Raw genomic sequence first — 50240 nt, 5'->3', positions numbered from 1 at the left:
CTGGCAGACCAGAGTATTGATGATTAGTATGATGTAAGTCATTTGTTAATAATAAATTGCAATCGATTGCACGCGCTGGCACTATCTCTTTAAAGGCAGACTGACAGGAGCATGTGCAATGAAATCTATTACAGTAATATCGCTGATTCTGGTGTTGGCGGCAGGTTGCAGTGAAACAGAGCAATTTTCGGCAATAAGCAGCGAACATTGGGTAAGCAGTGCGGGCCTTGCTGAAGCCGTTACGACACAGCCGGTCCTGGCCTTTGAAGTGCAGGAAGGCCGAAATCTTAATACATTTTACCGTCAGGGACCTGTCGCTGCGCATTTATCACTCACCGAAGGCCTTGATCCAAGGCTCATTGTAGCCTTTCCGGCAGGAAACTCTGGTGTTGGGATATGGTTCGATTCAACCTCAGATATTGAATGGAACTGGCAGCAACCCCTTACCCCCTTATCCACAGAGCAAGCCGGACAGCGATACTATGGCATCCAGGGCCAAGCTATAGCTGTCGGCGGCCGCCTGCGGATTACTAAGGTGTTGCTGGGCAGTATCCGGGTGTTGCGGGATTATCATCAGCAAGGCGAGTTTCCTGAGGTTGTGGACAATGCCGAAGTGTATGCAGAGGATAATCAGATCAACTGGAAGCGGCAACGCCTGGATGGTCAGGCAGGCTATGGCCTTAGTCTGAAAATTACTGAAGGAAGTCTGGAGCGGGAACGTGCCAGCGGTGATTGGATCCTGAATCCATCAGAGCAGAACAAGCTGATCTTCAATATTCAGGCCATCACATCTGAATCACCTCTGACACCGCTCGACAATGTCCTCAGGTCAGAGGTGAAGGGATTAGATAATGCGCACCTTCAGGCACTGCGTTTTCTCAGCTATGAAGAAAAGCTGTTGGCCGGATCCTGGCGTTTTCTGACCTATTTTGGCCGCGATACCCTGCTATCTTTAAGGTTGCTGATGCCGGTATTGAGCGATGATGCCATAGAGTCAGCCTTAGGCTCAGTTTTCGAGCGCATGTCGCCACAGGGCAGAGTGGCACATGAAGAAGATATTGGTGAGTTTGCCTTGTTGCGGAGTGTACAGCAGAGCCAGAAACCGGACGACAGCCCGCATTATGATTATGCGATGCTCGACGATGACTTGATGCTGCTGCCAATACTGACCGAATACCTGCTTGACGAGCAAACCGGACAACAACGCAGAGAAGCTTTTTTAAAGCGGCGAAGAACTGATGGTAAAAGCTATGGTGAAATCCTGGCGGCCAATATCGAATATTTATTATCTGTTACCCGGCCATTTTATCAGCAGCCCAGACTGTCTAACCTGATTGGTCTGGCTGACGGTCATTATGCAGGCAACTGGCGGGATAGTGAAGAGGGATTGGATGGCGGCCGCTATCCCTACGATGTCAATGCCGCACTGGCACCTGCCGCGCTGCGCGCAGCGCGGCGACTGCATCAGAGTGGTTTGTTAACCGGGCATGGGGAATCCATTCAGAATCTTGCCGAACTGGAAGATATAGCCAGGCATTGGCAACAAAAGGTACCGCCATTGTTTTTTGTAAAAATGGAGCCGGAGCAGGCCAGGCAAGCCGTTCTGCAGTACAGTAAGAAAATAGGCCTGCCTGCCCCAGTTATAGAGAGGGACATTCCGCATGAGTTTGCTGCGCTTGCGCTCAACACTGATGGATCACCCGTGCCTGTTATCCATTCTGATACCGGCTTCGGTCTGCTATTTGGTCAGCCCGATGCGCACAGATTGCGACAGATGCTTAGTAATTTGACGAAAGATTTTCCACATGGACTGTATACGCCAGTCGGAATGTTGGTGGCTAATCCTGTTTATGCTTCCGCAGAAACACAGGAACGATTCGGACCCGGAAATTACCATGGTACGGTGGTTTGGAGCTGGCAGCAGGCTATGGTACTGAGTGGCATTGAAAGGCAGTTGCGCCGAGCAGACCTGCCGGAATCAGTGCGCGTGAAACTGAGACAGGCGAAGGATAAATTGTGGCTGACAGTCAGTGTTACCGAAGATCTGAAGACTTCAGAGCTATGGTCCTGGTCGTTTGCAGATGGCCGGTTTCAGATGAAGCCCTTTGGTCAGCGCAAGGGCGATATTACGGAATCTAACCCGGTTCAGCTATGGAGTACAGTCTATCTGGCTGTTCGCCCCTGAATAAGCCATTGATTGAAATACGGACTCTGTCTGAAGGGCACCTCTGCTGATATTGCAATCAATTCCATACAGTTTCAGTTTTAACTCTGTTGAAACTGAAACTGTATATTCCAATTGAGTACATTCTGCTCGAATGCTGCCGATATTTTGTCTTTATGATCGGATATGTGAACAAGAAACCAACCCAAGCACTAATTTAACAAAAATTTAATAAACTTTAATTAAAACTATTGCAATCGATTGCAAAAGATTCTATTTTTAATCTGTCGACAACGAGCACAGCAATGATGTAGTCAGTTGCAGTCTTGCTGAAAGTGCACATAAACCAGAAAACACCATGTAACTCAGTTAGTAAATCGGGGACCAGAAAATGAAAACGAAAAAGTTAGCTTTGGCACTGGCGGTATCAACGGTATTCGGTACCAGCTACGCGCAGCAAGAACCAGCCGCACAGGAACAAAAGGATAAGGATTTTGAACAAATCATCGTCACAGGTACGCCCACGGGTACCGCAATGCGTAAAGTTGATGCAAGTTTTGCCGTCACCAACCTTTCTGCCGAAGCAATAAAAAAGCTGGCACCAAAAAGCACTGCCGATTTGTTTAAGGCGGTGCCCGGAGTCTGGGCGGAGAGTTCTGGCGGTGTATCCGGCGCAAATGTGTTTGTTCGGGGTTTCCCCGGCGGCGGTGATGCACCTTTTCTGACTGTACAGATGGAAGGGGCGCCATTGTTTCAGCCACCGACCTTGTCTTTCCTTGAAAACTCCACCCTGTTTCGTATTGATGAAACCGTCTCTTTTATGGAAGCTCTGCGGGGTGGGCCCAACCCGGTTATCTCTAACGGACAGCCTGGTCTGACCACTAACTTTATGCTGAAAGAAGGTAGTGATTACACCGAAGGTACTTTCAAGTACACCACCTCAGATTACGATCTGCAGCGGGTTGATGCCGTTGTCAGCGGGGCGCTGGCAGACGATCTTTACTATATGATAGGCGGGTATGTTTCCAGCTCGCCGGGGATCCGCGATGCGGGGTTTAACTCGGAAAAGGGTCATCAGTTTACGGTCAACATTACCAAGATACTGGATAACGGCAAGATGAACTTCTACAGCCGGGTCACTGATGATCACGGTGTCTGGTACTTGCCTACGCCTTTGGTGGAGGGGGTAGACAATGGTTATACCCAGATGGGTACCTTAAATCGTCAGGGGACAATCCAGTATGGTCCCGATGGCACCGAACAGGCCTTTGACTTTGGCGAGGGCCGGGGCTGGGATGGCTCAGTATCAGGGGGTAAGATTCAGCTCGAGTTCGGCGACGGCTGGCAGTTCAGTGATCGCTTTAATTTTACCAGGGGTGATGCCAATACCCTGGGTCTCGTGCCTGACGGCGCACCGCTTAGTATATCCGGACTGGCAGATCTGACTGATGCAGAGGGCAATAACCTGAATCTGAGAATTGTCGATCCGCAGAGTGGAGACTTTGTGCCGGTACAAGGCGCTGTCACTGGTACGACATATTCCGAGGACGCTCTGGTGCAACAAGTCGGTCGCTGGGTGGTACTGAAGGAAATTGAGTCCTTTACTAATGATCTGGCTTTAACTAAAGAGTTTGATGCACTTGAATGGACTTTTGGATTGTACACTTCCAACTTCTCAGCCAATGATTGGTGGTCCATCGGTAATCAGTCTTACCATGTTATTGGCCAGGGCGGTGAAAGTCTCACCAATATCGATTGTAATGATAATGCCGACAGTTGTGGCTGGAACTATGATATCAATGCCGTCGGCGATGGTTCTACCAGGGCTTTCTACACGGCTTTTGAATATCAGGTCAGCGATGCTCTGACTCTGGATCTGGGGCTACGCCGTGAAAGTCATAAGATAGAATACACTGTAGATGAAGGCCTGGATGGGGTGATCACCAAAGCCGTGCAATATGACGAAGACACTACATCCTGGACTGCCGGTGCCAACTATATGCTGACCGATAATTCCGGTGTGTTCTTCCGGGCTAACGACGGCAGCAAAATGCCCTACTTTGACGATTTCAGGGATAACTTCGGCTCTTATTCCAATGGTGACGACCTGATCTTTGATATACAGCAATATGAACTGGGATATAAACATGCCGGTGACAATTTCAGTTTCTATGCCACCGGTTTTTTCAATGAAGTTGAGAGCAGTAATGTCAGCCAACCCGGTGCGCCAGCAACACTATCAGTGACTGAAGCAAAAGGTGTGGAACTGGATGCCAACTATACATTTGATTTCAATCTGAACCTGAACCTGAATGCTACGGTACAGGATACCGAAATCACCAAAAGCGGTGACGCCAGTCAGATTGGCAACGAAGGACAGCGTCAGCCTGGCTGGCAGTTACGATTCACGCCAAGTTATGATCTGGAGCTGACAGGCGGTAACTTCCTGACTATGTACGGTACCCTGAGTATGGTTGATGATCGCTGGTCAGACAATGGCAACACTGTGGAGCTGGATGGTTATACCAAAGTGGACCTGGGCGCGTACTGGGAAGTCTCGGAAAATCTGAATGTCAGGCTGTCGGTGGATAACCTCACTGATAAAGATGGGCTGACCGAAGGGGATCCCAGAAATCCGGCTGCGCCTAACGGCAGGTTTATCATGCCGCGTTCGGTGAAACTCAGCATCGGCTATAACTTCTTCTGAGCTGTTAATGAAAACTGGCCGGCTTTTGCCGGCCAGTTTACTATTCAATCCCCGGTGTCGTTTTGCTAGTCTAGCGGCATCCATTATCAATAAATTCACTTCAATGCCCGAAAAAATGGCGAAAAGTATTGCCGATATTGCCCGAATCGTCGGTGTGTCAGAATCCACTGTTTCCAGGGCGCTGAATGATAATCCGTTGATCGCTGAAAAAACCCGCCACAAAATCCAGCAGGTGGCGCGGGAACATAATTTTAAAATTAACGCCAAGGCGCGCGCGCTGCGTACCCAGAAGACCAATGTGATTGCGGTGGTGGTGTTGTTTAAGGAGCGCACCGAGCGCGGTATTTCCGACCCTTTTCTGCTGGATATTCTCGGCGCCATTGCCGACGAGTTAACCCTGCATGGCTATGATATGTTGCTCTCCAATACCCGCACCGCCTCCGATGACTGGCGGGATTATTACTTTGATTCCAAACGGGCCGACGGCCTGATTGTGATAGGGCAGGGTGAGCATGACGTCCGTATCGACCGTCTGGCTACCCAGGACCTGCCCTTTGCGGTATGGGGCGCAACCTTGCCGGACAGTCAGTATTGCACGGTGGGCAGTGACAATAAAATGGGCGCCTATCTGGCAGTCACCCATCTTTTAAATCAGGGCTGTGAGCATATCGCTTTTTTCGGTGATATCGCTCACAGTGAGATGGAGCAGCGCTGGCAGGGCTATTGCCTGGCGCTGCAGCAGGCCGGTAAGGACATCGACGAGTCACTGCGTTTTGCCACGGATTTTACCAGCGAGTCAGGTTATTCCAGCGCTAACCGCATGCTTAAGCAGCAGCCACTTAAGGTGGATGGTTTGTTTGCGGTGTCTGATGTGATTGCCCTGGGGGCGATGAAAAAGCTGGTGGAGTCAGAGATCGCCATACCCGGTGATATTGCCGTGGTGGGTTTTGACGATGTGGCTATGTCGATGTTCTGCCACCCCTCACTGACCACCATTCGCCAGCAAACCATGGAGGGCGGTAAACTGCTGGTTAATAAAGTGCTGGATAAACTGGCAGGCAAACCAGCCCGTTCACAGGTACTGGATGTGCAATTGATAGTCAGGGAGTCGAGCAGAAAGGCGCACTAGCCAGTGGGGGGAAGTATTGAAGCACTCTCGCTCGGGACTATAAATTTTATCGCCCTCATAAATTTAGGCTCTTGCTGTAAGCGCTTCAGGCCCCGTTGGGGGTTGGTGGGCTCAACCTGAAATTCAACGCCATCCAATCCCTCGAGGATCAGATCCCGGGTTTGCTCGTCCATCCTGATGGATTTCTGAAATCCGGGGCTGGATTCTGCCAGCCAGATCATGGGGGCAGAGCTGACCGGTAAGGCGGCAAATATCAGGATTAATACAAGACGTAACGACAACAACGATTACCTGCACAAAAATTGGTCGCGTATGCTATGTGATTTTAGTCTGATTGACCAAATGCAGGCAGAAAAGCGCTGACAATTTTAGTTTGCAGTCAAGGTTTTGGTGACGGCCTGCCCTTATCAGCAGCGTTGCCCAGCACTTTGCCGGGCTCCAGTTCGCCAATATGAGCGTAAACCACATCTGCCTGATGCAGCACTCTGGCATCGCCAATGCCCACCGAATACATTCGGGCGTCAACAATGGCTTGCAGACCCGCCAGAGAATCTTCCACACCCACACACTGAGCCGGAGGTATATTCAGCGCATCGGCCACTGTCAGGAAAATTTCAGGGTGGGGCTTGCCCTGTTTTACTTTGCTGGCATCGGCCACATAATCAAAAGCATCGGTAATCCCCAGCCGTTCCAGCACCATCGCCGCATTTTTACTCGCCGAGGCCAGGCCGATGGCAATGTTTCTGTCTTTCAGTGCATTAAACAGCTCAGTCACACCCTCAAACAGATCGGCTTCGCTCATGCCGGCGATTAACTGCTGATAGTGGTGATTCTTTTGCTCTGCCAGCGCCAGTATTTGTTTTTCCGGTAACCTTAAGCCACCCTTTTGCAGAATAAACTGCAGCGAGCCCATACGATCAACGCCCTTAAGCTGTTCGTTGTCGGTTTTATCAAAGTCTACACCGAGCTGATCGGCCAGGGCTTTCCAGGCCAGAAAGTGGTACTCGGCGGTATCGGTGAGTACACCATCGAGATCAAAAATAAAGGCTCTGATGGTCATGGCTGTTTCTCCGTTTGAGTTTTAACCTCGATGCTTTGTTGCAATGCCAGTTCAATGGTCTGGCCATGATGGAAAATGCTGATGCGCTCACCCTCAAGCAGCCGGTATTGGCAATGCTGCCGGCCGACACTGATTTTCAGGCGTCTGCCCAGGCAGTTAAGGTGAAAACTGAAGCCCTGCCAGTTTGCCGGTAAGTGGGGTTCAAAATGCAATTGCTGATCGCGAATACGCAGGCCACCGAAACCGTTGACGATGCCCATCCAGGAACCGGCCATACAGGCGGTATGAATGCCGTATTCGGTGTTGCCATGGCGATTGTCGATATCCATGCGCACCGTATCTTTGAAAAACTCATAGGCTCTTTCATATTGGCCGGTTTCTGCAAATTCGATGCTGTGTATGCAGCTGGATAAGGTCGAGTCATGGGTGGTCAGTGGTTCGTAATAGTCCAGATTGCGCTTTTTCAGATCCTTTGAGAAAGCATCATCCAGCAGGTACATGGTCAGTACCACATCGGCTTGTTTGAGTACCTGATGGCGGTAAATCACCAGCGGGTGATAATGCAGCAGCAACGGGTAGTGATCGGCCGGGGTATTGGCAAAATCCCAGGTTTTTTTATCCAGAAAGCTGTCGTCCTGTTTGCTGATGCCTAAGTTGTTGTCATAAGGCAGGTACATCTTTTCACCGGCCTGGCGCCAGTCGCTTATCTCTTCAGTGTTAAGCGCCAGTTTGTTGCACAGTGAGGCAAAGACTTCAGAACAGTCCTGTTGCATCTTATCTGCCACTTGCACCGCAAACTGCAAATGTGCGCGGGCCATGGCATTGGTATAAAAATTATTGTTAACAATGGCGGTATATTCATCGGGACCGGTCACACCATCGATACAGAACTGTCCGTCTTTGCGGGCATTAAAATGGCCCAGGTCCAGCCACAGTCTGGCGGTTTCAAACAGCATTTCTGCACCAAAGTCCTGAATAAACTGCCAGTCGCCACTGGCCTGATAATAGTGCCGCAGGGCATGGGCGATGGCGGCGTTGATATGGTACTGAGCGGTACCGGCCGGGAAAAAGGCCGAGCACTCATCACCGCCTATAGTGCGCCAGGGGTACAGTGCGCCTGTTTTGTGTGACATCTGTCTGGCCCGCTTTCTGGCGCCCTCTAAGGTGTGATAACGAAATTCCAGGCACTTTCGGGCGATATCCGGATTGGTGGCAGACAAAAACGACAGAATATAGATTTCCGTGTCCCAGAAGTAATGGCCGTCGTAGCCATGACCTGTAAGGCCCTTGGCGCCCATATTGCTGTGGCCATCCTTGCCCGCTGACATAAACAAATGCAGCAGGTTAAAACGTATACCTTGCTGCAGCCCTTCATCGCCCTCAATTTCTACATCGCTGGACCGCCAGAAATCTGTGATTTTGCTGCTGTGCTGATCAAGCAGCGACTGCCAGCCCAGAGAGTTGATTTGCTGTAGATCCTGCGTCAGTGCGTTTTCGATAGCGGCAAAGTCCTTATCGCTGTTGTGGCGATAGAGAACATATTTGTCGATGATCAGTGTCTCGCCCTGTTGCAGTTCAAATTCATACTCCAGTGCGGGGCAGCTGTCAGAATGGCTCTCGCGCACCGACAGCGGCGTATGGGATAACTGGTGGCAGACTGAGGTGCCGATGGCAAAAGGACTGTTGTTAACCTCGTGCAATAGCTGGATCTGCTCATTTTCTATAGTGGATTTTTGCAGCCTCAGGCTGTCTGCCATATTCAGTTGCCCGGCACGGGGGTCGGCTTTATTGGCACTGAAGGAATAGTCCGCATCCACAGCTGATGAAAGGCAAATCCGGCCGCAGAAATTTTCTGCGGTGATAGTGGTGCGTAGCGCTAGCAGGTTAGGGTGGGCCAGTGAAGCAAAGCGGCGACTGATGAGACTGAGCCGTTTACCTGAGTCACTTTGCCAGCGCATATCCCGGTTATAACTGGCATCTTTAAAATTCAGCCAGCGGCGGCCGGATTGGGCACTGTTGAGGCTTATTCTCTGGCCGTCCAGCGAAAACTGCATCGCCTTGCCATTGGGCACCTGCAGCATCTTCTGGTTATGGCTGGCATAGCCATAGGCCACTTCACCATAAGTGATAGGCTCACTGTGATATACGCCATTCAGGTAGGTGCCCTCACAGCTGGTTCCTTTGCCCTCATGGCCTTCCTCCAGAGTACCTCTGGTACCCAGATAGCCATTTGCCAGAGCGAACAGAGTTTCTTCCAGCATGTTGTGGTTGCTGTCAGTCTGTGTGTTGGTCAATTGCCAGGGTTCGGGAGCAAATAAATAATCTGAGCCTATCGGTTGCATGGGCAGACTGTCCTTTTATCGGGATACTTGTGCCAAGGATAAGATTATTTACAAATAAATGCAATCGATTGCATTAATGTTAAATTAAGGTAAACTGCGTTTAAACTGTTAGCCTGCCTGGCAAAGGAATTTTCCCTGTCGCCGCAACTGGCGGAGCAACAACAATATCTTTGGGTTCAATACAGGTAGCCGTTTATGATTGCCAACCGCGTCAGGGTCAAGTACTCGCTGTTTCTTACCTATTTTGTGTTTGCCATATTGCTGAACAGTGTCGGCACTGTGATCCTGCAGGTGATCAACAGCTATGGCGTGAGCAAGGAAGCGGCCAGCGTACTCGAAGGCTTTAAGGATCTGCCAATTGCCTTTGTGTCTTTTATCTTTGCCGCCTATCTGCCGAGATTCGGCTACCGCCGGGCCATGCTCACCGGCACCGCCATTGTTACGCTGGCCTGTTTACTGATGCCGCTGGTACCACAGTTCTGGATGAGCAAGCTGTTGTTTCTGGCGGTGGGCTCGGCCTTCGGGCTGGTCAAGGTGTCGCTGTATTCCACCGTGGGCTTGATCACCGATGATCGTCAGCAGCATGCCTCTGTGATGAACACCATCGAGGGGCTGTTTATGGTGGGGGTGCTATCAGGCTATTGGCTGTTCAGCGCCTTTATCGACGGCAGTAACCCCGGTTCAATGGAATGGCTGAATGTATATTGGTGGCTGGCGGCACTGGCCGGCGCGAATTTTCTGATGATTCTGTTTACCCCCTATTCCAACCCGGTACCAGAGCAGCAAAGCCGGCCGCTGACTGAATTCCTGGCCATGCTCAGACTGGCTTTTAAACCTCTGGTATTAGTCTTTATTCTGTCGGCTTTTTTGTACGTTCTGATTGAGCAGGGCATAGGTACATGGCTGCCGACTTTTAATAATGAAGTGCTGCACCTGCCGGCGGATATGAGTGTGCAAGCCACCAGTATCTTTGCTGCCTGCCTGGCTATCGGCCGGCTGGGTGCGGGGCAACTGATGCGCTTTATCAGCTGGTATCCGCTGCTGAATATCTGTCTGATTGCCATGGCGGCGCTGATTCTGGTGTCTATGCCACTGGCCGGTCTGGCCGAAGTCAATCCCGGAATCAGCTGGGCGACTGCGCCGGTTGCGGCCTTTTTGTTCCCCCTGATAGGTTTATTTATGGCGCCCATTTATCCGGCGATTAATTCGATTATGCTGTCCTCTTTACCCCAGGTTCAGCACTCAGCCATGACCGGATTGATTGTTATTTTCTCTGCTTTGGGGGGGACCACAGGTTCAGTCATTACCGGGCTGGTATTCGGCCGCTTCGATGGCCAGAGTGCCTTTTACTTCTCGCTGCTGCCGATTGTCGCTATTGCCATCACCCTGTTTTTCTTCTGGAAGTGGACCAGCGCTGCAGCCAGAGCAGAGGCAGCATCAACATAAGGGTAGGGTACCCAGAAAAGCAAAGATGCACACTACATCTGTAATGGTGGTGAGATGAGTCCTCCTGCCAGGGCAGGGGCAATTTTCTTCCTTCTAGTCAGCAGGTGCTGGGTGGCTCCCGCAAGACCTACCGCCGCCATATTAATCATCATAGCGCCTGCTGGTTTATCTTGTCGGCTTTGTGGAAACATCAATTAATAACCAAATCTTCGGGCTATAAATCGGATACTTTTTTGACAAAGTGAACAGTCTCAACAGAATCGTTGTCAGGTTTGATATCTGTTCACTGGACAAGTCTTCAGGGATATAGGTATGGCCAACCTATAAGGAGATGAAAACGTAATGAACAGAAATAATACAATGTGGCTGGCTGAGGCAGGCTCAGTGGGCTTGTCCCGGGTGCAGAAAATCGCTAATCAGATCCAGCAGGGGGATCATCCGGCCTGGTGGGAGAATGTGTATGACTGGGTAGAGGAGCTGCAACAGGCTCTTAAACTGGATATGCAGTCATTGCACAACTGGCTGGCAGACCAGAATATTGATGACTGAGCGCCGGGTTTAAACAGGGCAGAGGCTGTAATCAAGAACCACACCGACAAAATACATGCGAAGGATTGCATTTATCCGCGTCTTTTAATGCGTAACAGGGCATTGAGCGGCCCTGATAACGCATCAACGGTTGTTATTGAGAGAGGTCAAACGCGGTTCCATAAATACGGTTATAGTACCGGGTAAGCTCTGAATGCATATCCTCATCAAACCATTGCAGATGGATATCGAGATACTCCCGGTTGCGGGAGAGTTGTTCAATGCTCTTTGATATGGCATCTATGGCTTGTTTGCCTGCCTCTGAGCGTGAACAAAGTACGTAACCGCTAATAAAAGCCGGGGTTTCTTTGAGCCTCAGGTAAGTGATAGGAGATTCCGTGGCAACGTGTTGGCTGTATTGTTTAAATACATTCGGATACTCGAAGATCGCATCGATACGTCCGTTCAGTAACATGGCAACCAAACCTGCGCCCATGTCAGTGCCACTGCGTCGCCAGATACGTCTTTGCAAGGCCGGGGCAGCTAATAGCTGGTCAAGTATTTCACCATAAGAACGGCCTTGCATCACGCCTAGCTGGAGATCCGGAAGATTTTTCAACAGCTGGCTCAAACTGAGCTCAGAAGATTTGTCTGTGTTCAGTCCGTTTTTTACTGCCAGTTCTTCGCGCAGATAAAGACGTAATCCCGGGACTACCACCTGGGGAATCGCACTGGCAAGACTATAGCGCTGTCGCTCAGCATTATAAATTTTGTCCCCGACACAAATGTTCGACTCGTGCTGTAATCGATTCAGTCCCCGTTTGGGATTCGTGGGCTCAATCTGAAAGTTAATATTATCCAGCCCTGACAGGATAAGGTCTCTGGTCTGTTCATCCATCTTGATGGTTTTTTCAAACCCGGGGCTGGATTCTGCTAACCAGATCATGGGGGCAGCGCTGGCCGATGAGGCGGCAAATATCAGGGTTAATACAAGACGTAACAACAACAAAGGCTACCTGCTCAAAAATTGGCCGCGTATGTTACGTGATTTTAGCCTGATTGGCGAAATGCAGACAGAAAAATACTGACAATTATAGTTTACAGTTGTTGTAGTGAGGAAATACGATTGCATATACCACCATGTTCAATGGAGCCGGAAATATAGGGCCGGTACATTGCTCTGGCGGTTAACACCGAACGCTGGGGGAAGGGGATACTGCCAACCATTGTTGGCAGTTGTGCAATTCTTATGCGGAACCCTGTTCCTGTTTACTCAGTTCATATAGACGGTTGGAAAGTTGCTGCGAGGATTCACTGAGTTCTGTCAGGGCATTGGCATCCTGAGAATTGAGTTCATTACTCTCTCGTATGCCCTCGGCTAAGCGGTGGATTTCATTAGCCACTTTAGCCTGCTCGCCCGCAGCAACGGCGATTTGAGAGGTCTTGTCACTGATTCCACTGAAAGCCTGCACTATGTCCTCAAAGCCGGTGATCACCTTATCAGAGCGCTCTACCGATGCCTCAGACAAAGATTGCGAACTGACAATGATATCCACTCCTCGTTTTGCCGATTCCTGCAATTGTCCAATCATGGTCTCAATTTCATTGGCTGAGCTCTGCGAGCGTCCCGCCAGGGTGCGCACTTCATCGGCGACCACAGCAAAGCCGCGGCCCTGCTCACCTGCCCGCGCCGCCTCAATAGCGGCATTTAAGGCCAGCAAATTAGTCTGTTCAGAAATCCCTTTAATCACATCCAGTATTGCACCCATTTGTTGTGCATCACCGGAGAGTCGTTGAATGATTTCAGCAGTTTGTTGCAATACGTCTGACAGTTCTTTGTTTGCACTGCTGTTGTCAGAAACATCCTGCATGCAGTTTTGTACCATCTTCTGCGCGTCGTCCACGGTTTGTGAGGTGGAACGGGTATTACTGGCAACCTCATCAGCGCTGCTGGCCATTTGGTTAATGGCTGCGGCGAGGGTGGTGTTCTCACTCAATTGTGTCTCGGCACGCTGTTTCAGGGCAACAGCCATGGTGTTCAACTCGGTTGCCCGTTGCTTTGATTCTGACGCTTCCAACGAAATTTTACGCAACAGGCCGTTAAGATGTTCACCATAATTGTTCACGGCCTGCTTTAACTGGCCTATCTCATCATTTCTGTCGATATTCAGACTGGCTGAGGTACCGCCCCTGATCAGCCGTTCAATTTGTGCGGTGGTTTCGTTTATCCATTGCATGACTCTGTTGGAATAGATACTCAGAACAGCGGCAAAGATCGCCAGTAATGGCAGTAAGGTGGAATACAGGCTGACACTGAGGTTATTGACAGGTTGCCGGACGACCTCATCAGGTAGCACAATCCCCATTTTCATGTTGTGCATGGGTAAATTGATCAGTGCGAGCATGGCGTTATCCCCTTCAACCACTCCCTCTGGCAGCTCAGTGATCGGATCGCCTTTTCTGACCGCGGTATACAGTGGCCTGAGGGAGGCATCTTGCTCAGAGACCTGATCTAAACGACGCATGCCAAGAGTGGTATTGCGTATGTCCGGAAAGCTGATGATTTGTTGGTTGGCGCCAATCACAAAACTGTATCCCTGGGACTCTTTGTTCTGTCTGCGCAGCAGAGCTTCAAGCCCTGAAAGCTGCAAATCAACCGTGGCGACTCCCCAGTAGCGGCCTGAACGTTTTATCGCTACCGTACAGGTCACCATAGCGGTGCCTGTTGTGGCATCACGATAGGCCTCAGACCAGGCACACTCACCGGCCTTAAGTTGCCGGCCTGCTGTATACCAGCTTTCGTCGTGATATCCGCCACCAGAGGGAGCATTATAATCCTGTGACTGAACCAGCTTACCGGCATTGTTCCGGGCCCAGAAAAAGGAGTGCCTGGTCTGGTCCTGAGCAAAGGCTCCGGGTTCCGGCCAGACGCCGCCTCCCGCAACATTGGCGTTGCCGTATTGATCGATAAGAGCGGGAATAAGGCGCTCAAATGACGCTTTATCTAACGGCAATGTTTGCGCCAGACTGGCAATACTCTGGGTCAGAACGAGGCCCTGGTTCAGCTCGTCCTTTAGGGCGTTGGCGCTCTCCTTTGCTCTTAGCAGCGTTTGCTGTTCAACCTGAGTTTGTATTATTGGCAACGCCAGGGTTTGCATGACAGCGTAAATAACGACAACGGCGGCGCCAAGCATGCCGATACTCAGATAAAGGGCTTTGGTTTTGATTAGCAGGGGTGTACCCATGGTGCTCTCCCAGTTCAGGTGGTTTGGTTTAGCTGACTTGGATGCATCCCTGTGTCAGATTGTGCTCCATAGACTCGCATCTATATCGGCCACGGACAGGCTTTCAATAAGCATCTCCCGGCCTCACATTAAAAATAGCGTAGCGGTGCCAAGAAAAGCAAAAATTCCAACCACGTCAGTGATGGTGGTCAGTATTACGCCGCCGGCCAGGGCCGGGTCGATTTTCATCCTTTTAATCAGCAGGGGCAGGGTGGCCCCTGCGAGCCCTGCTGCCACCATATTGATCATCATGGCGAAGGCGATAATTGCACCGAGCATCAGATCATCTTTCCACAGCGCCACAACACCGGCTATCAGCACAGCCCAAATCACGCCATTCAGAGCTCCAACGGCCAGTTCTTTACCGATCAACCACCGGCTGTTGCTGCCACTGACATGGCCCAGCGCCATACCACGGATAACCAGAGTCAGCGTCTGGCTTCCTGCAACACCCCCCATGCTGGGAACGATGGTGTTGAGTATGGCCAATACCGCGAGCTGGCTTAAGGTCTCCTCGAACAGATCGCTGACCATGGCTGCCAGTAGTGCAGTGACCAGGTTTACGCCCAGCCAGATAGAACGTTTCTGAGTACTCTTAAGGACCGGAGCGAAGGTATCTTCTTCGTCATCCAGACCCGCCATACTCATCATACTGTGTTCTGCTTCCTCACGAATAATATCGACAACGTCATCAATGGTAATACGACCCAGCAAATGGTTTTCCCTGTCCACTACCGGCGCCGATATCCAGTTATAACGCTCGAACATCTTTGCGACTTCCCCTTCGGCCATATCCGCAGGGATGCGCTCGGCTTCTTCGTCCATCAGTTCTTCAACGGTCGTATCGGCAGTGGCTGTCAGCAACCTGATCACGGGAACTAAACCAATAAGCTTGTCGTGACGGTTAACAACATAAAAAGCATCGGTGTCTTCGGGGATCTCACCTTTTAAGCGCAGATAGCGCAGGATCACATCCACGGTTACCTCGGGTCTTAAGGTAATCGTGTCGGTATTCATGATTGAACCGGCGGTATCCTCACCGAACGACAGCGCCTGCTCTGCTCTTTGCCTGTCCTGCTCGCCCATGGAGCGCAGCACTTCCTGGAAAATCGCATCTGGCAGGCCACGCAGCAGCTCGGCGAGATCGTCGGTGTCCATATCTTCGAGGGCATCGGCGAGTTTTTCCGGCATCATCTGGCGGATGATGCCGTTACGAACGTCTTCTGAGAGTTCTTCGAGAATATCGCCGTGAAATTCGGGGTCAATCAACTGCCATAAAACGGCACGGCTTCTGGCCGGGGTGGACTCGAGCAAAAACGCCACATCCGGTGCCGGCATATGGTGCAGCATCTTGCGCACATGCACGTACATACCACTGCTTAAGGCATTGTTAATGGTCTGAAGCTGTTGATACGGAGATTGACTCTCGAAGGCTTGTTCCATGATCCCTTAGGCAACTTATTGATTTTCTGTTGATAGTTTAGTGGAACAACGCGTCGAAAGCAGCAGTTATCTGAGCCTGAAGTTGAAAAGGCGGCGCCCCTTTTTAATCCCTTTTCTAGTTATTTGTACTGAGTGAAGGTAAAGTCAGCGCAAAATGTCACATACCAACAGGCTGAAATGGAAAACTTTTTCCTCGTTCTGATTTATCTGCTTGTGGGCACGCAGTTGCGCCGGGTTCGGCAGTTTCCGGCAGAGACCGGTATTGTTCTCAACCAATATGTGCTCTATGTCGCATTACCGGCGCTGGTGTTGCAAAAGATGCCCTTATTAGAATTTTCGGCTCAATTGTGGATGCCTGCGGTACTACCCTGGGTACTGTTAGCCATTACTGTCGGGGCCGTGTTGCTGGCAGGGCGGCTGTGGAATTGGGAACGCGGTGTCATCGGCGCCCTTTTGGTGATCCTGCCACTGGGCAATACCTCATTTCTGGGCTTTCCTATGGTGGAGGCCTTTTATGGGGATACCGGATTACCCTTTGCCATTATTTATGATCAGGCCGGCTCATTTCTTGCCCTGGCTACGTATTCAACTGTTCTCGCGGCCTGGTTTAGTCCCGTTGCGAATAAGCCAACCGGCAGGCAGATGATGGCCAAAGTTTTGCTATTTCCGGCCTTTGTCGCGATGTTGTTGGGGCTGGCATTGAAAGGCTGGAGTTATCCTCCGTTTTTGGACTTGTTACTGGATTCAATGGCTTCAACGCTGGTGCCGGTAGTGATGATTGCGGTGGGATTTCAGTTCCGCCTGCAACTGGATGGTGGGCAAGTAGCACCACTGGCGTTTGCTCTGTTGTTCAAGCTTATTCTGATGCCGATGATGGCGTTGGGTGCGTTGTGGCTGCTTCAGCCACCGCCATTGTTGATGCAGGTTTCCGTATTTGAAGCGGCGATGCCGCCGATGGTCTCAGCCGGTGCTCTGGCAATCGGTGCCGCTCTGGCACCGAGGTTTGTGGCGACATTGATTGGTATGGGCTTGTTCTGCAGTTTTCTCTCGCTGCCGCTGTGGTATTGGCTGTTAGAGTCATTGCTATAGGTTACAATGACCGTCATTTTTCAATAAGGCAGAGAACTGAAGTGACTGAGGTCAGGTTGATCAGGCTGAATAAATTTATCAGCGATTCGGGCTACTGTTCACGGCGTGAAGCGGACAAGCTGATTGAACAGGGACGGGTCACCATAAACGGTGTTGTGCCAGAGTTAGGCACTAAAGTCACTCCCGGCGACAGTGTTGAGGTTAATGGTAGGTCGATCGGCAGCAGCGCCGCCGATAAATCAGACCGGGTGTATATCGCCTATCACAAGCCTCGGGGCATTATCTGCACCACAGAACGAAATGTGCGGGGCAATATCGTTGACGCCATCAACCACCCCCAGCGTATTTTTCCCATCGGCAGACTGGATAAAGACTCAGAAGGGCTGATTCTGCTCACCACAGACGGGGATATTGTGAACAAGATCCTGCGCGCCGGTAATCGCCATGAAAAAGAGTATATCGTTACCGTCAACCAGCCTGTCAGCGAGCGTTTTGTGCGCCAGATGAGCAAGGGGGTGCCGATCCTGGGTACCGTAACCCAGCCCTGTCAGGTGATCCCGCAAAGCCGTTTTGTATTTAAGATTATCCTTACCCAAGGCCTAAACCGCCAGATCCGTCGCATGTGCGAATTTCTGGGTTATGAAGTGACAAGACTAAAAAGGGTGCGGATTATGGATATCACCCTCGGTAACCTGAAATCAGGACAGTGGCGGGATTTAAACGACGAAGAAATGACCCGTATAAGCGAGGCCGTGCGGCACTCTAAAAAAACGACGTAATCTTGCTCTTGTGTCAGCTATTTTTACACGGGTGTAATAAAAACTGACCCCATCCAACATAACGTATTGAAATTAAAGGGTTTAATTTATTGGCTTGGTTTTTGCTTATGCCGCATGGGTTTTACCCGTGAGTGCAGGATTTGCACTGCTTTATCTTTTTAATTAACTCTATACATAAAGGACATTAAAGATGTTTAGGAAGTTTTTCGCTGCGTTGTTTTTTGCTGGTGCACTCTCCGGTGCTGCACAGGCTGATCTTATTGAGACAGATCTGGAACTGCAATTATTAGCTGATGTATCAGGTAGTGTTGATAGCAGTGAATATGCATTGCAATTAACAGGTTACGCCAATGCATTTCGTTCAAGCACTATTATCGATGCAATCACCAGCGGCGCCATTGGCAGCATTGCGGTGCAATATATTGAGTGGTCTGGTTCCACCCAGCAGCAAGTGCAGGTTGACTGGATGCTGATTGACAGTACTGCGACTTCCAATGCCTTTGCTGATGCGCTGGAAAATGTTTCCCGTGCCTTTAGCGGTATGACAGCTATCGGTTCGGCGCTGGACTTCGGTGCTGGCTTGTTTGCCACTAACGACTTTACTTCTTCTCGCAAGGTTGTGGATGTGTCCGGTGACGGCGCACTGAATGACGGTATATCGGTTCAGGATGGTCAGTCAGCTGTGTTGAATGCCGGTATCGATGTGATCAATGGTATCACCATTGGTAATGAAGGCGGTCTGCAGGATTTTTATCAGCAGAACGTTATTGCCGGTACCGATGCCTTCCATATTCATGCTGAAGACTTCGCTGATTTTTCGGCTGGTATAGAACAGAAACTGGAGCGTGAAATCCGTTCTACTCCTGTCTCTGAGCCTGCTACTATGGTCATTTTTGCGCTGGGTGTTGCCGGTATGGCATTAAGCCGTCGCCGCAAAGTGTAAATATTCACAAACTGTCTATGCTATGGCTTTTTATAAGTCAGTAGCAGCTCCAAAAGGCTGACATTGTTGTCAGCCTTTTTTGTGACTGGTCAGGAGTTAGGAGTTAGGAGTTAGGAGTTAGGAGTTAGGAAAAATGTTGATATATCAGATGGTTAAGTCAAGCTTTTTCTGCCTCACGCCTCACGCCTCACGCCTCACGCCTCACGCCTCACGCCTCACGCCTCACGCCTCACTCATTGCTCTTCATTAAACTTTTTCTGAATCAGCTGTTCGACGGCGGCCATGGCCGCTTCTGCGTCTTTGCCTTCGCTGACTACTCTGACTTCCTTGCCCATACTGCTTTCCAGCATCATCAGGCCAAGTACACTGGTGGCAGAAGCAGATTTATCGCCCTGATGCAGGGTGACTTCGGCATCAAACTGATTGGCCAGTTTCGCCAGTTGGGTGGCGGCTCTGGCGTGCAGGCCGAGCTTATTCTGGATCAGCAGGATCTTTTCCAGTTTATCTGAACTCATTCCCGCGACAGCTCCCGGTGTCGGATCTGCACATCGGGGTGTACAGCACGAAACGTCCTGGCGAGGCATTCAGCCACATACACGGAGCGATGCTGGCCGCCGGTACAGCCAATTGCAATGGTCACATAGCTGCGATTATTACGCTCAAGGTGCGGTAGCCAGGTGGAAATCAGGTTCTGGATCTGCCAGATAAATTTGGTGACGATAGCCTGTGAACCGAGAAAGCTCTCCACCTGTGGATCTAACCCGGTGAGGTGTTTCAGTTCCGGCTCCCAGTGAGGGTTAGGCAGAAAACGGGCATCGAATACATAGTCGGCATCTTTGGGTATACCGTGTTTAAAACCAAAGGACTCAAATACCAATACCAGCCGCGAACTTTTTTTCCCCAGTATGCGCTCACGCACCAGTTCGGCCAGCTGATGGACAGACAGTTCCCCGGTATCGATATAAAGATCAGCTCGCTCGGCGATGGGGGCCAGTAAGACCGCCTCCGACTGTATGGCATCGGTGAGTGACTTGCTGCGCTTAGACAGCGGATGCAGGCGGCGGGTTTCACTGAAACGCTTGATCAGGACATCATCACTGGCGTCCAGATACAGCACCATCAGCTCCCAGGTGGAGGGCAGATAATCCAGTATTTCCACCAGCTCTTCAGGATCTTTGGGCAGATTACGCACATCAATGCTTACCGCTACCTGGTCATACTCATCCACTACCGTATGGGTAAGGGTGGGCAACAAATTGACCGGAATATTGTCTACACAGTAGTAGCCCAAATCTTCCAGAGAACGAAGCACAATGGATTTGCCGGAGCCAGACCGGCCACTGATGATAATCAGTTTCACACTATGGCCTCGTACAGTTCCTGATTTGTTTTTGCGTGGCGCAGGCGCTTGACCACATCCTTGTCATTGAGTTTAGCGGCGATGGTGGCCAGAGTCTGTAAATGACCCTGGGCCTGTTCTTCAGGCACAAGAATTGCGAAGAAAATATCTACTGGCTGATTGTCGATGGCGTCATAAGAAATCGGGCCGTCGCTGGTAATCAACACTGCCATCACCTTATCAAGCCCGGCCAGACGACCATGAGGAATAGCGATACCATTGCCAATACCGGTGCTGCCCATCTTTTCGCGGCACAGCAGGCTGGTAAGAATAGGGTCGAGTTCAATGTCGGGCAGGTTTTTGTTTGCCACGTCACTAATGGTTTCGAAAATGCGCTTTTTACTGGTGCCCTGAACTGCACAGAGTGTGCAGCCAGGGGCCAGGATGTCTTTAATTTCCATGTAAATACTATTTTCTAGTGTCGTTTCATTTTTTCTTTGTGCTTGATTACCTGTCGGTCGAGCTTGTCGATCAGGCCATCAATGGCAGCGTACATATCGGTGTGCTCAGAGGTGGCAAAGACTTCCGCACCATGCAGGTGCAGGGTTGCTTCGGCTTTCTGATTGAGCTTTTCGACATTCAGAATGACATGCACATTATTAATATGATCGAAATGTCGCTCCAGCTTGGTAAATTTTGTGTCAACGTAATCTCGAAGAGAATCGGTAATTTCAACGTGGTGTCCAGTAAGGTTGATTTGCATAATGCCTCTTCCTCTTGTTCGCCTATAACAGGCTTTTGCGTTGGTTGGACGGGGGAATCGACAGCGACTCCCGGTACTTTGCTATTGTTCGCCGGGCAACTTTAATACCTTGCTCGGCCAACAACTGTGCAATCTTACTGTCACTCAGTGGCTTGGCGGGTATCTCTGCGGCCACCAGTTTCTTGATCAGAGCACGAATGGCGGTTGAAGAGCACTCGCCACCACTTTCGGTAGCAACATGGCTGGAGAAGAAATACTTCAGCTCAAAAATGCCTCTGGGGGTATGCATATACTTCTGGGTGGTCACCCTGGATATGGTGGACTCGTGCATATCTACCATTTCCGCCACATCGTTGAGTACCATAGGTTTCATGGACTCCGGGCCATATTCGAAAAAGCCATGTTGCTGCTGGACAATACAGTTGGCCACTTTGAGCAATGTATCATTGCGGCTTTCAAGGCTCTTTATAAACCATTTCGCTTCCTGCATGTGAGAGCGGATAAACTGGCTGTCACTGGCGCTTTTAGTACTCTTACTCATGGCCGCATATTGCTGATTTATACTCAGCTTAGGCAGGCTGTCCGGGTTGAGTTCGACGGTCCAGCGCCCCTGTTTCTTGGCCACAGATACATCCGGGATCACATACTCAGGCTCACTGGTGGCAATGGCGCTGCCGGGCCGTGGATTCAGGGTCTGTAACAAACGCAGGGCTTCCCGGAGTTCATCTTCCTTAAGCCGGGCTTTGCGCATCAGCGTCCGGTAGTCTTTGCTGGCCAGCAGCTCACTGTATTCGAGGATCAGTGACTTGGACTGCTCCAGCCAGGGGGTATCAGCAGGAAACTGACGCAGTTGCACCAGCAAGCATTCCTGTACGCTACGACTGCCCACGCCAACAGGATCGAACATCTGAATGCGCTTGAGTACACACTCTACTTCATCCAGTTCCACTTCTTCATTGTCCAGACTTTGCAGGATATCCTCGGTGGTGACCGTCAGGTAGCCAACATCATCGATGGAATCAATAATGGCCATCGCGATGGCCTGGTCGGTATCACTGAAATGCGTCAGGCGCATTTGCCAAAGCAGATGGTCCTGAATGCTGTCAGAGGTTTCGCCCTGATAAATATTGTCATCTGCAGCACTGACCGCCGAAGAACCTGGCGTAGACGAGGCGCTGTAATACTCATCCCAGGTGGTATCCATGGGTAGATCTTCTGGCAATTCTTGTTTTTCCAGCGCCTCACCAGTTTCAATGCTGTCGCTGTCTTTACTGTTACTGGTTTCGCCGGCCTGGTCGTCGGCATCAGCTTGATCCGAAGGATTCTGATCGGCAGACTCCTCTGACTCAAGCAGAGGGTTTGACTCCAGTGCCTCCTGGATTTCCTGTTGTAAATCCAGCGTCGACAGTTGCAGTAGACGAATCGCCTGCTGCAACTGAGGCGTCATGGTGAGTTGTTGGCTGAACTTTAACTGTAATGCAGGCTTCATTTACTTCTTATATTGGTTCCGATGGCCTTGTTTAACGGGTGCTCCGGTTGATTCTTCATGAGCATTCCGGACGGCATTTTCTCTAACTATAGCTTGAATTGGTCTCCCAGGTATACATCTCTGACCTGCTTGTTATTCAGTACTTCATCAGCCGTACCCTGAGCAATTAAATCCCCATGACTAACAATGTAGGCTTTCTCGCAAACATCAAGGGTTTCACGGACATTGTGATCGGTGATCAGTACACCAATACCCCTGTCTCGAAGATGGCGGATAATATTCTTGATATCGCTCACAGATATAGGGTCAACTCCGGCAAAGGGTTCGTCAAGCAGAATGAAGCGCGGGTTGGCAGACAGCGCCCGTGCTATCTCTACTCGTCGGCGCTCCCCGCCAGATAAACTCATACCCGTGCTGGTCCGGATGTGATTGATATTGAACTCATCCAGCAACGCATCTGCTTCTTCTTCCCGCTGCCGCTGATTGAGGTCCTTGCGGGTTTCAAGTATGGCCATCAGATTCTGATAAACCGTCAGTTTCCGGAAGATCGACGCTTCCTGTGGCAAATAACCGATACCGGCCCGGGCACGGGCATGCATGGGTTCGAGGGTTAACTCTTTGTCATCGATGAAAATCTGGCCCTTATCCATAGGCACAAGTCCTACAATCATGTAAAAAGACGTGGTCTTGCCCGCGCCATTGGGACCCAACAGCCCCACAATCTGGCCACTGGCCACTTCAAGACTGACATTCTGTACCACTTGCCGATTCTTATACGACTTGGCCAGATGCAGGGCTTTTAAAACTGGCATCAGTCCTGCTGCTCCTCATCCTGCTGGGTTTTCTGCTTTTTTACCGTGCTTTCTGTCTGGAAGATGGTCATCACACGTCCATCTCCGTCATCTGTTCCTTGTGCCATCAATTGTTCTTTTTCCATGTTGAATTCAATCGATGAGCCGCGCACGCTGTGGTTGTTCTGATGTAGTTCAGCATTGCCGGTTAAGGTCAGAATCCGGCCTTCAACACGGTATTCAATATACTCTGCCGCTGCACGGATTCGGCTACCGTCTTTCATGGTTTGTTCATAGCTGGCCGGCGTACCTTTGGCAATGAAAGTCTCTTGGCCTTTGCCCTTTCCGGCATCGACTTCCAGTTCATCAGCGTTGATCTCCAGACTGCCCTGAGTGATATTGACGTTCTCGCGAAAAACAGACACTTTTTTAATGCCATCAGCGGTCTGATACTCCGATTTTATTTTAATCGGCTGATCGAAATCCTGATTGACTGCTATGGCATTAAAGCTCAGCAAGGCCAGAATCAGGAATTTAACTTGTTTTGCCATAAATTGTCTGCACATGGTCCAGTAGTTCAAATTGTTTAGTGGTCAGATCGGCGGAAAAACCATTGCCACTGATTGTATAGTTTTCACCAGAAATGGTGACGCTCTGATCGGATGTCATGGTCTTACCGGTCAGGTCGATTTCAATAAAGCTGGTAGTAACAGTCCGGATAAAACCCTCTTTATCCTGACTGATAATCCGAACATTAGTTTCCAGCTGAATACGATTATCTTCATATAGTGTGCCTTGCTCAGCCGTTACTTCCCATGGGGCTTCATCTTCAGCGACAAAGATCCTGTATCGGGGCTGCTGAAACAGGGTAAAGCCAAGTAAGTCGTAATGTTCCATATTATTGGCATGGATGCTGTGAGATAGCTGGCCTTGCTCATTATACAACCGGGTTTGCATATTAGACGCCAGATAGTTGGGTTGCAAAAATGCTTCATCCTGTTGTTCAGTCTCTTGCGGCTGTGTATCCAGCCACCACAGGTTGTTGGTCGCGAGGATCAGTAAAAACAGCAACCCAATGCTGATATAAATCCGCTTCATGTGCTGCTTCCGTGAATCAGTTCAAGTTTATTCTGGGACTGGAGCAATAGATCACAGATTTCTCTGACCGCACCAAACCCCCCTGAGCGCTGTGTGACATAGTCTGCCTGCTGCTGCACATAGGGGTGCCCCTGTGGTACACTGAGACGCAGGCCGGAATGTTCAAACATGCCCAGATCCGGCATATCGTCGCCCATAGCAGCCACCTGGTTCAGTGGATACTGGCATTTTCGCAGTAGTTCAGTCATGGCTTGCTGCTTATTTTCTGCGCCCTGAATAATATGTCTGACGCCCAAAGCAGACATCCTGTTATGCACAATCTGCGAGTGTCTGCCGGTGATGACCGCTACCTCGATCCCAATATTTAAAACAGCCTTAATGCCATAACCATCGAGAGTGTGGAAGGCTTTGATTTCCTCGCCCTGATTGCCCAGATAAATGCGGCCATCAGAGAATATGCCATCTACATCGCAGACCAATAAACGGATTTGCGAGAATCGCGCGAGAGTTGAAGTGGGCATATTACCGTATAGTGTTTTTATCTGGCTCATCTGTCTGTCGTCTGTTTTTGTTAAGGAAATAAACTGATCTGAAAGGCAACAAATCCTGCCAGTAATAGCCCACCTTGCCAGTTCTCGATCCGCCTCTTCCCTTTAATCGCAAAACTGAAAAAAATCAGCAGGCCGGTGAGCAACAACATGACCGGAATATCTCTTTGCATGATTTGAGCATCCAGTCTATCGGGTGATATCAAGGCTGGCATGGCCAATACTGCCAGTATATTAAAAATATTGGAGCCAAGTATATTGCCTAGCGCCAAATCCTGCTCTTTTTTGACCACACTGGCAATACAGGCAGCTAATTCCGGCAAACTGGTTCCTACAGCAACAATCGTCAATCCAATGATAAGATCACTGATTTCATAGAAGCGCGCAATGGCGGTAGCGGAATCTACCATATAGTGGGCGCTTATCGGCAACAATATGCTACCCAGTAGCAACCACAACAGATATCTCATCGGTTTATGATGACTTTCAATATCGGCGGTGAGTTCCCGGACCAGCGGGTCGCTCTGGCCTGCGGAAAGAGACAGCCAGATAAGTGCTCCTATGGTGGCAAAAAACAAGACCAATAACAGCACTCCCTCGATGCGGGAAAGAAAACTGTCGGCCAGTAACAGGGCAGCAAAGACCGATACAGCCAATACCATTGGAATTTCTCGTTTCAGCGTCACCGACGCCACCTGCATAGGCCTGAGCAAGGCGGTCACCCCCAACACAAGACCGATATTGGCGATATTAGAGCCAATGGCATTGCCCACAGCCAGATTGTTGTTTACGTTCAGTGACGCGCTGATGGCCACCAGAATTTCCGGAGCTGATGATCCCATGGCCATGATCGTCATACCAATCAGCATGGGCTGGATACCGAAGCAGGCTGCCAGACCTGAAGCGCCGGTAACGAAGCGGCTGGCGCTCCAGCTCAATACCAGCAAGCCAGCAATAAAGATAATAAAGTGTATCAGCGGCATATGAGACTATATGCTGTAACCTGGAATGTTCCGGATTGTCGCAAAAACAACAAACTTTTCCTATGCCATTGATGAACTGAAGTCCACTCGGCAATTGAGAAAGTAAACGCCATCGTTTACAATCTTTGTCTGCTAACATTGAATAAGTCTGATGTTACTTTCAGGGAGTTAACTTAATCCGTTGTCTGCCTGGGAACGTATCAATATTTAGAACACAACTTATTACTTTTTAACTTTTTCACTGCCCCTTGAAAAACAGTACAATGCGCCTCACAACAGGCTGCCGGAGCGAGAGCACCTGGATTGTCTTACAGCCAGAATAGCGGATTAGAGAATGGAAGACCTGATAACGATCGAAAACATGAGTTTTTCCCGCGGTAGCAAGCGCCTCTACGATAGTATTTCTTTGCAGATCCCAAAGGGTAAGACTACCGCGATTATGGGGCCCAGCGGCATAGGTAAAACAACCTTATTAAAGCTGATCGGTGGCCAGTTACATCCGGACAGTGGTGATATTCGTTTTAAAGGTGAATCCATTCCATCAATGAAGCGTAACCGCTTGTTCCAGGTGCGACGCCAGATGAGCATGCTGTTTCAAAGCGGGGCACTGTTCACCGATATGTCAGTATTCGACAATGTTGCCTTTGCTCTGAGAGAGCATTCTGATTTGCCTGAGCGGCTGATTCATATTCTGGTGATGATGAAGCTTCAGGCGGTGGGGCTGCGCGGTGCCGCGCAGATGATGCCCAGTCAGTTGTCGGGAGGCATGGCACGACGAGCAGCACTGGCCAGGGCCATAGCACTGGATCCTGAACTGATTATGTATGACGAGCCTTTTGCCGGTCAGGACCCTATTTCCATGGGCGTGCTGGTGAAATTAATCAAAGCTCTGAATGATGCGCTGAATCTGACCAGTATCGTGGTCACGCATGATGTCAAAGAGGTCATGTCTATAGCGGATTATGTCTATATTCTGGCGGACAAGAAAGTCATCGGGCAGGGCACACCCGATCAGATTCGCGAACATGAGTCAGAACTGGTGCAACAATTCTTAGGTGGCAAGGCCGATGGTCCGGTGCCTTTTCATTACCCGGCGAACAGCCTGGAACAAGACTTACTGGAGGCAAATTGATGGACTGGTTTGCACAACTGGGTAACAAAACGTTAAGCGGTCTGGCCGGATTAGGGCGGGCCTCTTCATTGTTATTCAGTGCGCTGGTGGCGAGGCCGCAGCCGGTGAAAATGTTCCCGTTGCTGATGAAGCAATTGTATGTGGTGGGTGTGCAGTCATTGCTGATCGTTATCGTGTCAGGCGCTTTTATCGGTATGGTTCTGGCGCTGCAAGCCTACACCGTGTTGGTGGACTATGGTGCTGAAGAAAGCCTGGGGCCGATGGTTGCACTTTCATTATTACGGGAATTGGGGCCGGTAGTGACTGCGCTACTGTTTGCCGGGCGCGCCGGTTCTGCATTGACCGCGGAAATTGGTTTAATGAAAGCCACAGAGCAACTGAGTAGTCTGGAGATGATGGCAGTTGACCCTATGCGTCGGGTGATTGCCCCCAGGCTTTGGGCGGGACTAATATCTATGCCATTGCTGGCGCTGATATTCAGTGCTGTAGGGATTCTAGGTGGTCAGGTGGTAGGAGTCGACTGGTTAGGCGTGGACGCCGGGAGTTACTGGTCAGTGATGCAATCTGCTGTGGAGTTCAACAAGGATGTATTAAATGGCGTGATTAAAAGCATTGTATTTGCTTTTGTGGTGACCTGGATAGCAGTTTTTAAAGGTTATGACTGTATCCCGACCTCTGAAGGAATGGGGCAGGCGACGACGCAGACAGTGGTGTATTCATCGCTGGCAGTATTAGGGCTGGATTTTGTATTAACGGCATTAATGTTCGGTAATTAATGACAGAGGAATGACGATGACTTCAAGGAAAACTGAAATAATGGTGGGGCTTTTCGTATCCCTGGCGGTTGCAGCCCTGCTTATATTGGCCCTGAAAGTGGCCAATGCGGGCATAACGGGTAATGGGGAAACCTATGAGCTAAAGGCCAAATTTGACAATATCGGCGGGCTTAAAGTCCGCTCACCTATCAAGTTAGGCGGTGTCGTCATTGGCAGAGTAGGTAAAATCAGCCTGGATAATGAAAATTATACACCGGTCGTGACTCTGGAGATTTCTGCAGAATATAAAGGTTTTCCGGAAACGACGTCAGTTTCTATCCTTACCTCCGGTCTGTTAGGAGAGCAGTATGTGGGATTGCAGCCAGGTTTTTCCATCGATGGTGTTGAACCTCTGGAGCCCGGAGATTACATCCCCGATACCAAGTCAGCACTGGTGCTGGAAGATTTGATTGGACAGTTCCTGTTTAACAGAGATTAAGCCGGGATGCAGGTTAATGGCAGGATTGCCAGTGTTTAATTTTAAATGGAGTAAATCGATGAGCGTAAAATGGTTGATGCAAGGTGTGATGGTGTTAGCTCTCAGCCTGACTTTCAGTGTACAGGCACAGGAACCTGAAAGCCCCTATCAATTACTGTCCGAAGTGGCGACTAAAACCTTTGACAGGATCAAAGCCGAGCGCCCTGGCATAGAGAAAAACCCTGAAATCTTACGGGACATCATGAAAGAGGAGCTGCTTCCTTATGTTGATTACAAGTTCGCCGCACTGAAGGTGCTGGGCAGGCATTTCAAATCTGTACCTCAGGATAAGTTACCCGAGTATATTCAGGAGTTCAGAAGCTACCTGGTGACCACCTATGCGCTGGCAATGGCTCAGTATGATGATCAGGACGTTGTCTTTGAACCCGGACGCGACTATGCCGATGAGAAAATGGTTACGGTGAGGGCTGTGGTAAAGGAACAGGGTAAGCCGGATATCAATATTTCGTTTAAGGTGCGCAAGAACAGTCGCACTGAAGAGTGGCGTGCTTTTGATATGGTTGCCGAGGGCATCAGCATGTTGTCGAGCAAGCAAAGCGAATTTGAATCGATTATTCGTCAGGATGGCATTGATGCGGTAATCGCTTTGCTGAAGGAAAAAAACCAACAGCCAATCCGCCTGCCAGATGAAAACAAAGGGGCAGAAGCGTGAGCACATTGCGACTGAAAAGTACTGAACAAGGCACGTTCAGCCTCTGCGGTGCTTTTACCCGCGATAACCTGACTCAGGTGCTGGAGAGTCAAAGAGAACTCTGGCAACACGATTCATTGAAACTTAGCCTGGCTGACGTCACCCAGGCAGATATGGCCGGGCTGGCATGGCTAATCGATCTGGTCTCCCGGGCGCGTAATAAATCTGTTAGTCTGCGTCTTGAACATGTTCCTGACACCTTGTTAAAGCTGGCAAAAATCAGCGACGTGCAGGAGCTTTTACCGTTACAATAGGCGGCCCACCGCAAGCTATAAGTTGTTCTATGCAAACAGATGAAATTGAAACCCTACTCAGACAAGCACTGGATTTGACTGAGCTGTACGTCAAAGGCGAAGGATCTCATTATCAGGTTATCGCCGTTGGTGAAGTTTTTGCCGGTGCCAGCCGTGTCAGGAAACAGCAACTGATTTATGCACCTTTGTCGGCACAGATATCCGATGGCAGTATCCACGCACTGACAATTAAGGCCTTTACTCCAGAGCAATGGCAGCGTGAACGCAAGTTCATCATGCCGGAATAAATATAATGGAAAAATTACTGATTCAGGGTAACGGACCTCTGCTGGGGGCTGTGCGAATATCCGGCGCCAAGAATGCCGCGCTACCCTTATTAATGGCCAGCCTTCTCACCGATGAGGTCTGCACCTTTACCAATGTCCCGGCCCTGCGCGATGTTAAGACCAGTCTTGATCTGTTGAAGCGTCTGGGGGCACAGGTCAGCTTCGTTGCAGACACTGTGACTATTGATGCAAGCCAGATCTCTAACCTGGTAGCGCCCTATGAGCTGGTAAAAACCATGCGTGCTTCGATCCTTGTTCTGGGGCCGTTACTGGCCAAACATGGTGAGGCTCAGGTGTCGTTGCCTGGTGGCTGTGCCATTGGTGCTCGACCGGTTAATCTGCACCTCAGTGGGCTGGAACGTATGGGTGCCAAAATTGATGTTGATGGAGGTTATATCACCGCCAGCGTCGATGGGCGTTTACAGGGCGCCAGAATTTTTATGGATATGGTCAGTGTCGGGGCTACTGAAAACCTGATGATGGCGGCCGTGTTAGCGCAAGGTGAGACGATTCTTGAGAATGCTGCTCGTGAGCCGGAAATTGTCGACCTGGCAGATTGCCTGAAGAGTATGGGAGCGAATATTTCCGGCGCCGGTACTGATAATATCCGTATACAGGGCGTTAGTAGACTCAGTGGCTGTAATCACAGCGTGTTGCCGGATCGGATTGAAACCGGTACTTTTCTGGTAGCGGCGGCTATGACCAAAGGTAAAGTTCGTTGCGAAAAGGCAGCGGCTCATACTCTTGAGGCCGTTATTGCCAAATTGCGCGAAGTGGGGGCTGAGGTCAGCACCGGAGATGACTGGATCGAGCTCGATATGCAGCACAAAACGCTGCACAGTGTGAATATAAAAACCGCCCCTCATCCCGGTTTTCCTACAGATATGCAGGCACAGTTTGTGGCGCTGAACTCGGTGGCTCAGGGAACCGGAGTGGTAACAGAAACCATTTTCGAGAACCGTTTTATGCATGTACCTGAGTTACAGCGTATGGGGGCCAAAATCGATCTGGAAGCGAACAGTGCTGTTTGCCGGGGTAACTCGGAACTCACGGGGGCCGAAGTGATGGCAACGGATTTAAGGGCCTCCGCCAGCCTGGTCATTGCGGGTCTGGTCGCTGAAGGTGAAACGCTGGTAGACCGCATCTATCATCTGGATCGTGGTTACGAGCAGATCGAAATTAAACTGGGCGCACTGGGTGCGAAAATACAGCGTGTTGATTAGGCTGTGTTGTTATTAAGTTTTAAGTAAAGACCATACACCAAAGATCAATACGCCCTGATACGTCAGAGTAATCCGCAAGGTTAACCATTGCTTCCCAGTTCAGTAATGGTTACCTGCGTCTTCAGAACCTGTTCATCCCGCCGTAATTCGAAGGTAAGCTCTGAGCCCGGTTGGGTCTCGGCCACTAAATCAAGCGTTTTAAAGGCGCTTTCAATAGCATTGCCATCAATCTTCATGATGATATCGTTGGCTCTTATTCCCGCTGCAGCAGCGGGGCCTTTTGGGTCAACGGCTGTGACCAGAATACCGGGTTGATCAATAAACTCACTGCCGCTGATCCCCAGATAGCCACGAATAACCCGGCCATGGGCGACAATATCATCCATCACCCTTTTAGCCAGGGCATAAGGCACAGAAAAGAAAATTCCGGCTACATCTTTTATACGTCGGTTGTTGTCCAGGGTTTTGAAATTGGCATTATTGATCCCCACCATGGTGCCATTGCTGTCCACCAGGGCGCCACCTGAATTGCCTTTATTAAGTACCGCATCCATCTGGATAAAATCTGCGTAGTTCGCGCTGCTGACATAGTTACTTAAGCCCGCGCGGCCGGTTGCGCTGACCACACCCTGGGTAATGGTTTGTCCCAGGTTATAGGGGTTGCCTATGGCCAGTACGATGTCTCCGACCCGGGTATCGGGAATTTCAGTCTGAGGAATGACGGGAAGGTTCTCTTCAGTGACCTTAAGTACTGCAAGATCCGTGTGTGGATCCTGGCCTACCAGTTGGGCATCCAGTACTCTGCCATCCTGCAGGATCACATTGATATATTCGGCGTCTTTAATCACATGATAACACGTGAGTATGTGTCCCCCGGCCGTCATTATCACACCCGAACCGAGGCTGGTTCGTTCCACCGGTTGGCGTCGATAGAGCAATGGGCGATTGTCATAACCTGTGCTGTAGATATTCACTACAGCAGGTGCGGCATTGGCGATGGCATCACTGAAACTCATGGGAGCACGCTGAGTGACGCTGGAGTCGAACATTTTTAATGAAAGTCCTGAGCCATTGCGCAACTCTGGTACTGTCAGCAGCAGAATTACAGCCACTATCAGCCCCAGCAGAACGGATTTAAAAATAAAGGAAGCCCAGTTGTTATCAGTCACAGCTATCAGAGTTATCTTTCAAAAATTGGCCAGAGAATAGCATTGTCATCACGGTTTTAATACCAACGTGATCAGATATCCTGCTGAGCTTTGCAAACGACTGGTTTCTGCGGGCCAGACACGGCCCGCAGATGAACAGGAGTGGCCTAACGAATGACCAGATACAAAGAGCTGCTACCACGTTTGACATTCAGGGCAATGACGCCTTCATTGTCGTCCAGATAGCTGCGAAGTTCGCTGACATTAGTGATGCGCTGGCGGTTAACACCAACAATCACATCGCCATCCTGCAGACCCAGCCTTGCCGCCGGAGAGCGGGGTTGAATCTCTGTAACCGTAACGCCAGTAATGCCGTCTTTGGTTTCACCATCAGATAAGGTAGAGCCTTCAAGGAACGGATGAATCTGGCTGGCGGTGACATTCTGTTGAATGAAATCGTCCAGTACCACGGTGACATTACTGATCTCGCCGTTGCGGATAAGCCCCAAATCTACTTCTGTACCAGCACCGAGTGTACCTATTTTGGCCCGTAACTCAGTAAAGCTGCGAATTTTCTTGCCGTCCACTGAGATAATAATATCGCCAGGCTCAATCCCCCCTTTCTGTGCTGCCGAGTCTTTATTAACTTCTCTGACAAAAGCGCCCTGACTCACGTCCAGATCCATTGCTTTAGCCAGATCAGAGTCCAGATCCTGGCCAAGGATCCCCAATAATCCACGACGAATTTCACCAAACTCAATCAGCTGACTGGTGAGGCTCTTCATCATATTGACCGGAATGGCAAAACCGATTCCTACGTTGCCACCATTTGGACCGAATATCGCCGTATTAATGCCAATCAGCTCGCCTCTGAGATTGACCAGAGCCCCGCCTGAATTACCACGGTTGATGGCGGCGTCGGTCTGAATAAAATCTTCATATCCGCCGCCGCCCATGATATTTAAGTCACTGCGCCCCAAAGCGCTGATAATACCAGAGGTAACAGTCTGCGTGAGACCAAACGGATTACCAATCGCTACGGCAAAATCTCCTACCCGGAGTCCGTCGCTGTCGGCCAGTTTAACGGCGGTGAGGTTGTCGGCCTCGACCTGTAGCAGGGCGATATCACTCTGCTCGTCTGAACCAATCTTTTTCGCTTCGAGTTCTCGACCATCAATCAGCTTAATGGTGATTTCATCAGCCTTACTGACGACGTGATTATTGGTGACCACATAGCCTTTTTCAGCATCGATGATGACACCTGAACCAAGACCCCGAAAAGGTCGTTCCTGAACCTGCTCATCAGGCATGTTGGGACCAAAGAAGAAACGGAACATTTCCGGTACACGCTGGCGGGATACCTGAGTGCCGGCTACAGAAATACTGACCACTGCGGGTTTTACGTCTTCCAGCATGGGGGCCAGTGAAGGTATCTCATTCTTGTCGGTATTGAAAAAAGGCAACGCTGCATTGGCTGGCGACAACGTTGCGGAGATGGCCATTGTGGTGGCTAAAACGATGGTGACAAAAGGTTTTCTCATTGTTGCTATTACTCCGAATCAAACTGACTGTCTAACAGACTCAAAATAACGAACTAAAGTTCAATGCAAAGCAGTGATGAATTATTTTGTTACTTTTTGCTCATCAACGGTACTTTTGCGCTCAGAGGCGCCACTGGGTTTACCACTGAACAGACCGGAACTGGCACTGGGATAATCTCTGGGCTGATAATCTGCGGTCTGATTCTTCTGTTGACGTGTTTTTCCCTTGTTGCGCAGGTAGACCGACGCCTGATCGCCGAAATAACTCAGTTGTGGTGAGTCCTCTTCGTCTTCGGGTGTTGTCAACAAATCCTCATAATGATCCAGTTGCTGCTTCAGCAGCTCGCTCTGCTTTTCCATTGCTTCGAGCACCTGTCGGCACTCATTGATATGAATCTGACCCTGTTCCGATAATATACTCTTGATCTCTTTTTCAAGATGCGGGCCGGAGGTGGTGTTTGCCTGACGCTTAGACAAAAACAGGCTGATGAAAAAGCCAATAACTGCCCCGCTAAGCAATAATAAAATTCCGATAATCCAATCCATAACCACTCCTGATGTGTCACTGATACATTATACCCATGTCACCCTGAAATTAAGGTGTCACTGATGATAAAAGCACTATTGGCCCTGTTTACGGGAGCCATTTCACGTTGTGTTACCATGGCGTAACAGGTTAACGATTTGTATCGCCAGTTGGCACTGAAACACGCCCGTGGTTCACGAACCGGTATTTTGAGGCCGCCTGAGTAGCCATATAATACCTGAACTGACGGATTCCGTGCGCCAACTATTGAAAATAGCGTGATAGCCCTTTACTTAATCATACCTGCTGAGCAAACTATGCGGCCAGTTTATTTTTATTCAAGATGCAGACTATGCAAGCGATGACGCCTTGGCAGAAGTATCAGCAGGATTTGGCCAGCGAAGACTTTGTTCATGACAAAGCTCAGGAGAAAGCGGTTACGCATTTGCAGGCGCTATATGATGAATTGTTAACGATTCAGCCGGATAAGAGTGTTAAAAACCGCCTTAAGGCACTATTTGGAAAACAATCTCAGAAACCCATTCGTGGACTGTATTTCTGGGGCGGCGTTGGCAGGGGTAAGACGTATCTGGTGGATACGTTTTATGAATGCCTGCCCTTTGAGCGTAAAATGCGCATTCACTTTCACCGTTTTATGCACAGAGTACATCAGGAGCTGAAGTCCTTTAGCGGCGAGTCAGATCCACTCAAAGTGGTTGCCAGACGGTTGGCCAAAGAAACGCGAATACTGTGCTTCGATGAGTTTTTTGTGTCCGATATAACCGATGCCATGATTTTAGGCACGTTGATGCAGGAGTTGTTCGGGCAGGGGGTGATACTGGTGGCTACCTCGAATATTCCCCCCGATGAGCTCTATAAAAACGGCTTGCAAAGATCCCGTTTTTTACCGGCTATTGAGTTGATTAAGCAGCATACTCAGGTGGTCAATGTGGACAGTGGTGTAGATTACCGCTTGCGCACCCTGGAGCAGGCTGAAATTTACCATTATCCGTTGGATGACGATGCCAGTATCAATCTATACCGCTATTTTGAGCAGTTAGCCCCGGAGCCGGGATGTGAAAATCAGCCTATTGATATCGAAGGGCGAAAAATTAACAGCCTGCGTGAGGCAGACGGGGTGGTGATGTTTGACTTTAAAGCACTTTGCGACGGACCCCGGAGTCAGTCTGATTATATGGAAATAAGCCGCTGTTATCATTCTGTTCTGGTTGCCAACGTAAAGCAGATGGGCCAGCAAAATGACGATATTGCCAGACGTTTTATTGCCATGGTTGATGAGTTCTACGAGCGCAATGTAAAGCTGATTATCTCAGCCGAAGTGGCAATGGAGAAGCTCTATTCTCAGGGGCGTCTGAATTTCGAGTTCAATCGTTGTTTAAGTCGTCTCAAAGAGATGCAGTCACATGATTATCTGGCACTGGAGCATTTGCCATAAAACCATCGCATTAAGCGTTAGATGTATTAATCTGAACGGTAGTTCTATAGAGTTGAAACCCTGTCTGATTTGCTGACAAATCTATTGAAATACGGAGTTTTTTTCACCAGTATTGCTGGCTAATAAACTAAGGCTACACGGATGAATGGCGAGCGAAACCTAACTGCGAAAAGGAAACTGAGCAACAAGACAATTAGCAGGTTGCTTTTGTTGTTGGTAATGAGCCTGATAGTAATCAGGCCGGTTTTAGCGACTGAGCAGACGACGCTAAAGGTGGGTGTCTATAACAACCCACCAAAAATATTGACTGATGAGCAGGGGAACATCAGCGGTATTCAGGGGGATATTTTGTCGGAAGTTGCTAAGCGCGAAGGCTGGCAACTAGAGACGGTGGAGTGTCACTGGGAGCTTTGCCTGCGATGGATAGAGCAGGGCGAGATCGACATTTTGCCTGATGTGGCCTGGACCGAGACCCGAGAAAGCGCCATGGACTTTCATCAGGTTCCGGCCTTAATGAGCTGGTCACAGCTGTATGGCACGAAGAATCAGAAACTTTCCAGTCTGCTTGATTTGCAGGATAAGCGACTGGCCGTATTACAGGGTTCCGTGCAGCAAAGTTATCTGGAAAATCTGGTCAGCAATTTTGAGCTTCGGGTTACCTGGGTGCCTCAGAAAAATATTGCAGAGAGTTTCAGAGCGGTTAGTGAAGGCCGTGCAGATGTTGTTGCGTCAAATCAGTATATCGGTGAGAAATTAGCCAGTGAGCTCAATCTTAGTTCCTCCCCCGTAATGTTTTTGCCGAATAAGCTGTTCTATGTCACCCCACCTGGCAGGCACAGCGGGGTCTTGTCCACTTTGGATCGTTATCTGCAAAACTGGAAGCGGGACCCGGATTCGCCTTATTACCTGATACTGGAAAAGTGGAGTATACAGCAGGCCAGAAGTATACCTGCTTATGTCTGGTGGCTTGTGGCGGCGTTGGTTTCGGGACTGTTATTGGCACTTGTAATCAGCCAGTTGCTCCGACGCAGGGTTTCCCGCATTGGTGCACATCTGCGCGCCACTGAGACCAGATTAACCACGATTCTGAACAGTGTTGATGCGTTTATCTTTATCAAAGATAAAGAGCGGCGCTATCGGTACGTTAATCAGAAAGTGTGTGACTTATTAGGTTACTCCGAGGAGCAGATTATAGGCTCTACCGATGAGAGTTTTTTTGATCCACACACCTGCGCTGTGCTGGCAGAAGCCGACATCCGCGTGCTTGAGACCGGGGAGCGGATCACCAACGAAGAGTCCACCCTGCTAACGGGGGGCGGAACTGAAATAACCAGTACTTCGGTTAAACTGCCACTCAGAGATACCCGTGGCAACATTTATGCACTTTGTGGCATTGCTACAGATATCAGTGAATACCGTCAGACGCAGCAGAAACTACACCAGCTGGCCTATTTCGACCCCCTTACCGAATTACCCAACCGCCGCTTGCTGCTGGACAGGCTGCATAAGGCGCTGATGCATGCAAAGACCAGTGGTAGTGAAGGCGCGATATTACTGATTGACCTGGATAACTTTAAGACACTCAATGACACACAAGGGCATGCAGCCGGGGATCAGTTACTGCGCCAGGCTGCTGCGCGATTGGGGGAGGGGTTGCATGGTAAAGAAACACTGGGAAGATTGAGTGCTGATGAATTTTTACTGGTCCTTGAGGGGCTGGGTAAGAATATGGATGACGCAGTCAATTTTGCTACCTCTCAGGCCAGAACTTTACTGGAAAAAATGTCGCAACCTTATGTACTCAACAGCGGGCCATTCAGTGGTTCAGCCAGTGTCGGTGTGGTGATGTTCTCTGACGCCAAAGGCAGTGTGGAGACACTACTAAAAGAAGCCGATCTGGCTCTGTGTGATGCTAAGGACGCCGGGCGCAATACCATGCGCTTTTATAATCCGGTGATGCAGACCAAAGTGAACCATCAAAGTCAGATGGAGGCGGCGCTGCGCAGAGCGCTGGAAGGGGATAACCTGCAATTACATCTGCAGCCACAGTTTGATGAAGGCCATAAAGTATTTGCCATGGAAGCGTTGTTACGCTGGCAGGACCCTGATATGGGCTGGGTTTCTCCGGCTGACTTTATTCCAGTTGCTGAGTCCAGCGGTCAGATTGTTCCCCTCGGCGAATGGGTGATGCAAAAAGCCTGTCAGTTGCTGGCGGGGTGGCAACACCATGCAGCCATGAAGGAGCTGATTCTGGCGGTTAATATTAGTGCCCGCCAGTTTTATCACCCACATTTTGTAGAGCATATACAATCCTGTATTGCTCACACCGGCATTGACCCGCACTATCTGGAACTGGAAATCACTGAGAGTTTGTTGATCGATGACCTGGAAAATACCATTAACAAAATGAACCTGCTAAGGGGAATGGGGATCCGTTTTTCACTGGATGATTTTGGCACCGGCTATGCGTCATTGGGTTATCTGAAGCGATTACCTTTGAGCAGCCTTAAAATTGATCAGACCTTTGTTCGGGACTTACTGTCTGATCCAAATGATGAGGCCATAGTCAGTACCATTGTTGCGCTGGGCAAGAGCCTTGAACTGAAAGTGATTGCCGAAGGAGTGGAAACCCTCGAACAGGAAGAGCGCCTGAAAGCGCTCAAATGCCAGGCATTCCAGGGGTATTACTTTGGCCGCCCGGCACCGGCGGAGCATTGGTTAGAGACCCTGTAGACACAAAAAAAGAATTTCACCGCTGAGTCACAGAGGGCGCAGAGATTTGAATCTGTAATCTCTGTTACCTCCGCGTTCTTTGCGACTCAGCGGTGCAGGGACTTTTGCCAGGAAATCCGCCACTTTTCGTTATTATTTCGCCAGTTCTTTTCGTAACTGCCTCGCTGCATCTATCATATTTTCAAGAGACGCACGGGTCTCCTCCCAGCCACGTGTTTTGAGCCCACAGTCGGGGTTAATCCATAGTCGCTCAGCGGGCACTACCTCCAGCGCCTTTTTCAACAAGTTGGTGATCCAACCCGAGTCAGGCACATTGGGTGAATGGATATCATAAACACCGGGACCGATGTCATTTGGGTAGGCTTTGTGTTTAAAGGCATCCAGTAACACCATATTCGAGCGGGAGGTCTCTACGGTCAGTACGTCGGCATCCAGAGCAATAATGGCATCCAGAATATCGTTAAATTCTGAATAGCACATATGACTGTGGATTTGCACTGGGGCTGGCGCTCTGGCACTGGCCAGACGGAAGCTGGCTACCGCCCAGTTGAGATACTCCTGCCACTGACTTTGTTTTATCGGCATTCCTTCACGAATAGCAGGCTCATCGATTTGAATGATCTTGATTCCGCTACGTATCAGATCTTCCACCTCATCACTGACCGCCAGCGCAATTTGTCTGGCCACCTGATCGCGGCTTAAATCGTCGCGCACAAAGCTCCAGCATAAAATGGTTACCGGACCGGTGAGCATGCCTTTTACTGGTTTGTCAGTAAGAGACTGGGCATAACTCAGCCAGTCAGTGGTCATGGCTCGTGTGCGGCGGACATCTCCATAGATCACAGGAGGTTTAACACAGCGGGAGCCATAACTCTGTACCCAGCCAAAGCGGGTGCTGGTAACGCCGTCGAGAAATTCGGCGAAGTACTCCACCATGTCATTACGTTCCGGCTCACCATGCACCAGCACGTCGAGTCCGATTTCTTCCTGACGGCTGATGCAATCCTGTATCTGTTGTTGCATGGCCCGGGTATATTGCTCCAATGTCGACTCCCTGCGTTTGTAGGCCGCTCTGATCTGGCGTATCTCTGCTGTTTGCGGGAAAGAGCCTATAGTGGTTGTTGGCAGTAAGGGTAACCCCAGCGCCTGTTGCTGTTGTTTGCGTACCGGATAAGGTTCACTGCGCTCTACCTGCTTAAGATTGTCTAGCCTGTCTCTGAGCGATTTGTTGACCGCCTCACGGGAGGTTAACCTGGCTTTGACCGGAGCTGAGTACTGTTCAATCGCGGCGGTATCGCCACTGAGCAGTGCGTCTTTTAACAATGACAATTCGTGGCACTTCTGGCTGGCGAAGGCCAGCCAGCCCTTAACCTGGGGATCCAGTGTATTCTCCTGTTCCAGATCAACCGGGCAGTGCAGCAAAGAGCAACTGGGTGCCAGCCAGGTTCTGCCATTCAGCTGCGCATAAACCGGCTCCAGTTTTTCATATAAGGCGCTAAGATCGGTTTTCCAGATATTGCGCCCATCAATCACCCCAAGGGAGACGACCCAGTGGCGGGGCAGCAGGTCGATGGCAAGCTGGATATCGGTAGGTTCTGCCACGCAATCGAGATGCACACCGTGCAGGGGCAGAGAGGCGATCAGGTCCAGATGATGATCGACACTGGCAAAATAACTGGTCAGCAGTAACTTCAGACTGCCCTGGCGCAGCTCGCCATAGGCCTGGCGAAAAGCTGCTTGCCAGTTTTCGTCGAGCTCCAGGCCCAGTATGGGTTCGTCAATTTGCAGCCAGCTTACCCGAGCCTGATTTAGCTTATCAAAAATCTGCTGGTAGCCTGCGAGAAGTTGAGGTAAAAGTTGTAGCTTATCGCCCTCAAAAGCACTCAGATAGAGGTAGCTAAGCGGGCCGAGTATTACCGGCTTTGCCTCATGTCCTGATTGCCTGGCTTCGTCTATTTGGGTCAGCAGTGGCTGAATATCCACCTGAATATCCATATCCTGACTCAGTTCCGGCACAATATAGTGATAGTTAGTGTTAAACCATTTGGTCATATCGGACGCTGCACAGGCGCAGCCTGTAGGCGCACGGCCGCGAGCGATGCGAAACTCCAGATCCAGCGGATCACTGTTGTCATGTGCAAAGCGCTCGGGAATAATGCCCAGATAAAGACTGGTACTCAGAACATGGTCATAATTGGCAAAGTCTCCCACTGGCAGTAACTCAATTCCTGCTTGCTGTTGTGCTGACCAGTTCTTCTGGCGGATGTCAGCCGTTGTCTGCAAAAATTGCGTTTTGTTGATGTTGCCTTGCCAATAATCTTCAAGAGCAAGTTTCAATTCCCGTTTCGCTCCGATACGGGGAAATCCTAACGTGTGTAGTTTCATTTGTTCGTTCCTTTTAGCCATCTAGACGTGTATATTCACTGCCATGACTGTTGGCTACAAGCGCAAGATTTTCAGGCGCAACTTGAAGAAATTTCACTATGCTTGAACTGAAACATTTAAAGACCATGCTGGCACTTGAGCGGGGCGGCAATCTGGTGAGTGCTTCGGCGCTGCTGTTTATGAGTCACTCGGCGCTGTCTCACCAGCTTAAGGAGCTGGAATCCCGCATTGGTGAACGGTTATTTGAGCGTAAAACAGAACCGCTGCGTTTCACCGAATCAGGCCTGATGCTGCTCAACCTGGCCCGGGAAGTGATTCCCAGAGTGACTAAGGTGGAGGCCGAACTCAAAGGCGGAATCGATAGGGTTGAAGAGTTGCGTATTGGCATTGAATGTCATGCTTGCTTTCAATGGCTGTTGCCGGCGATTACTGAGTTTAATCAGCGTTATGCTGATATCAGGGTGGATCTTCAGGGAGAAAATCTGTTTGATGGCGTGACGGAACTGGAGCGTCAGTCGCTGGATCTGCTGTTTACCGATGACAGAGTAGCGCTGGATGATCTCGAATACGAAACTCTTGGAGAATTTGAACTGGTGCTGGTGATGGGGCTGAATGATGCGTTAGCGTCACGGCACTATATTCAGCCTGAAGATCTGAAATCCAGACGTTTGCTGACCTATCCTGTACCTTTGGCAAAGCTGGATGTGTTCCGTCAGTTTTTGCAGCCGGCCATGTGTCAGCCACAGAGCGTGAAGACGGTGGCAAACAGTTCGGTGATGCTGCAAATGGTGGCTGCAGGACTGGGTGTGGCGGCAGTGCCCGACTGGTTGGTAAAAGACTTTGATCGCCAGCAACTGCTGTGTATTCGGCCGCTGGGGCCCAAGGGACTTAACAAAACCTTGTACGGTGCCTATCAGGCGGCAAACAGAGACAAAGTCCAGGATTTTCTGCCTGTGGTACGCCGCAGCTTTGAAGCCCTGCTGACGAGTCGGCATCAAAACCCCATAGATTAAGTGCAACAAAAACAGGTGAATCCGCTATTTAAAATAGGGCTTGTTATTCAGTCAGTAGCCCCGTTTACACAAACCTTAACGACTTTTTGACTATGACTACCGGCGAATAAAACTACCCGGTTATGTCAACGAATGTGAGAAACCACTATACACCACAATAAATGCACTATTAAGCGACAGGTTTTATTTTACCTGTGCGGTATTTCCTGCTATCTAATTGTTTGAATTTCTTTTTCTTATCACTATGCCCAGAGCCGCACTAACATCCATGGCGTCCCCGCTGATCAGTCTGCTGATTTATTCAATAGGCCACGGTCTGCTGACCACATTGCTGACCCTGCGCCTGGCAGAAGAGCAGGTTTCCACATTCTGGATTGGGGCTGTATCTACTGCTTATTTTACCGGGTTAATGGCAGGGACCTTTATCAATAGCAGGTTGATTTTGCGGGTTGGTCACATCCGCGCTTATTCGGCGTATGCCTCTATTCTATGCAGCTTAGCATTGCTGTATGGCATGTTTGTGGCACCGGAAACCTGGCTGTTTCTGAGGTTACTGGGGGGCTTTGCCACAGGGGGGCTGCTGGTGGTGATTGAATCCTGGATTATGGTCAGCAGCCCGGTACGTATCCGTGGTCGGATGATGGCGCTGTATATGGTGCTATTTTATGCCGCTATGGTGATAGGGCAAATGCTGCTCAAACAGCTCGATATCACCATGCTTTTGCCCTTTGTGGTTGCAGCACTGGCGGCTTCATTATCGGTGATTCCGCTGGTCCTGTCGCGGGTAGACATGCCGCACTTTGACAAGCATGAGAAACTTTCTGTCTTTGCGCTGATGAGAATGACGCCCACAGCGGTATTCAGTTGCTTTGTTTCCGGCCTGTTACTCAGCGTTGCCTATGGTTTGCTGCCTTTATACTTCTCTTTGATGGGGTTTGATCTGAGTCAGATTACGGACATGGTGGCCTGGCTGATTCTGGGCGGCATGTGTCTGCAATATCCGGTTGGCCGGCTTTCTGACAGGGTCGACCGGCGCCTCGTTCTGACCGCGCTATTTTTCGCGACTCTGGTAATAAGCGTATTGTTTGTATTGTTGGAACTTCGTGATGACTCGTGGTTGACAGCCTTGCTGGTGGCCAGTCTCGGTGGTGTGATTTTTGCGATCTATCCGATCAGTCTGAGTCAGGCCTGTGACGAGTTACAACCTGCTCAGATTATTGCCGGTAATCAGGGCCTGCTGTTGTGTTACAGCGTGGGCGCAATGGCAGGGCCCCTGCTGGCCCCCTTGTTTATCAACGGTTTTGGCGCCAAAGGCTTATTTATTTATTTTGTATTGCTGGCATCAATTACCGTGGTATTTCTGTTCTGGCGTCGAAGTGTGCGGGCCCCTGTACCTTTGGAGGAGCACGTGGCTTTCTCTGCCACCACGCCGAATACCCCGGTGATGGCAGAACTGGATCCCCGGGCAGAAGGACATAGTACAGATGCACAGGAAGAACAGCCCGATCAACGATTGTCGCCAACTAATGACAGAAAATAACTTTTTATAATCAATAAGTTGTGTTAATCAGGCCATTATTCTGGAAATTGTGTCGTTAATTGCAGACATTTGGCCTTAGGGCGTTAACTCAGAAGCTGCCTGCCTTAGTACTGTTGCAGTCAGCGTCCGGTAGGCAGATTGTTTTCTGAACAGGGTGTCACTAAAGGGGGACAATCCAGTTTCCTTTTTTTTTATAGTTTAAAGTTAAATGGTTGATCTTGCTGTATTTTATTACTTTGGTCCGGAACTTGTATTAACACTACTGCCTGACTGGTCTGGCCCCAACCGGGCTGGTCGGGTTTCCAATCGGGCAATAGCCCATTTCAGGATGTTATTCCCTGAAGGTGTTTTGGCCGCGCCGTTTTGGCGCGGTCTTTTTCTATAAAGCGCCGAAATCGCAACGCCTCGGCATGAACTTGTTACCTCGGAACGTGTACAAAAGGTGGATTCAGCCCAGCAGCAGAGTCGTCGCTGTGCTAAGGCATATCAGAATCAGGGCTAGCATGGAGTTATCCTTGAAATGCTAAGGGTGAAGGTAGCAGGTCGGTACCACTAACCAGTTCAGTAGTACTTGAGTTCTGTCACTTTGCCCCAGAATACGCGGTACGAAAACACCGTGTAGGCGAGTATACAAGGCACTACAATGACTGCACCAATCAGAATAAAGCGCAGAGATTCAGGTGCACTGGCGGCTTCCAGGATATTCATCCGACCCGGCACAATATACGGAAAGAAACTGACCGCCAGCCCCTGATAGCAGGACAGAAAGATCAGCAAAGCGATAATGAAGGGTAGCCAGCATCCTGCATCATCTTTTAAAGGCAGACGATTGAGAACAAAATGGCACAGTGCGAACAGACTGAGGCTGATAAACGGAATGGGCCAGATAAACAGCGCGGAAGGCAGGCTGGTCCAGCGCTGCCATACCAGCTCATTGATGAGTGGGTTCACAATACAAACGCCTAATACTCCGGCAAAACAAACCCAGACACACTTTCTGGCCCAGCCCACAGCACGTTTTTGCAAGTCGCTTTCGGTTTTCATAATCAGCCAGCAGGCCCCGATAAAACAATAGGCAGCAGTAACGCCAATACCACTGAGCAGGGCGAATGCCATGGCCTGCAGACTTTGCTCGAAACCCATAATATACATACCCAACATGTATCCCTGCATAAAGCTGGCCAGTAGCGAGCCAAACTTAAAGGCCTTGTCCCAGATACCTTTGCGCGCCGGTTTAACCTTAGCGCGAAAATCAAACGCAACTCCACGCAGAATCAGGCCCAGCAGCATAAATGTGGCCGGCAGGTAGAGTGCCTTAAGTACCATCGAATGGGCTGCCGGAAAAGCGATAAAGAGAACGCCAATCGCTAATACCAGCCAGGTTTCGTTGGCATCCCAGAAGGGGCCGATAGAAGCGATCATCTTATCGCTGTGGGATTCATTTTTCAGTGGCAACAGGATCCCCACGCCCAGGTCATAGCCATCAAGAATGACGTACAGCAACACCGCCAGCCCCATCAGGCCGACAAAAATAAAAGGCAGAGTATGATCGGCAAACATCAGCTTTCTCCTTGTGCCATAGGCGCATTAGTGGTGCTTTCATCAGTCTTTTGGTTGATCTCTTCTACTTCCGTGGCTTTACGGGCCAGACGCAGTAAAGTGCGGATATACACCACCAGTAAAACGGTGTAGAGGCTGACATATAAACAGAACGTCAGTAGCACATTGCCCGGTGCCACATCGGTTACCGCATCGGCAGTTCTGAGTACGCCGCTCACCAGGTAGGGCTGGCGGCCAATCTCTGTCACGTACCAGCCAGCCAGAGTTGCAACCCAGCCAGAAAAGGTCATGGCAAATGTCGCTTTAAGCAATAAAGGAGAGAGCGTGTTATGTCGCCATAGTTGCCAGCTGCCGAGCCAGGCCAGCGCGAGCATCAGCATGCCGATGCCAACCATCAATCTGAATCCGTAAAATACCGGTTTGACCGGCGGGTGTTCGCCAATAAAATCATTCAGTCCCTGAATTTCGCCATCGGCATCATGGGTCAGGATCAGGCTGGCGCCTTTGGGGATGCCAATTTCAAAATGATTACTGCGGCTTGTTTCATCGGGAATGGCAAAAAGTAACAATGGGGCACCACGCTCAGTTTCCCAGACTCCTTCCATGGCTGCGACCTTTTGTGGTTGATGCTTCAGGGTATTGAGTCCGTGCAAATCACCGACAAAAATTTGCAGTGGGGTCACCAGTGCTGCTGCAAACAATGCTGTTTTGAGCGCAATACGGGGTGCTTTTTTGGTGTCGCCTCTGAGCAGGCGATAAGCTGACAGCCCGGCCACCAGAAAACAGGCGGTAAGCATTGAGGCCAGCAACATATGCGCCAGACGGTAAGGAAAAGAAGGGTTAAAGATTACCGCCCACCAGTCGGTAACATGGGCTATGCCGTCGCGCATCTCGAACCCCGCCGGAGTCTGCATCCAGGAATTCAGCGCCAGGATCCAAAAAGCCGAAAGAGAGGTACCCAGCGCCACGATTAAGGTGGCCAGTGTATGCACCCAGTTGGGCACGCGGCCCTGACCGAACAGCATAATGCCCAGAAATGTCGCTTCGAGAAAAAACGCGGTCAGTACTTCGTAGCCCAGCAGAGGCCCGGCGATGTTACCGACTTTCTCCATATAGCCTGGCCAGTTGGTACCAAACTGAAATGACATGGTAATGCCGGAGACCACACCTAAGGCGAAGCTAAGGGCGAAAACTTTAACCCAGAAGCGGTAGATCCGCATCCATACCGGATCACGGGACAAATCGAAGCGTATTTTGAAATAGGCCAGAAACCAGCAAAGGGCGATGGTAATTGTGGGAAACAGAATATGAAAACTGATATTGGCGGCGAATTGTAGCCGTGACAGTATGAGCACATCGTCCATCAGCGTTCTCCCTGAGGCCTGATATCCCTGGTAATAAATTTATCTTTCATATCCAGTACCTTGCCTACCCCTGAACTGAGTTTTAGCAGGGTATTAAGGTTCTCAGGGCTGAGCCGCTGCAGCTCGTTTGTCCATTTAGTCAGCGATTCGAGCAAGTCGTGAATTTCCTGCAGACGCTGGCGTGCATGATCCGTTTCCTGCTGCTCGGTACTATCGAGTAATATAGTACGTAGTAAGGATAACGTGGGGTCGATTTCCCGTTTGCGGCGTTCTTCCATTACCCGCTTAGCCATATCCCAGATACTGCCAAGCGCCGTAAAATACTCCTTGCGATCACCCGGCTGGTGGCTGATCTGTACCAGTTGCCAGGATTGCAACTCTTTAAGGCCCATGCTCACGTTGCCGCGGGAAATAGACAGTGCCTCAGCGATATCACTGGCACTTAAAGGCGCTTCGCTGATCACTAATAAGGCATACATTTGACCCACTGTGCGGTTAAAGCCCCAGCGACTGCCCATTTCACCGAAGTGCATCACAAAAGAAGACAGTGAAGGAGTAAGTGTCATATTTATTTTCACAAGTTTCAGTAATTTCTGAAAATTATAAATATTATTTGATCCAATGCAAGGATTTTCGTGCGAGTTATGGTAATCGGAAGCCGTTTCAACCATCTCCCGTTCAATCAGTCGGGAGCTCACATGTCTGATGTTCACAAGGTGTGCTGGCGTAACGGCTAGCTATGGATTGAGACAGGGTGCTCGCTGTTGATATTACGCCACTGCAGCTGAGTAACTTCTATTCTTTATACAGGTTAAGAAACAATACCCCGGTGACTCAGGCTCGCCCGTCCAGCGCCCGTCCCAACAGGTAAAAGTACTCAAAAAGAACGGCTTGTAATGTTTGCAGCTGGGTCGCTTGTGGGTACAGGCCCATCTGCGCTTCCTGACTTTGTTTGGTACCTTGAACCAGAAAGGCATTTTTAAGCTGCTGATTTTGCACTATCGCTTCAAATGCCCGGGCGGCCAGTTCCTGAGGTTGTGCAAAGTAAAAGCTTTTCAATGATTTATCGATTTTTACTGCTTGTTGAAGGTAGGCGCTGCCACCTTGTCCGTCGTCAGTGAGAAAAAGAACCTTAAACCAATTTGCCAGTCGTTGATTGAGTGGATGATCGAGCAATGGTGTTTTTTCCAGCCAGCAGGCTGAGGCAAAATCTGTCCGACTCACCTGAAGAAAAACGCGCGGACAAATGTAATGATCAAAAGCGTGAAACCATTCATGGGCCAGGGCGCCTCCACCGGCGTTTTTGGCCAGCGCAAGGGTTCGCGTGTGGGCCTCATAATGGGCACTGGCATATTTACTGCCACCACTGCCAAAGGTGAGTGAAAGCTGGCCGTTGAGGGAGATCACCTGCTCAGGTACCGACAGGATCAGCATCAGATCACAAAAGGCATCAAAAAACAGGTTGGCCGCCAGCTGTTGTTCTTCTTTACTGACCCACTTGCCAACAATGACAGTCCGAAAACCGAAGATACGGTTGATATCGGCAAAGCTGACATCCTGACCTTCCCGGTGATCCGGGCCATTGCGATAATAGGGGCGGTGCAGCCTGGGCAGTGGCATCAGAATTTAAGGTGGCGACCACCATCGAGCGCTATAATGCGGCCGGTGACATAGTCAGACTCTAGTAGCCATGTGATGGTTCTCATCACTTCCTGTTCGCCGGGCTCAATGCGCAACAGTGATTTTTGCAGAGCCTTCTGGCGATAGGCCTCATCATCGCCTTCGTTGAAACAGATCAGTGCCGGGGCAATGGCATTAACCTTTATCTTTGGCGCCAGTAATCGGGCAAAAGACAGCGTCAGGTTTTCCAGCGCCGCCTTGGAAGCGGCATAAGCCATATGCTTGCTGCTACCGGTACTGGCGACATAATCTGTTAGATGAATAATATCGCTTTTATCGGTGCAAAGCAGAGATGCAAGTTGTCGGTTAATCAGCATAGGGGCCTGGGCGTGAACGGCCATCATTTGTGCAAAAATCTCTGCCTGGCATTGATCACTGTCCGTTTTCCAGTCAGAGGCATTATGAATAATGGCGCGCAGGCGGGGGTAACGTTGACGGATGACGTCGATAAAGGCCTCAACCCCGGCAGCAGTGGAAAAATCTGCCTGAATACAGTCAATGCCTTTTTCTGTCAGGGTGTCCAGAACAGGTCGCTGACGACGATAACTGATGACGACTTTATGGTCCTGTCGATTCAGGGCTTTTGCACAATACAGACCAATACGCTGGGCGGCACCGGTGATTAATATTACGGGTTTGGATTCCGGCATTATCTGATCCAAATAATACCGTTTACGAGAGGGCGGGCATTTCGGTTCATAATTGCTGCATTTCTTCGAGTAGCTGATCCACCCATTTGTCGATACGCGCTTCGCTCAGATCGTATTGATTTTCATCATCCAGTGACAGTCCGACAAAATGGCTGCCATCTTCGGTCAGGGCCTTTGAGGCGGCAAACTCGTAGCCCTGATTAGGCCAGTAACCGATGATTTGACAACCCAGTAACACCAGTTCGTCATGCAGCATCCCCAGCGCATCCTGAAACCAGTCGGTATAACCAATTTGATCGCCAAGGCCATAGAGAGCGACAACCTTGCCTTTGAGATCCAGGTTGCGGATATCATCCCAGCATGATTCCCAGTCCTCCTGCAATTCGCCGAAGTCCCAGGTAGAGATACCGAAAATCAGTATGTCATATTGCTGCGCGTCTTCGAGTGAGACCTCTTTAATGTTGTGAAGCTCCACCAGATCTTCGCCTAATGCATCTCGAATTTTTTCACCGGCCATTTCTGTGTAACAGGTACTGGAACCGTAGAAAAGACCAATTTGGGCACTGGTGTCAGTCATTAAATGGGATCACTTGCTGAGATTTGCGCATATTGTGCTTGGTTAATTCCATGAGATCCAGTTTGGGGCAGCGGCTTTTTATCTTCAGCCGCTCTTGTTGTCGGTGTTAGCATAGGCGTTATTGCTTTTTAACCGATGACCCCCTGTGACGAATTCACCAGAAAATGCCCCTGTCAGCAAAGCCCTGAGCCAGAATGTTGCCTTAGTAGACGGTTTTATCGACATGCTGTGGCTGGAAAAGGGCCTGAGTGAAAATACGTTATCGGCTTATCGCAGTGATTTAACGCGGTTTTGTAAGAGCCTGAGTGTACAGGAAACCACTATTGATGCTTTTAACCTGCAACAATTGCAGCACTACCTTGCCGATCGCTATGATCAGGGATTGTCAGAGCGCAGTACGGCGCGGTTTCTGTCCAGCTTACGTGCCCTGATAAAATTCCAGATCACACAGGGCCTCCGTGAAGATGATCCACTGGCGCTGCTACAAAATCCCAGGCTGGGTAAGTTTCTGCCAAAAACCTTAAGTGAGCACCAGGTTGAAGCCTTACTCGAAGCACCTGATACGAATGAACCCATCCAACTACGTGACAAGGCTATGCTCGAAGTCCTCTACGCGACCGGGTTACGCGTGTCAGAGCTGGTGGGCCTGAGATTAGGCCAGCTCAGCACGGTACAAGGGGTGGTACGTATTACCGGTAAAGGAAATAAGGAACGCCTGGTACCTTTGGGGGAAGAGGCCTTAAGCTGGATTCAGGAGTATTTGCGCGCCGGCAGAGCAATGTTGTTAAAGCAGCAAAGCGATGTGTTGTTTCCTTCCAGTCGTGGCCGGCAGATGACCCGCCAGACTTTCTGGCATCGGATACGATACTATGCCGAGCGCGCAGGAATCGATCAGAGTCTGTCACCTCATACCATGCGGCATGCGTTTGCCACGCATTTACTCAACCATGGTGCAGACTTGCGGGTGGTACAGATGCTGCTGGGGCATTCTGATCTCTCCACTACCCAGATTTACACTCACGTGGCCACACAGAGGCTGCAAAACCTGATAAATGAACATCATCCCAGAGGATAAGGCGTGGGCAGAATAACTGCGCCATAGTGACGCTGAGAGACAACGGAGCAGCAGTGAGCGCTGAATAACAGCGGTTTATCCTGTTCAGATTGGTATCCTGAACGGTCAGCGTTTACAATGGGCGACT

47 protein-coding genes and 1 pseudogene are annotated in these 50240 nt (G+C 50.0%); 20 read left to right on the top strand and 28 right to left on the bottom strand.

Annotated features, from left to right (window positions below; translation table 11 throughout):
• Positions 1 to 118 precede the first annotated feature (118 nt).
• The 3 genes from CDA54_RS03475 (at position 119) to CDA54_RS03465 (ending at position 6000) form a co-directional block, all read left to right on the top strand.
• Positions 119 to 2185 (top strand): glucosidase family protein, encoded by a 2067-nt coding sequence (locus CDA54_RS03475; protein ID WP_099033598.1) that lies wholly within the window; start codon positions 119 to 121, stop codon positions 2183 to 2185.
• A 370-nt stretch (positions 2186 to 2555) separates the two neighbouring features.
• Positions 2556 to 4871, top strand: a complete 2316-nt coding sequence (locus CDA54_RS03470) for a TonB-dependent receptor (RefSeq protein ID WP_099033597.1) — start codon at positions 2556 to 2558, stop codon at positions 4869 to 4871.
• Positions 4872 to 4986: 115 nt separating this feature from the next.
• Complete coding sequence (locus tag CDA54_RS03465; protein WP_229748027.1) at positions 4987 to 6000, top strand: LacI family DNA-binding transcriptional regulator; 1014 nt, start codon at positions 4987 to 4989, stop codon at positions 5998 to 6000.
• Here CDA54_RS03465 and CDA54_RS03460 read toward each other — a convergent pair.
• The 3 genes from CDA54_RS03460 to CDA54_RS03450 all read right to left on the bottom strand — a co-directional run bounded on the left by CDA54_RS03460 (position 5997) and on the right by CDA54_RS03450 (position 9402).
• Positions 5997 to 6281, bottom strand: coding sequence for a hypothetical protein (locus CDA54_RS03460; protein WP_143452252.1), 285 nt, complete (start codon positions 6279 to 6281; stop codon positions 5997 to 5999). The genes CDA54_RS03465 and CDA54_RS03460 overlap by 4 nt on opposite strands.
• 98 nt (positions 6282 to 6379) lie before the next feature.
• Positions 6380 to 7060 (bottom strand): beta-phosphoglucomutase, encoded by a 681-nt coding sequence (gene pgmB, locus CDA54_RS03455; protein WP_099033595.1) that lies wholly within the window; start codon positions 7058 to 7060, stop codon positions 6380 to 6382.
• A complete protein-coding gene (locus tag CDA54_RS03450; RefSeq protein WP_099033594.1) occupies positions 7057 to 9402 on the bottom strand; it encodes a glycoside hydrolase family 65 protein in 2346 nt (781 codons plus the stop codon). The genes pgmB and CDA54_RS03450 overlap by 4 nt, the downstream gene beginning before the upstream one ends.
• Before the next feature lie 195 nt (positions 9403 to 9597).
• Here CDA54_RS03450 and CDA54_RS03445 point away from each other — a divergent pair, with 195 nt between their 5' ends.
• Positions 9598 to 10848 carry an MFS transporter gene (locus tag CDA54_RS03445; RefSeq protein WP_099033593.1) on the top strand — a complete coding sequence of 417 codons (1251 nt, stop codon included), beginning with the start codon at positions 9598 to 9600 and terminating at the stop codon, positions 10846 to 10848.
• Here CDA54_RS03445 and CDA54_RS19830 read toward each other — a convergent pair.
• A pseudogene (locus tag CDA54_RS19830) lies at positions 10840 to 11003 on the bottom strand (magnesium transporter); the annotation flags it as partial. The gene CDA54_RS03445 and the pseudogene CDA54_RS19830 overlap by 9 nt on opposite strands.
• A 187-nt stretch (positions 11004 to 11190) precedes the next feature.
• Here CDA54_RS19830 and CDA54_RS03440 point away from each other — a divergent pair.
• On the top strand, positions 11191 to 11397 hold the full coding sequence (locus CDA54_RS03440) for a hypothetical protein (protein WP_099033592.1): 207 nt from the start codon (positions 11191 to 11193) through the stop codon (positions 11395 to 11397).
• 133 nt (positions 11398 to 11530) lie between these two features.
• Here CDA54_RS03440 and CDA54_RS03435 read toward each other — a convergent pair whose 3' ends face one another.
• From CDA54_RS03435 to mgtE, 4 genes are all read right to left on the bottom strand, one after another.
• Positions 11531 to 12382, bottom strand: coding sequence for a type 2 periplasmic-binding domain-containing protein (locus CDA54_RS03435; RefSeq protein WP_143452251.1), 852 nt, complete (start codon positions 12380 to 12382; stop codon positions 11531 to 11533).
• A gap of 92 nt (positions 12383 to 12474) precedes the next feature.
• Complete coding sequence (locus CDA54_RS19915) at positions 12475 to 12603, bottom strand: hypothetical protein (protein WP_268235276.1); 129 nt, start codon at positions 12601 to 12603, stop codon at positions 12475 to 12477.
• 20 nt (positions 12604 to 12623) lie between these two features.
• Positions 12624 to 14621 (bottom strand): methyl-accepting chemotaxis protein, encoded by a 1998-nt coding sequence (locus CDA54_RS03430; protein ID WP_099033590.1) that lies wholly within the window; start codon positions 14619 to 14621, stop codon positions 12624 to 12626.
• Between the two features lie 123 nt (positions 14622 to 14744).
• Complete coding sequence (gene mgtE, locus CDA54_RS03425) at positions 14745 to 16103, bottom strand: magnesium transporter (protein ID WP_099033589.1); 1359 nt, start codon at positions 16101 to 16103, stop codon at positions 14745 to 14747.
• Positions 16104 to 16280: 177 nt separating this feature from the next.
• Here mgtE and CDA54_RS03420 point away from each other — a divergent pair, with 177 nt between their 5' ends.
• The 3 genes from CDA54_RS03420 (at position 16281) to CDA54_RS03410 (ending at position 18914) form a co-directional block, all read left to right on the top strand.
• The gene (locus tag CDA54_RS03420; protein WP_099033588.1) at positions 16281 to 17192 is read left to right on the top strand and encodes an AEC family transporter; all 912 of its coding nucleotides are present in this window, start codon (positions 16281 to 16283) and stop codon (positions 17190 to 17192) included.
• 41 nt (positions 17193 to 17233) lie between these two features.
• On the top strand, positions 17234 to 17971 hold the full coding sequence (rluF, locus tag CDA54_RS03415) for a 23S rRNA pseudouridine(2604) synthase RluF (protein ID WP_099033587.1): 738 nt from the start codon (positions 17234 to 17236) through the stop codon (positions 17969 to 17971).
• Positions 17972 to 18161: 190 nt separating this feature from the next.
• Positions 18162 to 18914 (top strand): DUF1194 domain-containing protein, encoded by a 753-nt coding sequence (locus CDA54_RS03410; protein WP_099033627.1) that lies wholly within the window; start codon positions 18162 to 18164, stop codon positions 18912 to 18914.
• A 233-nt stretch (positions 18915 to 19147) separates the two neighbouring features.
• Here the strand turns inward: CDA54_RS03410 and CDA54_RS03405 are convergent, their stop codons facing one another.
• The 10 genes from CDA54_RS03405 to CDA54_RS03360 all read right to left on the bottom strand — a co-directional run bounded on the left by CDA54_RS03405 (position 19148) and on the right by CDA54_RS03360 (position 25925).
• Entirely contained in the window at positions 19148 to 19429 is a 282-nt protein-coding gene (locus tag CDA54_RS03405) for an HPr family phosphocarrier protein (protein WP_099033586.1), read from the bottom strand.
• On the bottom strand, positions 19426 to 20274 hold the full coding sequence (rapZ, locus tag CDA54_RS03400) for an RNase adapter RapZ (RefSeq protein ID WP_099033585.1): 849 nt from the start codon (positions 20272 to 20274) through the stop codon (positions 19426 to 19428). Before rapZ ends, CDA54_RS03405 begins: the two co-directional genes overlap by 4 nt.
• A complete protein-coding gene (gene ptsN, locus CDA54_RS03395; protein WP_099033584.1) occupies positions 20271 to 20714 on the bottom strand; it encodes a PTS IIA-like nitrogen regulatory protein PtsN in 444 nt (147 codons plus the stop codon). The genes rapZ and ptsN overlap by 4 nt, the downstream gene beginning before the upstream one ends.
• Positions 20715 to 20728: 14 nt before the next feature.
• The gene (gene hpf / locus CDA54_RS03390; RefSeq protein WP_099033583.1) at positions 20729 to 21016 is read right to left on the bottom strand and encodes a ribosome hibernation promoting factor; all 288 of its coding nucleotides are present in this window, start codon (positions 21014 to 21016) and stop codon (positions 20729 to 20731) included.
• Positions 21017 to 21038: 22 nt separating this feature from the next.
• Entirely contained in the window at positions 21039 to 22505 is a 1467-nt protein-coding gene (locus CDA54_RS03385) for an RNA polymerase factor sigma-54 (protein ID WP_099033582.1), read from the bottom strand.
• A gap of 86 nt (positions 22506 to 22591) precedes the next feature.
• Positions 22592 to 23317: an LPS export ABC transporter ATP-binding protein gene (gene lptB / locus CDA54_RS03380; protein WP_099033581.1), complete on the bottom strand. Its 726-nt coding sequence runs from the start codon at positions 23315 to 23317 to the stop codon at positions 22592 to 22594.
• Positions 23317 to 23847: a lipopolysaccharide transport periplasmic protein LptA gene (gene lptA, locus CDA54_RS03375; RefSeq protein ID WP_229748026.1), complete on the bottom strand. Its 531-nt coding sequence runs from the start codon at positions 23845 to 23847 to the stop codon at positions 23317 to 23319. The genes lptB and lptA overlap by 1 nt, the downstream gene beginning before the upstream one ends.
• A complete protein-coding gene (lptC, locus tag CDA54_RS03370) occupies positions 23831 to 24394 on the bottom strand; it encodes an LPS export ABC transporter periplasmic protein LptC (RefSeq protein WP_099033580.1) in 564 nt (187 codons plus the stop codon). Before lptC ends, lptA begins: the two co-directional genes overlap by 17 nt.
• Positions 24391 to 24945: a 3-deoxy-manno-octulosonate-8-phosphatase KdsC gene (gene kdsC, locus CDA54_RS03365; RefSeq protein WP_099033579.1), complete on the bottom strand. Its 555-nt coding sequence runs from the start codon at positions 24943 to 24945 to the stop codon at positions 24391 to 24393. Before kdsC ends, lptC begins: the two co-directional genes overlap by 4 nt.
• A 20-nt stretch (positions 24946 to 24965) precedes the next feature.
• Positions 24966 to 25925 (bottom strand): calcium/sodium antiporter, encoded by a 960-nt coding sequence (locus CDA54_RS03360; RefSeq protein ID WP_099033578.1) that lies wholly within the window; start codon positions 25923 to 25925, stop codon positions 24966 to 24968.
• Between the two features lie 334 nt (positions 25926 to 26259).
• On the opposite strand from CDA54_RS03360, the gene CDA54_RS03355 reads away from it, so the two are divergent.
• Genes CDA54_RS03355 through murA form a run of 7 tightly spaced genes read left to right on the top strand, consistent with a single transcriptional unit; the run spans position 26260 to position 30865 of the window.
• Positions 26260 to 27057, top strand: coding sequence for an ATP-binding cassette domain-containing protein (locus CDA54_RS03355; protein WP_099033577.1), 798 nt, complete (start codon positions 26260 to 26262; stop codon positions 27055 to 27057).
• Complete coding sequence (gene mlaE / locus CDA54_RS03350) at positions 27057 to 27833, top strand: lipid asymmetry maintenance ABC transporter permease subunit MlaE (RefSeq protein ID WP_099033576.1); 777 nt, start codon at positions 27057 to 27059, stop codon at positions 27831 to 27833. Before CDA54_RS03355 ends, mlaE begins: the two co-directional genes overlap by 1 nt.
• Positions 27834 to 27849: 16 nt before the next feature.
• Positions 27850 to 28311, top strand: coding sequence for an outer membrane lipid asymmetry maintenance protein MlaD (gene mlaD, locus CDA54_RS03345; RefSeq protein ID WP_099033575.1), 462 nt, complete (start codon positions 27850 to 27852; stop codon positions 28309 to 28311).
• A 58-nt stretch (positions 28312 to 28369) separates the two neighbouring features.
• On the top strand, positions 28370 to 29023 hold the full coding sequence (locus CDA54_RS03340) for an MlaC/ttg2D family ABC transporter substrate-binding protein (protein WP_373286059.1): 654 nt from the start codon (positions 28370 to 28372) through the stop codon (positions 29021 to 29023).
• Complete coding sequence (locus CDA54_RS03335) at positions 29020 to 29316, top strand: STAS domain-containing protein (protein ID WP_099033574.1); 297 nt, start codon at positions 29020 to 29022, stop codon at positions 29314 to 29316. The genes CDA54_RS03340 and CDA54_RS03335 overlap by 4 nt, the downstream gene beginning before the upstream one ends.
• 29 nt (positions 29317 to 29345) lie before the next feature.
• Positions 29346 to 29603: a BolA family protein gene (locus CDA54_RS03330; RefSeq protein ID WP_099033573.1), complete on the top strand. Its 258-nt coding sequence runs from the start codon at positions 29346 to 29348 to the stop codon at positions 29601 to 29603.
• Positions 29604 to 29608: 5 nt separating this feature from the next.
• The gene (gene murA / locus CDA54_RS03325) at positions 29609 to 30865 is read left to right on the top strand and encodes a UDP-N-acetylglucosamine 1-carboxyvinyltransferase (RefSeq protein ID WP_099033572.1); all 1257 of its coding nucleotides are present in this window, start codon (positions 29609 to 29611) and stop codon (positions 30863 to 30865) included.
• 80 nt (positions 30866 to 30945) lie between these two features.
• Here the strand turns inward: murA and CDA54_RS03320 are convergent, their stop codons facing one another.
• The 3 genes from CDA54_RS03320 to CDA54_RS03310 all read right to left on the bottom strand — a co-directional run bounded on the left by CDA54_RS03320 (position 30946) and on the right by CDA54_RS03310 (position 34100).
• Positions 30946 to 32034, bottom strand: a complete 1089-nt coding sequence (locus tag CDA54_RS03320) for a trypsin-like peptidase domain-containing protein (RefSeq protein WP_425319642.1) — start codon at positions 32032 to 32034, stop codon at positions 30946 to 30948.
• A 146-nt stretch (positions 32035 to 32180) separates the two neighbouring features.
• On the bottom strand, positions 32181 to 33515 hold the full coding sequence (locus CDA54_RS03315; protein WP_373286063.1) for a DegQ family serine endoprotease: 1335 nt from the start codon (positions 33513 to 33515) through the stop codon (positions 32181 to 32183).
• Between the two features lie 120 nt (positions 33516 to 33635).
• A complete protein-coding gene (locus CDA54_RS03310) occupies positions 33636 to 34100 on the bottom strand; it encodes a ZapG family protein (RefSeq protein WP_099033570.1) in 465 nt (154 codons plus the stop codon).
• Between the two features lie 341 nt (positions 34101 to 34441).
• On the opposite strand from CDA54_RS03310, the gene zapE reads away from it, so the two are divergent.
• Positions 34442 to 35536, top strand: coding sequence for a cell division protein ZapE (gene zapE, locus CDA54_RS03305; RefSeq protein WP_280523528.1), 1095 nt, complete (start codon positions 34442 to 34444; stop codon positions 35534 to 35536).
• A 219-nt stretch (positions 35537 to 35755) separates the two neighbouring features.
• Positions 35756 to 38269: an EAL domain-containing protein gene (locus tag CDA54_RS03300; RefSeq protein WP_099033568.1), complete on the top strand. Its 2514-nt coding sequence runs from the start codon at positions 35756 to 35758 to the stop codon at positions 38267 to 38269.
• Between the two features lie 132 nt (positions 38270 to 38401).
• On the opposite strand, the gene metE is transcribed toward CDA54_RS03300, so the two are convergent.
• Positions 38402 to 40654 carry a 5-methyltetrahydropteroyltriglutamate--homocysteine S-methyltransferase gene (metE, locus tag CDA54_RS03295; protein WP_099033567.1) on the bottom strand — a complete coding sequence of 751 codons (2253 nt, stop codon included), beginning with the start codon at positions 40652 to 40654 and terminating at the stop codon, positions 38402 to 38404.
• Between the two features lie 98 nt (positions 40655 to 40752).
• Between metE and CDA54_RS03290 the strand changes: the two genes are divergently transcribed.
• On the top strand, positions 40753 to 41667 hold the full coding sequence (locus CDA54_RS03290; protein WP_099033566.1) for a LysR substrate-binding domain-containing protein: 915 nt from the start codon (positions 40753 to 40755) through the stop codon (positions 41665 to 41667).
• Positions 41668 to 41884: 217 nt separating this feature from the next.
• Positions 41885 to 43207 (top strand): MFS transporter, encoded by a 1323-nt coding sequence (locus tag CDA54_RS03285; RefSeq protein ID WP_218962369.1) that lies wholly within the window; start codon positions 41885 to 41887, stop codon positions 43205 to 43207.
• 561 nt (positions 43208 to 43768) lie between these two features.
• Here the strand turns inward: CDA54_RS03285 and CDA54_RS03280 are convergent.
• The 6 genes from CDA54_RS03280 to fldB all read right to left on the bottom strand — a co-directional run bounded on the left by CDA54_RS03280 (position 43769) and on the right by fldB (position 49038).
• Positions 43769 to 44767 (bottom strand): cytochrome d ubiquinol oxidase subunit II, encoded by a 999-nt coding sequence (locus CDA54_RS03280; RefSeq protein ID WP_099033565.1) that lies wholly within the window; start codon positions 44765 to 44767, stop codon positions 43769 to 43771.
• Entirely contained in the window at positions 44767 to 46131 is a 1365-nt protein-coding gene (locus CDA54_RS03275; RefSeq protein WP_099033564.1) for a cytochrome ubiquinol oxidase subunit I, read from the bottom strand. Before CDA54_RS03275 ends, CDA54_RS03280 begins: the two co-directional genes overlap by 1 nt.
• Positions 46131 to 46697, bottom strand: a complete 567-nt coding sequence (locus CDA54_RS03270; protein WP_099033622.1) for a GbsR/MarR family transcriptional regulator — start codon at positions 46695 to 46697, stop codon at positions 46131 to 46133. The genes CDA54_RS03275 and CDA54_RS03270 overlap by 1 nt, the downstream gene beginning before the upstream one ends.
• Before the next feature lie 268 nt (positions 46698 to 46965).
• Entirely contained in the window at positions 46966 to 47751 is a 786-nt protein-coding gene (locus CDA54_RS03265) for a CLCA_X family protein (RefSeq protein WP_099033563.1), read from the bottom strand.
• Positions 47751 to 48461: a dihydromonapterin reductase gene (gene folM, locus CDA54_RS03260; RefSeq protein ID WP_099033562.1), complete on the bottom strand. Its 711-nt coding sequence runs from the start codon at positions 48459 to 48461 to the stop codon at positions 47751 to 47753. The genes CDA54_RS03265 and folM overlap by 1 nt, the downstream gene beginning before the upstream one ends.
• A 46-nt stretch (positions 48462 to 48507) precedes the next feature.
• Positions 48508 to 49038: a flavodoxin FldB gene (fldB, locus tag CDA54_RS03255; protein ID WP_099033561.1), complete on the bottom strand. Its 531-nt coding sequence runs from the start codon at positions 49036 to 49038 to the stop codon at positions 48508 to 48510.
• 223 nt (positions 49039 to 49261) lie between these two features.
• On the opposite strand from fldB, the gene xerD reads away from it, so the two are divergent.
• Complete coding sequence (gene xerD / locus CDA54_RS03250) at positions 49262 to 50113, top strand: site-specific tyrosine recombinase XerD (protein ID WP_099033621.1); 852 nt, start codon at positions 49262 to 49264, stop codon at positions 50111 to 50113.
• The last annotated feature ends 127 nt before the right edge of the window (positions 50114 to 50240 follow it).

It is taken from the genome of Lacimicrobium alkaliphilum (assembly GCF_002591895.1).
Classification (GTDB): domain Bacteria; phylum Pseudomonadota; class Gammaproteobacteria; order Enterobacterales; family Alteromonadaceae; genus Lacimicrobium; species Lacimicrobium alkaliphilum.
The sequence above is the reverse complement of the archived record's forward strand: the minus strand, read 5'-3'. Positions and strand labels throughout refer to the sequence as shown.

Excerpts from the sequence above, each read along its gene's own strand:
- CDA54_RS03475 (WP_099033598.1), top strand. The coding sequence starts at position 119 with ATGAAATCTATTACAGTAATATCGCTGATTCTGGTGTTGGCGGCAGGT.
- CDA54_RS03470 (WP_099033597.1), top strand. The coding sequence starts at position 2,556 with ATGAAAACGAAAAAGTTAGCTTTGGCACTGGCGGTATCAACGGTATTC.
- CDA54_RS03465 (WP_229748027.1), top strand. The coding sequence starts at position 4,987 with ATGGCGAAAAGTATTGCCGATATTGCCCGAATCGTCGGTGTGTCAGAA.
- pgmB (WP_099033595.1), bottom strand. The coding sequence starts at position 7,060 with ATGACCATCAGAGCCTTTATTTTTGATCTCGATGGTGTACTCACCGAT.
- CDA54_RS03450 (WP_099033594.1), bottom strand. The coding sequence starts at position 9,402 with ATGCAACCGATAGGCTCAGATTATTTATTTGCTCCCGAACCCTGGCAA.
- CDA54_RS03445 (WP_099033593.1), top strand. The coding sequence starts at position 9,598 with ATGATTGCCAACCGCGTCAGGGTCAAGTACTCGCTGTTTCTTACCTAT.
- CDA54_RS03440 (WP_099033592.1), top strand. The coding sequence starts at position 11,191 with ATGAACAGAAATAATACAATGTGGCTGGCTGAGGCAGGCTCAGTGGGC.
- CDA54_RS19915 (WP_268235276.1), bottom strand. The coding sequence starts at position 12,603 with ATGGTTGGCAGTATCCCCTTCCCCCAGCGTTCGGTGTTAACCGCCAGA.
- CDA54_RS03430 (WP_099033590.1), bottom strand. The coding sequence starts at position 14,621 with ATGGGTACACCCCTGCTAATCAAAACCAAAGCCCTTTATCTGAGTATC.
- mgtE (WP_099033589.1), bottom strand. The coding sequence starts at position 16,103 with ATGGAACAAGCCTTCGAGAGTCAATCTCCGTATCAACAGCTTCAGACC.
- CDA54_RS03420 (WP_099033588.1), top strand. The coding sequence starts at position 16,281 with ATGGAAAACTTTTTCCTCGTTCTGATTTATCTGCTTGTGGGCACGCAG.
- CDA54_RS03410 (WP_099033627.1), top strand. The coding sequence starts at position 18,162 with ATGTTTAGGAAGTTTTTCGCTGCGTTGTTTTTTGCTGGTGCACTCTCC.
- CDA54_RS03405 (WP_099033586.1), bottom strand. The coding sequence starts at position 19,429 with ATGAGTTCAGATAAACTGGAAAAGATCCTGCTGATCCAGAATAAGCTC.
- ptsN (WP_099033584.1), bottom strand. The coding sequence starts at position 20,714 with ATGGAAATTAAAGACATCCTGGCCCCTGGCTGCACACTCTGTGCAGTT.
- hpf (WP_099033583.1), bottom strand. The coding sequence starts at position 21,016 with ATGCAAATCAACCTTACTGGACACCACGTTGAAATTACCGATTCTCTT.
- CDA54_RS03385 (WP_099033582.1), bottom strand. The coding sequence starts at position 22,505 with ATGAAGCCTGCATTACAGTTAAAGTTCAGCCAACAACTCACCATGACG.
- lptB (WP_099033581.1), bottom strand. The coding sequence starts at position 23,317 with ATGCCAGTTTTAAAAGCCCTGCATCTGGCCAAGTCGTATAAGAATCGG.
- lptA (WP_229748026.1), bottom strand. The coding sequence starts at position 23,847 with ATGGCAAAACAAGTTAAATTCCTGATTCTGGCCTTGCTGAGCTTTAAT.
- lptC (WP_099033580.1), bottom strand. The coding sequence starts at position 24,394 with ATGAAGCGGATTTATATCAGCATTGGGTTGCTGTTTTTACTGATCCTC.
- kdsC (WP_099033579.1), bottom strand. The coding sequence starts at position 24,945 with ATGAGCCAGATAAAAACACTATACGGTAATATGCCCACTTCAACTCTC.
- CDA54_RS03360 (WP_099033578.1), bottom strand. The coding sequence starts at position 25,925 with ATGCCGCTGATACACTTTATTATCTTTATTGCTGGCTTGCTGGTATTG.
- CDA54_RS03355 (WP_099033577.1), top strand. The coding sequence starts at position 26,260 with ATGGAAGACCTGATAACGATCGAAAACATGAGTTTTTCCCGCGGTAGC.
- mlaE (WP_099033576.1), top strand. The coding sequence starts at position 27,057 with ATGGACTGGTTTGCACAACTGGGTAACAAAACGTTAAGCGGTCTGGCC.
- mlaD (WP_099033575.1), top strand. The coding sequence starts at position 27,850 with ATGACTTCAAGGAAAACTGAAATAATGGTGGGGCTTTTCGTATCCCTG.
- CDA54_RS03340 (WP_373286059.1), top strand. The coding sequence starts at position 28,370 with ATGAGCGTAAAATGGTTGATGCAAGGTGTGATGGTGTTAGCTCTCAGC.
- CDA54_RS03330 (WP_099033573.1), top strand. The coding sequence starts at position 29,346 with ATGCAAACAGATGAAATTGAAACCCTACTCAGACAAGCACTGGATTTG.
- murA (WP_099033572.1), top strand. The coding sequence starts at position 29,609 with ATGGAAAAATTACTGATTCAGGGTAACGGACCTCTGCTGGGGGCTGTG.
- CDA54_RS03315 (WP_373286063.1), bottom strand. The coding sequence starts at position 33,515 with ATGGCCATCTCCGCAACGTTGTCGCCAGCCAATGCAGCGTTGCCTTTT.
- CDA54_RS03310 (WP_099033570.1), bottom strand. The coding sequence starts at position 34,100 with ATGGATTGGATTATCGGAATTTTATTATTGCTTAGCGGGGCAGTTATT.
- zapE (WP_280523528.1), top strand. The coding sequence starts at position 34,442 with ATGACGCCTTGGCAGAAGTATCAGCAGGATTTGGCCAGCGAAGACTTT.
- CDA54_RS03300 (WP_099033568.1), top strand. The coding sequence starts at position 35,756 with ATGAGCCTGATAGTAATCAGGCCGGTTTTAGCGACTGAGCAGACGACG.
- metE (WP_099033567.1), bottom strand. The coding sequence starts at position 40,654 with ATGAAACTACACACGTTAGGATTTCCCCGTATCGGAGCGAAACGGGAA.
- CDA54_RS03290 (WP_099033566.1), top strand. The coding sequence starts at position 40,753 with ATGCTTGAACTGAAACATTTAAAGACCATGCTGGCACTTGAGCGGGGC.
- CDA54_RS03280 (WP_099033565.1), bottom strand. The coding sequence starts at position 44,767 with ATGTTTGCCGATCATACTCTGCCTTTTATTTTTGTCGGCCTGATGGGG.
- CDA54_RS03275 (WP_099033564.1), bottom strand. The coding sequence starts at position 46,131 with ATGGACGATGTGCTCATACTGTCACGGCTACAATTCGCCGCCAATATC.
- CDA54_RS03270 (WP_099033622.1), bottom strand. The coding sequence starts at position 46,697 with ATGACACTTACTCCTTCACTGTCTTCTTTTGTGATGCACTTCGGTGAA.
- CDA54_RS03265 (WP_099033563.1), bottom strand. The coding sequence starts at position 47,751 with ATGCCACTGCCCAGGCTGCACCGCCCCTATTATCGCAATGGCCCGGAT.
- folM (WP_099033562.1), bottom strand. The coding sequence starts at position 48,461 with ATGCCGGAATCCAAACCCGTAATATTAATCACCGGTGCCGCCCAGCGT.
- fldB (WP_099033561.1), bottom strand. The coding sequence starts at position 49,038 with ATGACTGACACCAGTGCCCAAATTGGTCTTTTCTACGGTTCCAGTACC.
- xerD (WP_099033621.1), top strand. The coding sequence starts at position 49,262 with ATGCTGTGGCTGGAAAAGGGCCTGAGTGAAAATACGTTATCGGCTTAT.